This is a genomic window from Pseudomonas sp. MIL9 (genome assembly GCF_016887925.1).
Lineage (GTDB): Bacteria > Pseudomonadota > Gammaproteobacteria > Pseudomonadales > Pseudomonadaceae > Aquipseudomonas > Aquipseudomonas mohnii.
In genome coordinates, this window is sequence record NZ_JAFEHE010000002.1 from 1 (window position 1) to 57671 (window position 57671).

Here is a 57671-nt window from a genome sequence, read left to right on the forward strand (position 1 = left end):
ATGTGTTTGCTCGCACGAACATCATCAATCAAATCGGCGTTCTTGTTTCTGTGTTTCCCGGGATTCCGTGAAGAACCAAAAAAAAGTCCGTGCCAGCACGGACTTTTTACTGTCGGCACCTTGTGCCATGAGACACCCCATCGGCCTGCCGACGGGCCGGTTCAGCAACTGAACTGGTTTTTGCTCTCGATCTGTAGCTTCTAATCAGCATCTAAGCCCTGATAATTGAATGATTACTTTCATCTCAAGGAATGAGTCATGGTCAGGTATCAGATCGATACTTTTCGCTATGCAGCACTAATACATATCCAAAAAAGAGTGGGGTGTTACGCCGTTATCGAACAATCACCGGCAACTTCTTTCTTTATTTTTTGTATTACGCGTCTGTGGGGCTCTGTCGGAAACTTCCTAGGACGTCGAGCGCAAACGCAAGAAACCTTGCCAGCCGGGCGTTTCCTCAGCGCAGACGGTATTCAACACGCTGGTAACGTCCAGCCCGTTCAAATCTTGGCCAGAAAACTTAAGTGTTAACATTTGGCAATCATGTTCCGTAACTAAATCATCTCCAGACAATTCCTTGCGTTGTGCGTGCAGTTATTGCGCGCGATATCGAATTTATGAGCATCAGGTAAATAAAAATGACCAGCATCCATGATCAAGCGATGAACTATGTCTATCAACAAGTGTTGCAACGCTTGCTGGGTTTTTTTTCCCGTGCCGAACGAACTGCGTTGCAGTTGTTGATCCAGCGCCTGGCAGTGGCGGCTGGCGGTATGGATCAAATAGCGGACTTCAAGGTGCTGGCGATCCAGTCCGGTTCCCGTGACAGTTGTTACACCCTGGCGATGCTGCGCGCCGCGCAATTGACGATCGCCACCCGGTCCCCGGCGACATTCCAGCTGCGAGTGGCGACCTTGCGCTTGAACAGCACCAGCACGACGGCGCTGGAAAACATTCATCGTGCGTGCAGCGCGTTGTTCGTCTTTGACGATCCACGGGTCGAAGTGTTGATGGTCGATAACAGGGAAGTCCTGCCGTTCGATCACGTGGCACCGACGTCCAGGGCCGGGCGCGAGTCCCACCGAATGAACCAGTTGATGATTGGCCATCGTCGTGTATGGGATCAGCCGCTTGATCTATGGGATGACGGCTATCTGGCCACCGGCGAGTTCTATGGGCAAATAGCCCGCTGGAATCATGGCGTCGATGCTTTGGTCAGCGGCGACACGCTGCGCCAACAGAAGCAATTTATCGAAGGGTTGAGACGTGCCATCGCGAAAGCCGGACTCGAGCCATTGAACCATGTCCAGCCGGGTTACGACGGCCTGTTCGCTTTGCTGGACGAATTGGGGGGCGACTGCTTCCGCGCGTTATATGGCGAGCATGGCCAGGCACCCTGGCGTCCGGCCGATCAGTTTGAAACCTGTCGGCGTACCGCGTTCATCAATATTCACGACATCCTGGTCGATAATCTGGAAGACCGTTGGCCATTGTTGACCGAGTTTCTCGGTTTCCAGGCGGACGAGTTGTCGACTCAGCTCAGCGACAACGAGTACGTGAGTCTTGATGTCCTGGCACACGTTCGAGGCCTGCAAGCCTGCTTCATGCAGGGGCAAACCTATGAGGAGGGCGTCGCCCGATACCTGCAGCGCACCTTGGTGATGATGCGCCGCAAACAACTGCCGGAGCGCCTGTGCGAGCAGGCGGTGGAAGCTTTCGGCAACCCCGCGACGCTGGCTGAGCAACGCGTACGTACGACGGCCGAGATTCAGCGCAATCTTGGGTTGAGCGAGGCACAACTGGTGTGTCTGCTGTTTGCGCCTTTCGTCGACAATGGCGCAAACCTTGAGCGCTTCCTGCGTCAGTGCCACCCCGGCATGCTCGTGGCCATGCCCGACCTGCACCGGGCCATGCAGGGGCAACCGGTCGCCGAGCAGGTCATGCAATGGATGGTTGATGTCAGCGGCTTGCCGGTCAGTCTGATCGGCAAGCTGTACCACATGAAATCGGTCTCCGCCCATGAGGGCTGGGCGGGCGAACCGGCAGGTGCCGACACGCCGTCGAACATTGAGGGCAGCGAAAACGCCGCCCCCGTGACGAGTGAATGGTCGGCGGGTCGGTGAAAGTGAGCTTCAGACGCCTCGTTATCGGCCATCTCCCATGAAAGGGCCGCGGGAAACGGATTTTGCGTATCAGGCGGTGTACCGCTATCTGACCAGCCTGATCAGCGAGCATGCCACTGATGCGCGCGTTCGCCTGCCATCGTTGCGCCAACTGGCCCAGCGCCTGAACGTATCGATCTCGACCATTCAGTACGCCTACTCGCTGCTGGAGAAGGAAGGGCGCGTCTACTCGTTGGCCAAGTCCGGTTATTACGCAATGCCGGTGCCGTCCATCAGCACGCTCTACAGTGGCGACGACTTGCTGGAAATGGTCTACAGCAATGCGCGACGCCCTGGCACGCTGAACCTGAGCGCCGACGAGCCCGCATCGCTACAGTCACTGGACAGCCCGTTGTTGCTGTTGGAAAGAGAGCTGCTGCGCCAATATCCACGCCAGCCGCAACCGTCGTCACAACCCTGTGGCGAACTGGAATTGCGCACCGCCCTGGCTGCGCGCTACACCTCTTCGCCGGTGAGGTGCTGGCATGCCGATGATGTTTACATCGGCGCCGATCTTCGGGGCGTGCTGGAAATCCTGATCACCGTGTTGTGCCTCAGGGACGCCACGGTTGTGGTCGAGTCGCCGTGCGACTGGGCGCTGTTGCGCTTGCTTCAGGAGGCGTGCGTGCGGGTGATCGAATGGCCGGTCCTGGCTGACGGCGAGCTGGATATCCAGCGTCTGAAGGACCTGCTCGAAACCGAATCGGTGCGGTTGGTCATGGTGTCCTCCGGCCTGAACATGCCCCGAGGCAGCCGGGCCCCGGATCACAACCGACAAGCCATCGCGCAACTGCTGGAGCGGTATGACTGCCAGGTCCTGGAAAACGATTGCTACGGTGAACTGGGTTTCGAACCGGAGGGTCTGCGTTTTCGCGACCTGCTGCCTGTCGAGCGATTGATCGTGTTTTCCACCTTCGAAAAAATCATCGGCCCCGAAGCGCCCTACGGTTATCTGCTTTCGCGCCATCTGAGAGACGAGTTGCAGCGGCATTTTCTGTTACGCGCCTTCCGTCTTTCGCCGATCCGCCAGAAAGCCATTGCCCGTCTGTACGGCAATGGACGCGTGGATCAGCATCTGCAGGTACTGCGGCGGCGGCTGAAGGACAGCAAGACGCAGATGACCCAGCTGCTGCAGGAGCGGATGGGCGATGCGTTGCAGTTCGTCGAGCCGCACGGTGGCGCAACCATTTGGGTGAACTCGTCGCGCCGGGTCGATGTGCGCCGGGTTTTTCAACGCCTGCTCAAGCACCAGGTGGTGATTGCACCAGGAGAGCTGTTCAGCCTCCAGGGGCTGCACGCACAACATCTGCGTTTGAGCCACACCTTTGGTGGCGAACAGGACCTGGCGGATGCGCTGGGCTTGCTGGGGGACGCTTTGCGTCTGGAAGCAATCGAGTGAGCAGGGCGGTAAAACATCAGCCACACTGATGGATCGATCCCATCGCACTATGGTCAAACTGCCAGTAAACTGCGCTCCTATCCCTGAACCACTCTATTCCAGAGGTTTTGCATGACACTCAGTCCTTTTGCGGGTAAACCGGCACCGGCAGAACTGTTGGTCGATATCCCGCGACTGGTAACGGCTTATTACACGGGCCAGCCTGACGCCTCGATCTCCACCCAGCGCGTCGCCTTCGGCACGTCCGGGCACCGGGGCAGCTCGTTCGACCTGAGTTTCAACGAATGGCACGTCCTGGCGATCAGCCAGGCGATCTGCCTGTATCGCGAAGCCCAGGGCATCAATGGCCCGCTGTTTGTCGGCATCGACACCCACGCGCTCTCCACCCCGGCCGGTGCCAGTGCCCTTGAAGTGCTCGCCGCCAATGGCGTGACGGTAATGATCGCCGAAGGCGACGAATACACACCGACCCCGGCGATTTCCCACGCGATTCTCTGCTACAACCGTGGCCGTACTTCGGGGCTCGCGGACGGTATCGTCATCACGCCGTCCCACAACCCACCGCAAAGCGGTGGCTACAAATACAACCCGACCAATGGCGGCCCGGCCGATACCCACATCACCAAGTGGATCGAAGCCAAGGCCAACGAGCTGCTGGCCAACAAGCTGGCCGGCGTCAAGCGCATCAGTTACGAACAGGCACTGAAGGCCAGCACCACCCATCGCCATGACTACCTCAATACCTATGTCGCCGATCTGATCAACGTGATCGACTTCGATGCCATTCGCGACGCCAAGCTGCGTCTGGGTGTCGATCCACTGGGTGGAGCAGGGGTGCGCTACTGGTCGGCGATTGCCGAACACTACCGCCTGGACCTGGAGGTGGTGAACAAACAGGTCGATTCGACCTTCCGCTTCATGACCGTCGACTGGGACGGCCAGATTCGCATGGACCCATCGTCCAGCTACGCGATGCAGGGCCTGATCGGCCTGAAAGAACGCTTCGACGTGGCCTTCGCGTGCGATCCGGATCACGACCGCCATGGCATCGTCACGCCGTCCGGCGGCCTGCTGGCGCCGAACAATTACCTCGCGGTCTCGATCGACTACCTGTTCCAGAACCGCCCGCTATGGCGTGCCGATGCCGCCGTGGGTAAAACCGTGGTCAGCAGTGGCTTGATCGATCGCGTGGCCAAGCGCCTGGGCCGTCGCCTTTACGAAGTGCCGGTTGGTTTCAAATGGTTTGCCGATGGCCTGTTCGACGGATCCCTGGGCTTTGGCGGCGAAGAAAGCGCCGGTGCCTCGTTCCTGCGCAAGGACGGTAGTGTCTGGTGCACCGACAAGGATGGCCTGATCCCGGCCCTGTTGGCCGCAGAAATGACCGCTCGCACTGGTCGCGATCCAAGCCAGGCCTACCGTGCCTTGACCGATGAACTGGGCGAGCCGTTCTCGGTGCGGGTCGATGCCAAGGCCAACCCGGAACAGAAAGCCCTGTTGAGCAAGCTGTCGCCGGCGCAGGTGACTTCCACCGAACTGGCGGGCGAGGCGATCCAGAGCATCCTCAGCCACGCTCCGGGGAACGACCAGGCCATCGGCGGCCTGAAAGTCATGACCGAGAACGGCTGGTTCGCGGCGCGTCCGTCGGGCACGGAAGACATCTACAAGATCTACGCGGAAAGCTTTGTCAGCGACGAACACCTCAAGCAATTGGTGGCCGAAGCTCAAACGTTGGTGGATGGCGCCATCTCCGCGAAGTGATTGAGGGGCCTGTGGTGAGGGGGCAAGCCCCCTCGCCACACCGAAATAGACAAAAAAGGGGCAACCATCACGGTTGTCCCTTTTTTTGCCCGGCGTTTACCGGGTTAGCCCAGATCCACCAACACGATCTCGCTGTCCTCGATGGCCGTCACCCGCAATACGGATTCTTGCGCGACCGCAACACCGTCTCGAGCTTGTGCACGCAAGCCATTGATTTCAATGATCCCTGTGGCTGGCACCAGGTAGGCGCGACGGCCGTTCTCCAGGTGATATTCAGCGGTTTCGCCGGCCTTGAGGTTGGCCGCCACCAGCCGTGCATCGGCACGGATGCGCAAGCTTTGATCGTCGCCAGCCTTGCCGCTGGCCAGGGTCACGAAACCTTCACGCTGGCCTTTAGGGAACGGCTTGGCGCCCCAGGACGGCGCCAGGCCGGATTCGTTGGGAATGATCCAGATCTGGAAGATCTTGGTGGGCGTCGCCTCCAGGTTGTACTCGCTGTGGGCAATCCCGGTGCCGGCGCTCATGACCTGTACGTCACCGGCTTCAGTGCGGCCCTTGTTGCCAAGGTTGTCCTGGTGGGTAATGGCCCCTTCACGGACATAGGTGATGATTTCCATGTCGCGATGCGGGTGTTGCGGGAAACCGGTGCCTGGGGCGATTACGTCGTCGTTCCAGACCCGCAGGTTGCCCCAGTTCATGCGTTTGGGGTCGTGGTACTCGGCGAACGAAAAATGGTGATGGGCATCCAACCAGCCGTGGTGAGCGCCACCGAGCGAGTTGAAAGGTCTGAGTTCAAGCATGATCGTCTCCTGAAAGGTTCGTCATGGGGCGGCAGGCCTGGGCCATGAAGCGAGACCGGTGGTTGATGACGGGCATCATCCTTCAGGTAATAATCGATAAAAAGCGTAAAAAATGCCGCATAACAATCGAAATGGCTGATGGTTCGCCACTCAAAACATTCTCATCCCACCTTCAGTTCATCGCATAAGCTAATGAGTCATAAGCAATTCACTAGAACTCGACGGCAAATGCAGACACCATAGCCCTCAACAGCCTCACACCCTGGAGTCCGTCCGCGTGCCGCAACACACCCCCGATCTTCCGCCTGAACTTCGTCCTCTGGCCGAGATGCCGCTGCTCAAGCGCCTGGCCGCCCGATTCTTTGGTCACGGCTTGACGCGGTTGCGCGCGCAACACCGAGCATCCTGGCTGCACGGTCAGGCTGACGGCTTCCGCAGCGGGCACATGGCGGGAGTGGATTACGGCTACAAGGAAGGCAAGCTCGAAGGGTTGGAAGAGGGGCGACAGGTCCTGCTGATTCGCGATTCGCGTTCGACCGAGCATCGTCCCCCCGCTATCGACGATCACCTGTTCGACGATTGGCGTTTGCCGCTGAACGCCGAGGTGAAGAAGCGCATGAAGGCCGATGTCGCGCGACTGCTTGCGCCTCATGCCCAGCCCAGCGCGGCCCAGTGGAAGATGATCTTCAGCGACACACCAACCACTTCGGTGATCGCCGGCGCTGGCGCGGGCAAGTCGACGACCCTGGTGCTGCGGATCGTGCTGCTGAGCCATTATCTGGGCTTCGAGCTGAGTTCGATGACCGTGGTGACCTTCACCCGAGAATCACGCAAGGACTTCATCAACAAGTTGATCGAGCTGTTCGCGCTCTGGGGGCATACCCTCAGTCTCAAGGACGCTCGCGACCTGGTGCGCACTTTCCACTCGCGGATCCTGCCGATGGTCCGCAGCTTGCCCGGCTTCGAACGCCTGCAAGCCTTTGAGAACCTCAGTCATCGTGCACAGAACGGCGAGGAGGACGCTGACAGCAATCCATTTGACCTGCGCATCAATGATGCCCAGCGCCAGCAACTGAACGTCTGTTTTCACGCCTTGCATACGCGCGATGAGCGTTTTCGCGAATTGATCAAGCCCCTGTCGCGCCACGCCCTGCAGCTCAAGGAGCTGGAGCGTGATCACCCTGATGTGCAAAAACGCATGGCGGTGACCGAACTGGCCGCCAAGCGTGACGAAGAACTGTGCGACACGGTGGAAGACTTGTGGTTCAGGGCGCGCGCCTGGCCGATCAAAGGCATTGAGCCGAATCGCCAGACCTTCGATATCAACGGCTCGACATTCCATTGCCATGGCTACATTCCGTCCCTGGATGCGTGGGTGATGTTGGGCTTCGATCCTGGGGAAAACCCCCAGGTCAGCCGTCCGAACGCCAAATTGACGGTTCGCGCGGAATGGGCAGTAAAGCGCACCCTGTTTCAAGCTTTCTGTCGTAAGCCATTGATTTGGCTAGATAGTTACGAATCATCCAGGCGTGTGCTGGCCTCGTTGGCCGGCGACGCCAGTGCCGGGCCGGGCTTTGATTACAAGGTCAAGGGTGAGCTCGCTTCCGCGCCGTTGCTGGACGCTTTTGTCGCCGCCGCCGGGTTTATCGAGAACCTCGGCCTGGATGTGCCGAACGCAGTCAGCCAGATGAGCTTTGCCAAGGACGACCCGGACCGGTTTTTCTTCGAGGCATTGAGCCTGTACTGGCGTGCGCTGGAAGACCATTTGCTCGACCAGAAACCGCCGATCATGACCTACAACCGAATGTTTGCCTTGTTCAGCGAACATTCCCCGGAAAACCTGAAACTGCTCAGCGATGAGCTGCTGCGACCCTTGTCACATTTGATGATCGATGAATTTCAGGACGTATCGCCGCAAATTGTCTCCTGGATTCGCGCCAGCCTGGCCGAGATACGCAGTCGTGGGCCGGCCATGCATGTGGGGCGCGGAGCGCAGCGCTCGTCCTTGCTCTGCGTGGGGGACGACTGGCAGTCGATCTACGGTTGGCGCGGCAGTTCGCCGAGCTATTTCATGGAGTTCAACAAGGAATTCTCGTCGCCAGGCACTACCAGGGTCATGCTCAGCGACAACTATCGCAGCCACCAACACATCATCGACGCCGCCGAACACATCGTCCGCGCCGCGCCAGCGATCCCCGGCAAGAAGGCCAGGGCCAGCGGCGAGCCCAAGGACTTGTGGCCCGTCAAGGTGCTCGATCGTGATGACCAGGCCATGGCGGCGTGTCTGATGGAGCACTACCGCAAGGGTGATTCAATCTTGATGCTTTATCGAAAAAGTAGCGATAAGTCATTGATAGAACAGCATATTCAGTCCGTAGTTAACGTTGATTCTAGCTTGCCGCATGAAGCACGGCGCCTCAAGCAACTGACTTACCACAGCGCCAAGGGCTTGCAGGCTGATGCCGTATTCCTGCTCGGCGACTGTCAGCACTTGACCAGCTCACCTTACAAGAATCAGGTCTACCGCATGGCGGGCCTGGGTAAGGCCGGCGACAGCGAGCCCTATGACAACGCGCAGAAAGACGAAATCCTGCGGCTGGCATATGTCGGCATTACCCGGGCTGTCAGTCATTGCTACTGGTACGTCGATGCCCAGGATACCCAGGCGGTGAATATGCCCAAGGCGTCCGATCGCATCGGCAAGGGCAAGGCGTTTTTTGCCGATCATCGGGCTGCAAGTTCTGCGACTTGAAATCCCTCCCAACAACAAGCCCACGAAAGTGGGCTTTTGCGGTTTTTCGACCTTCAGGCATAACTCCTGAGGGCCACCGGGGGAATGAACGTTTCAAGCTCATCCTCCACGGCTTCGATTATTCGCTCTACATCGGCTGCATTCATGACCGTTGCACAAGGAATACCGGCAATGGCGATCATGGTCTCGCCAGTGGCGCGATCGAACAGACGGGCAATCATGCTGCCCGGGGCGTCCATGCTCGCCTCGAAACCCATGGGATGAAAATGCCAGCGCATCAGCTGACAGGCGTTTGGAAACGTAACCTTGCTGAACCCTTTATTCATATGTTGCCCGCCTTCTTCATCGAGCGCTTCCATTAGCTCATGGTAGGAGGGAAGAACCTTCATTGGTTCAACCGGTGACAGACTTTAAAAGTAGCACCCGGATGTGAAAATCATGTTTTTTTTTCAGTCCGTTTGGCGATTGCCTCGCGCTTTTTTGATCCAGCGCACGAGTCGGCGAATTTTCCGATAAAAGGTTGCCAGCGGTTGACCATTGAAGCGGCGGCAGAAGTTCGGCAAAGTCGGCTCTTTTCTTCGAGACCCTTATGCACGTCGAGGATGATGGCCCGCAGCAAACCCAGGCCACGGGCGAAACGGTCATGCGCTACCACTTGCGCTGGAAACACCGGGACCTGGATGGGGTCATGGCGCTGTATCACCCGGACGTCCTGTACAGCGATTTTTTCCAGAATCGGGTGATGGGCCTGGCCGAATTGCGTGAATACGTGCGCAGCAGCATGCCAAGGGATCCGGATGAGGCGCTCGAGCATTCCGACCGTATCCGCCTTGATGGCAACACCGCATTCATTCAGTACCGCATTACCCTGCGCGGCGGGGACGGCCTGGTGTCGTTCCGCGCCAGCGAGGCGATCACGGTCAAGGACGGGCTGATCTGGCGGGTCAACGAGTATGCGTCACTGGTGCATGAACAGCCCTCCAGCAAGGCCGCCAACAACCAGCGTCCGGCGGTGAGTCGGCTCGGATTGTCGCCCCGTCAGTTGAGCTTCATGGCCGAGGACTTGCAGCAATATTTCCAACGCCAGCAGCCTTACCTCGATCCAGAGCTCGATCTGCAGCGGGTAGCGAAGGAGTGCGGCTACAGCCGTAATCAAATCTCCTATCTGCTCAATCAGGTGCTGGGCCAGAGCTTCTATCGCTACGTCAACCAGGCGCGCCTGCGACACCTGCTCGCCGCACTGGACAGCGCCACACCGCCGCTGCGTATCGACGAACTGGCCTTTGCCGCCGGGTTCAATTCGCTGTCGGCGTTCTACAGCTGTTTCCGCCAGCACACCGGGCAGTCGCCCAAGGCCTACGCCAAACAAATTTCTTTGCGTGCACGCGCGCAAGACAGTCTCTGAGCCCACGCACTAGGATCACCGCCATCGAAGTTTGAGTGGCGGAGTCCTGCATGCCGGCGTGGCGCACTATCAGTTTGTGGATGGACCAACTCGACGAGCCACTGTTGGCTCGTCCGGCGCTGGCCGAGGATCTGGATGTCGACGTGGCCATTATCGGCGCGGGCTACACCGGGCTCTGGACGGCGTACTACCTGAAACTTCAGGCACCGGCGCTAAAGATTGCCATCATCGAGGCGCAAACCGCCGGTTTTGGCGCTTCGGGACGAAATGGCGGCTGGCTGATGGGCAATCTGCTGGGGGAAGACCGGCTACTCGCCGATTTGTCGCCCGTGCAGCGCCGGGCGTCCTATGACCTGCTGCACAACATTCCCGATGAAGTGGAAATCGTCCTCGAGCGCGAAGGCATCGCCTGCGATTACCGCAAAGGCGGGGTGCTGTACTGTGCCGCCCGTTACCCCGAACAGGAAACAAGCCTTCGCCAGTATCTGGACTCGCTATACAAGCAGGGCCTCAACGAAAACGATTACCGCTGGCTCAACCCGGAGCAGTTGGCGCAGCAAATTCGCATCGCCAAGCCCTATGGCGGGATCTACGCACCTCACGTCGCGACCCTGCACCCGGCCAAACTGGTCCGTGGTCTGGCGCGCACGGTCGAGCGCATGGGCGTCAGGATCTACGAAAACAGCCCGGTCACCCACTGGCAGGCGGGTAGCCTGCGCACCGCGCAAGCCTCGGTTCGCAGCCGCTGGGTGGTGCCGGCGGTGGAAGGTTATTCGGTCACGCTGCCACCGCTCGGGCGTTACCAATTGCCGGTACAGAGCCTGATCGTCGCGACCGAGCCTTTATCCGCGGCTACCTGGGATGAAATTGGCCTGAGCAACGGCCAGGCGTTCAGCGAAAGCAGCCGTCAGGTCACTTATGGCCAGCGCACGGCTGACAACCGTTTGATCTTCGGCGCGCGCGGCGGCTACCAGTTTGCCGGCAAGCTGCGCCATGACTTCAACCTGACCCGCAGCGAAATCGAGCTGCGCCGCTATCTGTTCGGCGAGTTGTTCCCGCAGCTCAAGAACGTGCAGATCACCCATGGCTGGGGCGGCAATCTGGGCATGTCGCGGCGCTTCAAGCCGCACATGCTCTGCGACCACGCCAGTGGCATCGCCTTGTCCGGCGGTTATGGCGGGGAGGGCGTGGGCGCCAGCAACCTGGGCGGGCGAACCCTCGCCGACCTGATCCTGCAGCGCGACACCGAGCTGGTTCACCAGCCATGGGTCATCCCCCGGCGCGGGCTCGATGCGCTCAGGGCCTGGGAGCCCGAACCCTGCCGCTGGCTCGGCTACAACGCGATCATCCGCAGCTTCGTCCACGAAGACCAGACCCTGGCCAACCCGGCCACCGCGCCCTGGCGGCGCAAGCTTGCCGGCAGGGTCGCGGGGTTCATGGAAGGTTTCATGCACTGACCGACGCGCTCCTCATCCATAGGCTTCACCGACAGGTACTCCCATGAGCATCACGCAATTCAAGAACACAGCAACCCTGGCACTGCAAGAGTCGAACCCGGTCGCCGTGCCGCTGGGCCTGCCCGTAGCGGTCGCATCGACCACCAGCGTCGAACGCGACGACGGCGTCGAAACCGGGGTGTGGGAGTGCACGCCCGGTCGCTGGCGGCGGCAGATCGTCGCCCAGGAGTTCTGTCACTTCATCCAGGGGCGCTGCACCTTCACCCCGGACGACGGCGGCGAAACCCTGCACATAGAAGCCGGCGACGCACTGATGTTGCCAGCCAACACCCTCGGTATCTGGGATATCCAGGAAACCGTGCGCAAGACCTATGTATTGATTTTTTGAAAATAGAAAGTTGAACGCTGATCCCTTGATTGCCTGCCAAACAAAAACAGCCTCTACAGGAATCGACTCATGATCCGAAAGACACTGACTCTTGCTCCGCTGATGCTCGTCGCTTCAATCAGTCAGGCCGCCGACACCGTCAAGATCTACAACTGGTCGGACTACATCGCACCGGACACCACCAAAAACTTCCAGAAAGACACCGGCATCGCCTTCACTTACGACGTCTACGACAGCAATGAAACCCTCGATGGCAAGTTGATGACCGGTAAATCCGGTTACGACGTGGTGTTTCCGTCCAACCACTTCATGGCGCGGCAAATTGAAGGCAAGGCGCTGAAAAAACTCGACAAGAGCCAGTTGCCGAACTGGAAAAACCTCAATCCGGTGCTGCTCAAGGCCTTGCAGACCAACGATCCCGGTAACGAGCATGGCTTTCCGTATCTGTGGGGCAGTACCGGGATCGGCTACAACATTGCCAAAGTCAAAGCAGTGCTGGGCGACAACGCACCGGTGGACTCCTGGGACCTGATCTTCAAGCCCGAGAACATGCAAAAACTGCAGAAGTGTGGCGTGGCCATTCTCGATAACGGCCCGGAATTGCTGCCCGCTGCCCTGAACTACTTGGGCCTGCCGCCTCACAGTAAAAAACCGGAAGACTACAAGAAGGCTGAAGCGTTGCTGATGAAAGTCCGGCCGTATGTCAGCTATTTCCACTCGTCCAAATACACCAGTGACCTGGCCAACGGCGACATCTGCGTGGCCGTCGGCTTCTCCGGCGACATCCTGCAAGCGGAAAACCGCGCCAGGGAAGCCAGGAACGGTATCGACATCGGTTATTCGATTCCCAGGGAAGGCGCCGCGATCTGGTTCGATATGGTGGCCATGCCCGTCGACGCCCCGGACGAAAAGGCCGGGTACGCCTTCATGAACTACCTGCTGCGCCCGGACGTCATGGCCGATATCAGTAACTACGTGCATTACGCCAATGGCAACGAACAGGCCGACAGCCTGATCGACCCGGCCATCAAGAACGACACCAAGGTCTATCCGAGCCCGGAAATGATGGGCAAATTGTTCGCCCTGGAAGCCATGCCGCTGGACATCGACCGGATTCGCACCCGCGTGTGGAACAAGATTCGCACCGGTAGTTAAGGTACGGAGTAACGGCATACACAAAACGGTGACGAGCGGGGATACATCAAACCAGGCAATTTCCACTGGTTCCCGTTCGGCTTCCCACGGAGTAGATAATCGCAAGGTGACATTCGAATAAGATAAGGCGTAGTGCCATCTTTCTCCTTGTTGGGCATTGATCGCCTTCGGTATGCTCTCGGCAATTTTGGACTCCCCAAATGCCTCCATAAGGACATGATCAGGAAATGGCCGCTCGCCTTATCAAACACCTGGAAGAAAAAGCTAAATCCCATAGCCATATCGAGTTACTGAAAGCGCAATGGACCTTTGATCAGGAACTGATTCCCAAAGCGTTGCAAAATGTAGGGATGATCTTCCCTCATTACAGCCGCCATGATGCCTCACACTCACGGCAGATTCTGGTAAATATTGAGCGTTTACTTGGCGATTCTGTTGAAAAGCTCACGGCAACCGACACCTGGCTGATACTAGAGAGTGCGTATTGGCATGACATCGGAATGTTGGTCAGCTCGGAAGATATCATCAAAGATATTGAAAGCGAAGCCTTCAAATCCTATGTCCGTAGCGTGTCCGAAAGCACTGGTCATGAACTTCAAAGTTTTGCAAAAGGCTTTGGAAAAGGTTCCGTACCAAGTTGCTTCTCCGCTGCCGAACACCCACAGGACGCAATCGAAAAATTTCGGCAGCTAATGGCTGGATGGTACCGCCAAAGTCATGCCAAGCGAGCGGAAAAGATAGTCGACGATCCCTGGTGTGAGGCCGGGATAAGCTCGCCTCGCAATGTACTGCTGCCCAAACGCCTGTTTAGAATATTAGGTAGCGTATGCAAGTTGCACGGTTGTTCATTCAGTGACGTCATGAGTCAGCTCAGCTTTTGTGAAGCGGGAATGGGCAATGAAGATTGTCATCCCCGCTTTGTTGCTTGTCTATTACGGCTGGGCGATTTGTTGGATCTTGATGACAACCGATTCTGTCCGGTGATGCAGCGTGTGGCGGGCGTTTTGCCGCCGTCGAGTCATGCACATGTTCATAAACACGCTTCGATAAGGCATTTCCGTCTGGACCGGGACAGAATCGAAGTTTCTGCCGTTTGTGCTACACCGGAAGGCTATGTTGAAACAGACAAATGGTTTCGCTGGCTCGAGGACGAGGTGCAAAAACAAATGTCGCATTGGAACGATATTGTTCCGGAGCGGGAATTCGGCTTGCTTCCAACTTTGGGGGCGCTGACAGTTGAACTGGATGGTCCGAACATTGTTCTTGAACCGGGAGTAAGGCCGCAGTTTGGTATTGAGCCCTTGAAGGCACTTGAGTTGTTTCAGGGCGCAGGGCTCTATTCCGATAAGTACGACTGCCTAAGAGAGCTAATTCAAAACTCTATTGATGCAAGTTTTATTCGAATTTGGTTGTTTCATGGTCCTGGTAGCGAGCACTTGGGAGCCGAACCCATAAAGGATTGGAGTAATCCTCAAGCGCCGGAAATACAAAAAATCCTCGAAATTTATAAAATAAATGTCAATTTGAGTCGTTCTAGTCATCTCGATAGAAATGGAAAAATATGTTGGTCGTTGAAGATCCAAGACCATGGAATTGGCATATCGCGTCAAGACTTAAGCTATATGTTAAAGGTCGGTGGTTCCCACAAAAACCATGAAAAGCGCAACCTGATCGCCAGTATGCCGGAATGGATGCGACCTTCAGGCGCTTTCGGGATCGGTTTGCAAAGCGCATTTTTGCTGGCCCCGGAGATTCACTTCAACACAAAAAGTGCATTTACATCGGAGCACCTTGAGATTCGTATGACTTCTCCAATACGAGAAGAGCTAGGCCTTTCACAGGTGAAACTATTGCCTCCCAATATTGGCAGAGGGGTCGGATCCACGTTAACACTTGAACTCATAATGGATCCTTTGCCTACGCACGCGCAACTCGATCGCAATATGAGAACAGCCATTGACGATTTCGATCCTGTTCGTCACACAGAGTTTCCACTGGAAGCTTATAAGGCCGCAGAGCACTTATTAAAAGTTACTCGGAATACGTTGATTTCAGTAAATATTTGTGTTGATGGTGAAGCGCTAACTTTTGATGAGGTCAGAAAGAAATACGCTTATTTTGACAAAAATAGCAATATGTTTATTACGGCGGGCGGCCGCGAAAACTGAGTGCAACACCTGACCTTTCCGGTACGGTGCTGCCCCTATGTCCTATTCCGAACTCAGCGTCGAAGAGCGCGCCATCATTCAACTCAGTCAAGCTCAAGGCTTCAGCCTGCGCGGCATTGCTCGCCTGATTGACAGGTCGCCCTCGACCATCAGCCGAGAGCTGAAGCGCAATCGAGGCAGTAGTGGTGCTTACTCGGCCCGCTGCGCCCAGCAACAGATGAACATTCGGCGCCAGGTTTGTCGCCCCAAGCGCAAGCTTGTGCCGGGCAGCGAGCGCTTCGAACTGGTGGCCCACATGCTGCGTAAGCGTTTGTCTCCCGAGCAGATTGCCGGCAAGCTGCGCAGCATGACCATACCCAACCTCAGAGATGCCTACGTCTGTCGTGAGACGATCTATAACGCGATCTATGCCTTGCCGGTCGGCGAGTTGCGCAAGGAGCTGATCGTCTGCCTGCGCCAAGGCAAGACGACGCGCCGGCCGCGCTCTGGTGGCGTGGATCGGCGCGGCCAGATCCCTGAGATGGTCAGCATTCATGTTCGCCCGCCAGAGATCGAAGACCGGCTGATGCCGGGGCATTGGGAGGGCGACCTGATCAAGGGTAAGGCCAACGCCTCGTCGGTAGGCACGTTGGTGGAGCGCACCAGTGGCTACCTGATGCTGATGAAGATGAACGACGCAACGGCGACCTCGGCGATGGAGGGCTTCAGTGCAGCGCTCAACAGCATGCCGCTGGCGATGCGCAAGAGCATGACCTACGACCAGGGCCGGGAGATGGCGCGGCATGCTGAAATCACCCAGCAGACAGGGGTCGCTATTTACTTCTGCGACCCGCACAGCCCCTGGCAGCGCGGTAGCAACGAAAACATCAACGGCCTGATCCGCCAGTACCTGCCCAAGGGGACTGACTTGTCGGTACACAGTCAAGAGCAATTGAATGCCATCGCCTTGGAGCTGAATATGCGCCCCCGTAAACGCTTCGATTTCAAGTGCCCGATCGAAGTCATGGGCGAGGTGATGCAGGAAGCCATGGCTATGCGGCATCATGCTCCAGCTTCAAATCAATAACCGTGTTGCACTCAGCTTCTGCAACCGCCGCGGATTTCAACTCCGGAGAGTCAAAGGGGGCGACAATAAATTTTAGAGGGCAGAGGCTAAAGCAGTTTAGGCAGTATTATAACTATGTCGTAATTACAGCGGATATTTATGGTGAGGATGCGCAAAAGGCCTTGACCATCAACAGGGATGATGTGCGTAGCGATGCAAGAAAGCAGGTGCAAAGTAATATATTGAGATCTATTTTAAGCTTGTTGGAGGTTGAGCCACCTACTACCGCGGCTAGCAGAATCAATGCGTCTGCGTTCTTGAAGAATTATAATTTAGAGTGTCCCGGTCCGCTAAAAAATTTGTGGAAACAATCAGCTTTGATAGGTACTCGACTAACTATTGAATCGGTTCTTGAAAAGCATCAGTTCACTATATTTTTTCAAGAGGATCATGATGGAGAGATGGATGGCACTGTACGTTACGTAACTTCAATCGAAGAGGATTCTCTCACGGTGCCTCACATCAAAATTAATCATCCGTCTGTTAGGCTACTGGTTGATGCTTGGCGTGATAATCGTGGTGTTGTACAGATTGATTATGAAGATGAGTGTAAGCTTGTTATTCGGTTTGTGAATGAATCTGTCAATTTCTTTACGGAAGCAGCCCTCGCGTATGCGCTCACCGACAGGAATAGTTCAATACGCTATTCTATACCGATGATTAAAAAATTCGAGGCATTAGCTATCAGGAGTCCGGAAGAGTTGCGATACATTGGCGCTCTTTTCCCATTCATTTCAAGAGAACGCTCAATCGTTCTTCCATTTACCTTCGGTCCAAAAGTCGGACTTGATGGGTTCGACGAGCTCTGCGATTGGGTCGTGGCACGGTCGATTGATGCTGATCTGACGCCGCAAAAAGCACGTGAGCTCTATGAAGAATTGATCGGTTATATTGACAATGAAGTCATGGCTAACAATCCGCGCTGGAAAAGGCTTAGGAATTCATAACGCAACCGAGATTAAATTTCATTGTTATGTTGATCGTGCATGAACCCGCGTGTGGAACAAGATTCGCACCGGAAGCTAAGCGGTTCAGACCATCGGGACAGGACGTCCCGGTGTGTCATCAGCCAACCGGCTCGGCCTTGCAACTCATTTCCGCCGAGCCCGGCATCTGCAACAAGGCGTCGTCGCCGTCGTACCAGAAGCTGTAGCTGCCCCTGAAATCCTTGCCGCCGTATCGGGTGCCGATAGTGCTCGGCTGCTGGTTCAGGGTAACGGAGGTGTTCGCCCACTTCAGGTACGCGACAGCCGGGTTGACCGTAAAGAAGGTGGCCGCGACCAACGCGTTCAATCCCGCGCAACGAAACGTCACGGGGCCTTCAGTCAGGCGGCTGGGGTCTTTGGTCCTGGCAATGGCGGAGCCCTGGCGCAGTTGATAGGCGCGCTCGGCATAACTTCGGACCGTGCATGCCTTGGGCTCGCGATCCGTGGCGCACTGATTACGGGCGTCGAGCCAGAACTGCTGGTCGATTTCGACCTTGTTTCGTGGCGGTACGGCGTGGTCATCCGTCAGCACCAGTAGATAGAGGCGCTGCAGTTCGATGTCCATTTGCGCCAGCTGCGGGTCGCGGCAGATCCGCTTTTCGATGGCTACTCTGGTCGTGGCGCAATCGAAGCTGGTCTTGAACTCTCGTGAAGAAGTGGCGGCACCGGCGCACAGGCTCGTTGCCGCGCACGCGCCGGCGGCGAGGAGAGAGGCCAAAAGGGGTGTGAGCGTTTTCATTCCGGCTTCACCTGAATCATGACGTCATGCCTGCGCAAACATTCGCTCGCACTGGGTGTATCGCAGTGTAAGGCAGGTATCGAAACCTGCCACACCAAGGGGGGATCAGCAGGGAACGTGATCAACTATAACTCGCTACTCAGTCTTCCCGGCGGATCGTGGACACGTCATTGGCGTTGACTCTGACCTTGGCTCCGGAAATGTCCTCGAACTCGAAGAAGCCGTCCTTGGTCTTGGTTTTAGGCATGTCCTTGGTCAGATACTGTGTGCCGTTCTGCAACGTCACTACCGTTGGCGTCGAGCAGCCGGCCAGTGCCAGAAAGGCCGCGATTGCCAGGGGCAGGCCGAAAGTCTTGATGTTCATATCCACCTCTCATACTTCAAAAAAACGCTGCCATGGCCGCAAACGACCGCAGCTCTAACGCGGTTGGTGCCGCGCAAAGGCAGAAAGTTCGACATCCGCTGAAAATTACCTGGCAGTGCCGCCTTTTATCCCTTTTCGTTTGCATCGGGCAGGGGGTAACTGGTATCTGTACGCATAACCAGTACTCGCTTGCCATGGCCCTTTTTCCTGTGATTGCAAACCCTCTCGACGACCCGTTCTATTACCTCAATAACTTCATGCAAGTGCTTGATTGGCTTGAGCATCGCTATGCCGATGTACTGAGCCTCGAGGAGCAGCGCTTCATTCGTGAATTCAATGGCCTGCCGCGTGAGTCCCGGGGCCTGCTGGTCAGAATGGTCATGCGCAAGGGCATTCACTTCAGGGCCGGCAAGCTGCATTACGTCGAGATCGGCGACATCGCCAGCGCCGCCGGCCCGTTACTGGCGCTGGGCTGGATCGATTCACGGGCGCCGTTGACGCTCGAGACGCTGTTCGAGGTCTTGCTCAAGGCCGAGATCGTGCAATGCCTGGGCAGCGCCATCGATCAACCCAAGGGCAAAAAAGCCGACTGGTTGCCGGCGCTGAGCGAGCGGTATCCAGAAACGCAAAGCTTCCGCGACTGGTGCCCGACACTGGACGATTGCCTCTACAGTCTGACCATCATGGGCCTGTGCGATCGACTGCGCTTGATGTTTTTCGGCAATCTTTACCAGGACTGGTCCGAATTCGTGCTCGCCGATCTGGGCATCTTTACCTACGAAAAAGTCGAGTTCAGCGCCGACTCCCGCGGTTTGCGCAGCCGTGAGGACGTGGACGCCTGCCTGTTCCTGTATGAGCAACAGCAGCAGTTCGAGGCCGGTGAGGCGCTGGCGGAGGTCGTCGAGCGGATCAACGGCCTGACACTGAGCAATCCCTGGCTGCAAAGACGTCGAGACAAGCTGCTGTTCCAGATCGGTCAACACTGCGAGCGCATTGCCGACTTTGCCACCGCGTTGGCCCTGTACCGCCAGTGCGCCTATCCCGGTGCACGCCTGCGGCTGATTCGCGTACTGGAGCGCTGCGAGGAGTATGAACTGGCGCTGGAGCTCGCGACCCAGGCCGGGCAATCACCGCAAAGCGCTGCCGAACAGCAACAATTGCTCCGCGTACTGCCCAGGCTGCGGCGCAAACTCGGCGGGCCGGCGACGAAGCGTGCATCCCCTCGGGAAATGGTGCGCCTGGACCTGCAATTGCCCAGGGTCAACCCGGCCTTGTCGGTGGAGTACCACGTCCAGGCGCACTTGTCCGAAGAGGCGGCGCCGGTCCATTACGTTGAAAACAGCTTGATCAACTCGCTGTTCGGCCTGTTGTGCTGGCCAGCGATTTTCGCGCCGTTGCCTGGGGCGTTTTTCCACCCGTTCCAGCGCGGCCCGGTGGATCTGCTGAGCGAGGATTTCCACAGTCGACGTGCCGACCTGTTCCAGGCATGCCTGGCCGAACTCGATGACGGGCGATACCGGCAGACCATTGGTGAACGCTACGCGCAAAAGTGGGGCGTGCAGTCGCCCTTCGTGTTCTGGGGCGTGCTCAGCGAGGAGCTGCTGGAGCAGGCCCTCGACTGCCTGCCGGCCGAGCACCTCAAGCACTGGTTCAACCGCTTGCTGCTGGACATCAAGGCCAATCGCGCCGGCATGCCGGACCTGATCCAGTTCTGGCCGCAGCAGAAGACCTACCGCATGATCGAAGTCAAAGGCCCCGGCGATCGCCTGCAGGATAACCAGCTGCGCTGGCTGGAGTTCTGCCATGAGCACCAGATGCCGATTGCCGTGTGCTACGTGCAATGGGCGGAGCAAGACGCTTGAGCTATAGCATTGCGGTGCGGGCGCTGTGTGAGTTCACCGCCAAGGTCGGTGACCTCGACCTGCGCTTCACGCCGTCGCCGACCGCGCTGGAAGGCATCGTCGGTCATCGCACCGTGGCATCCCGGCGCACCGAGGGTTATCAGAGTGAAGTCGCGCTCGAAGGGCACTATCAGAACCTGACCGTCAAGGGCAGGGCAGATGGCTACGATCCCGGGCAAAACTGCCTGGAAGAAGTCAAAACCTACCGTGGCGACTTGAGCAAGCAACCCGCCAACCACCGCCAACTGCACTGGGCCCAGGCGAAAGTCTACGGCTGGTTGATGTGCTGCAAGCTCGATCTTGAGCAGATCAACCTTGCGCTGGTGTACTTCGACATCGTCAGCGAAAAGGAAACCTGTCTGCTCGAAGCGTTCAGCGCCGCACAGCTGAAGCAGTTCTTCGAGGAACATTGCGAACGGTTCCTGCACTGGGCCGTTCAGGAAATGACCCATCGCGAGGCGCGCAATCGGGCGGCGCAGCAGCTGGCGTTCCCCCATGCCGGTTTTCGACCGGGCCAGCGTCATCTGGCCGAGTCGGTGTTCAAGGCGGTCAGTACGGGCCGCTGCCTGATGGCCCAGGCACCGACGGGGATTGGCAAGACCGTCGGCACGCTGTTTCCGATGCTCAAGGCCCTGGCGCCCCAACAACTGGACAAGGTGTTTTTCCTGACGGCGAAAACGCCGGGACGCAAACTGGCTCTGGACGCCGCCCAGGTGATCCTCGACAGCGCCGACGCGCCACCCTTGCGGGTGCTGGAAATGGTCGCCCGGGACAAGACCTGCGAACACCCGGACAAGGCCTGCCACGGTGAGTCCTGCCCGTTGGCCCAGGGCTTCTATGACCGTTTGCCGGCGGCACGCCAGGCCGCCAGCGGGCTCAACCTGCTGAATCAGGGCGCCTTGCGTCAGGTTGCGTTGGAACACACGGTCTGCCCGTATTACCTGAGCCAGGAAATGGCCCGCTGGGCGGACGTGGTGGTTGCGGACTACAACTATTACTTCGATTTCAGTGCCTTGCTGTTCGGTCTGGCCCAGGCCAACCACTGGACTGTCGCGGTGCTGGTGGACGAAGCGCACAATCTGGTGGAGCGTGGCCGTCAGATGTATAGCGCCAGCCTCGATCAATCGACCCTCAACGGCGTACGAAAAACCGCGCCCGAAGCGCTGAAAAAGCCGCTGCAACGGGTCAACCGTGAATGGAATGCCCTGCATAACCTGCAATCAGGTGCCTACCAGGCCTATGACAAGCCCCCGGAAAAATTGCTCCAGGCGCTGTCTTCCTGCACTGCAGGCATCGGTGATTACCTGAACGATCACCCGCAAGGGCTGGACAGTGCGTTACAGAGTTTCTACTTCGAGATGCTGCAGTTCTGCCGCGTGGCCGAACGCTTCGATGAACAGTTTCTGTTCGACATCAGCAAGCGCGACCTCGACCGCAAACGATGCCTTTCGCAACTGTGCCTGCGCAACGTGGTGCCTGCCGGTTTCATCGGGCCACGCCTGACCGCCGCACGCAGCACCGTACTGTTTTCCGCGACCCTCAGCCCTCGCCACTATTACGCCGATCTATTGGGCACACCGGCCAACACCGTGTGCATCGACGTCGAATCGCCATTTCATGCCGACCAGTTGCAAGTGCACATCGTCGACCGGATCTCCACCCGATTCGTCCATCGGGAAGCCTCGCTGGCGCCGATAGTCGAGCTGATCGCCAAGCAGTTCACCCAGCGCCCCGGCAACTACCTGGCGTTCTTCAGCAGTTTCGATTATTTGCAGCAAGTGGCGCAGTTGCTGGCCGAGCGGCACCCGCAGATCACGCTGTGGACGCAGTCTCGCGCGATGGCGGAAGAACAGCGTCAGCAGTTTCTCGATCAATTCACCGAAGGCGGCGAGGGCATTGGTTTTGCGGTGCTGGGCGGGACGTTTGGCGAAGGCATCGACTTGCCCGGTGCGCGACTGATCGGCGCGTTCATCGCCACCCTGGGCCTGGCCCAGCTCAACCCGGTCAACGAACAGTTGAAGCGGCGCATGGCGGCGATTTTCGGCGCCGGCTACGACTACACCTACCTCTTTCCCGGCGTGCAGAAAGTGGTACAGGCCGCCGGGCGGGTGATTCGCACGCAACAGGATCAAGGTGTGGTGATGTTGATCGATGACCGGTTTGCCGAGAGCAAGGTCAAGCAACTGCTGCCGCGTTGGTGGTCGATTGCCCCCGCGCTCTGACGGTCCGGCTTTTTTCGCCTCACCAAATGCCCGGTTTGCCGCATACTCCTGTTAAACACCAGCGCCGAGGGACCAATGAACCAGGATCGAAGCAAAGCCAACGCCGTTGAGGACAAGCGTTTTCGCCTGTTGATCGATGCGGTGATTGACTACGCGATCTACATGATTGACCCCGACGGCATCATCACCAGCTGGAACGCCGGTGCCAGGCGTTTCAAGGGGTACGAGGAGGCGGAAATCCTCGGCCAGCATTTCTCGCGCTTCTACACCAATGAGGACCGCCGTGCCGGTTTGCCCCAACGGGCGCTGGACACGGCGATTGACGAAGGACGATTCGAAGGCGAAGGCTGGCGCGTGCGCAAGGACGGCACGCATTTCTGGTCCCACGTGGTGATTGATCCGATTATCGACCCTTCGGGAAAATTGCTGGGATTTGCCAAGATCACCCGTGATTTGACCGACCGCAAAATGGCCGAAGAAGTCCTCAAGCAGAGTGAGCAGCAGTTCCGCTTGCTGGTGCAAAGCGTTACGGACTACGCCATCTACATGCTCGCCCCGGATGGGCGCGTGACCAACTGGAATCTTGGTGCGCAGCGCATCAAGGGCTATTTGCCCCAGGAAGTGATCGGCGAGCATTTCTCGATGTTCTATACCCCGCAAGACCGCGAGGCGGGTGAGCCGCAGCGAACCCTGGACACCGCGACCCGTGAAGGGCGATTCGAAAGCAAGGGCTGGCGTGTGCGCAAGGACGGTACGCAGTTCCTTGCGCATGTCGTGGTCGATCCGATCCGGGGTGACACCGGCACCTTGCTCGGATTCGCCAAGATCACCCGCGACATCACCGAAGCGACACAGGCCCAGCAGACGCTGGAGCAAACCCGCGAAGCGCTGTTCCAGGCGCAGAAAATGCAGGCCATCGGCCAACTCAGCGGCGGCATCGCCCATGATTTCAACAATTTGTTGACCGTCATCCTTGGCAATCTGGAAATCGTCCGCAAACGTCTGGCGGATGACCCAAAAGTCGTGCGCTTGCTCGACAACGCCACCCAGGGAGCCTTGCGCGGTGTTTCCCTGACCCAGCGCATGCTGGCTTTTGCACGGCGCCAGGAGCTGAAGTCCGAACCGGTCGAGATACCGGCCCTGGTGCAGGGAATCTCAGGGCTGTTGCGCAGTTCTTTGGGACCTTCAGTGAAATTGGAAACGCGTTTTCCCGCGGATGTCGAACCGGTGATGGCCGACGTCAACCAACTTGAACTGGCCTTGTTGAACCTGGCCACCAACGCCCGTGACGCCATGCCCCATGGCGGCAAAATCGTCATCAGCACGCGCACCGAAGAGTTCCAGAAGGGCAACCGCCCGGCACTGGCTGCTGGCCGTTATGTGTGCCTGAGTGTCAGCGACACCGGGGAAGGGATGGATGAGGCGACGCTGGCGTCGGCGATGGACCCGTTCTTCACCACCAAGGGACTGGGCAAAGGCACCGGGTTGGGGTTGTCGATGGTCCACGGCTTTATCGCGCAATTGGGCGGACGGTTCGTCCTCAAGAGCCAGAAAGACCAGGGCACCACGGCGGAACTGTGGTTGCCCGTCGCTACCGAGCGCACGGCTGCCCTCGTTGCCGACGAGCCCGTGACACCGGATGTGCCTCGCCTGTGCGTCCTGGTGGTGGATGACGACAGCCTGGTGCTGACCAGTACCTGTCTGTTGCTGGAAGACCTTGGCCATCGAGTCGTCAGCGCAACATCCGCTGTCCAGGCACTGGAAATATTTACGGGGCAACAGGGCATTGACCTGGTGATCACCGACATGGCCATGCCGCAGATGAGTGGTGCGCAACTGGCGGATGCGATCCGCACGCTGGATTCGAACGTTCCGATTATCCTGGCCACCGGTTATGCCGAGCGACTGGAAGGATTCGCCACCACGCTGCCCAGGCTATCGAAACCCTTTACTCAACTCAGCCTGGTGGAAGTGATTGCTTCGGCGATGAAGTGAGCGACCGGGTGTACTGCTCATAACGCGCCAACATCGGTTGCGTGCTGATGCCGTGCAGCACAATGCTCAGGGCCACCACCGACAGGGTCAGATCCGTACACAGGGTGGCGACCGACGCGCCGAGGCCATGGTTCAAGGCATAGAACAGGTAGTAAAAGCTGCCGATGCCGCGAATGCCGAACCAGCCCACCAACAGTCGTTGCCGGACGCTGAGCAAAGTGCCCCAGGGCATCAGCCCGACACTCAGCGGGCGAATCACGCAGAACAGCACCAGTGCGACCACCAGCGCCCGCCAGTCCCAGTGCCCCACCAGCACCACCCCGAGCAAGGTCACCAGAAACACTTCCATGGCCCGTTCGACCAGGCTGCCAAACGACAGCATGTCGCCGATCATGATTCCGGCCGCCACTTGTGTGTCCTCCAGATGCTCCACATCGCCGTGCACGGCGGCGTCCGGTTCGACGTTCTGATGACCGACCACCGGTTGCACCAGATGCTCGGCCGGGGTCCGCGAATCACCCGCTGATTGGACTTCGGCCCGGCGCAATCCCAGCCCCGCGGCAAATACCGAGAGAAAGCCATAGCCGTGCACCGACTCCGCCGCGACATACGCCAGTGCAATCAGGGCGAAGGTCAGGTAATCATTGGGCGAGAGGGTACTGTCGGCATTGCGGATGCGCATGGACAGGGTCAGACGCCCGATACCACGGCCCATGCCGTAGCCGATCAGCAAGCCGGCGGGCACGGCCCATAGCAGCCGCTTGAGTGCCCAGTCATCGAGCCAGGCGCCGGACGATCCGGCGCTTTGCTGCAGAAACAGCAAGCCCAGGATCACAAACGGGAAGGCGATTCCGTCATTCAGGCCCGCCTCGCCGGACAGCCCGAAGCGCACCGGGTCGGCATCCTTGGCATCGTTGACCTGGACCAGCGAGGCCAACACCGGGTCGGTCGGGGCCAGGATGGCGCCGATCAACAGCGAGACGCCCCAGGGCAGCGCGAAGGCAACATGAAGGAGCAGGCAGACGCCGGTGATGCTCAGCAGCATCACCGGTCCCGCCAACCCGAATGCCACGCGCCATTTGCGATCCCTGAGCGGCAGGCGCAGCTTGAGCCCGCAGACAAACAACGAAAAAAGCACCGCGACTTCCGTCAGGTGCTCCATCCAGTCAGAGGCATCCTTGATATCCAGCCGTAGCCAGCCCAGGCCGGCCGGACCGATGCCCACCCCCAGCAGCAGGCACACCGCCGAGGTGGTCACCGGCATCCAGCGCAGGTAGGACGAGGCGAGTGCCAATGCCAGCAGCACGGCACCCAGCACGGCGACCCAGGCAATGAAGCTCATGGCCTCGGGTCATCAGCTGCGGACATGGCAATCTCCAGAAATCAAAGGCCCGCCAGTGCAGGGCCTATGAAGGGTGGAGCACCAGAGTGGTCGGCCGGTTCCATCTTTGCGTCACCCGATTCGTCAAAGGATCGGTTTGCCGCCCGTCACGCCAAAACGCTGGCCGGTGATGTAGCTGCCTTCGTCCGAGGCCAGCAGCACATAGATCGGCGCCACTTCCACCGGTTGGCCCGGACGGCCGAGCGGGGTGTTGGCGCCGAAGTTCTGCACCGTTTCTTCCGGCATGGTCGAGACGATCAGCGGCGTCCAGATCGGCCCCGGCGCCACGCTGTTCACGCGGATGTTCTTCGGTCCGAGCATCTGCGCCAGGCCGGCGGTGAAGTTGGCGATTGCCCCTTTGGTCGTGGCGTAGGCGAGCAGGGTCGGGTTGGGCATGTCGGAGTTGACCGAACTGGTGTTGATGATCGAACTGCCGGGTTTCATGTGCTTCAACGCCGCCTGACAAATCCTGAACATTGCGGTGATGTTGACGTCGAAGGTCATCAACCACTCTTCGTCGGGGATTTCTTCGAGGGTTTCGTGGGTCATCTGAAACGCAGCGTTATTGACCAGCACATCGATGCGGCCGAAACGCTCGACGGTTTTCTCCACCAGCGCCCGGCAATGCACCTTGTGCGCAAGATCGCCCGGCAGCAGCAGGCATTGGCGCCCGGCCTGTTCGATCCAGCGTGCGGTTTCTTCGGCGTCTTCCTGCTCATCCAGATACGCAACGGCCACATCGGCGCCTTCACGGGCGAAGGCAATCGCCACGGCTCGGCCAATTCCGCTGTCGCCACCGGTGATCAAGGCAATCTTGCCCTGCAGCCGACCCGAGCCCTTGTAGCTTTGCTCGCCACAGTCGGGATAAGGGTCCATTTTGCGCTGGGAGCCGGGAACGGGTTGCTGTTGTTTGGGGAAGGGTGGTTTTGGGTAGGTGGCCATCATCAATCTCCGATCTCAAGGCTGGGAGTCAAAGGGTTGACCCCGTTGTTTTGCGCTGAGTTCGGTTGGATTTCAGATCGGATACAACATAGGAGCCAGCCTCTGCTGGCGATGGTCTCGAGTGCGCCGCGTTCAGTCTGGTTATACGGGTCATCGTTCACGTCCATCGCGAGCAAGCTCGCTCCTACAATGGGTCGTGCCAGGTACGCATACGTGTAGGAGCCAGCCTGCTGGCGATGGTCTCGAGTGCGCCGCGTTCAGTCTGGTTACGCGGGTTATCGTTCACGTCCATCGCGAGCAAGCTCGCTCCTACAATGGGTCGTGCCCTGGTACGGATACGTGTAGGAGCCAGCCTGCTGGCGATGGTCTCGAGTGCGCCGCGTTAAGTCTGGTTACACGGGTCATCGTTCACGTCCATCGCGAGCGAGCTCGCTCCTACAATGGGTCGTGCCCAGGTACGCATACGTGTAGGAGCCAGCCTGCTGGCGATGGTCTCGAGTGCGCCGCGTTAAGTCTGGTTACACGGGTCATCGTTCACGTCCATCGCGAGCGAGCTCGCTCCTACAATGGGTCGTGCCCAGGTACGCATACGTGTAGGAGCCAGCCTGCTGGCGATGGTCTCGAGTGCGCCGCGTTAAGTCTGGTTACACGGGTCATCGTTCACGTCCATCGCGAGCAAGCTCGCTCCTACAATGGGTCGTGCCCAGGTATGCATACGTGTAGGAGCCAGCCTGCTGGCGATGGTCTCGAGTGCGCCGCGTTAAGTCTGGTTACACGGGTCATCGTTCACGTCCATCGCGAGCGAGCTCGCTCCTACAATGGGTCGTGTCAGGCGTGGAGGTTGCGCAAGCTGCGTTCCATCCGCGCAATGCCTTCTTCGAGCAGCGAGCGCGGGCAGCCGAAGTTCAGACGCACGAACTGTTGGCAGTCATCGCCGAAGTCCAGGCCGGCGCTCAGGCCGACTTTGGCCTGTTCGAGGAAAAACTGCTGGGGGTTGTCCAGCCCCAGCGCCGAGCAATCGAGCCAGGCCAGGTAGGTGCTTTGCGGTACGTTCATGCTGATGCCCGGCAGGCGGTTGCGCACGGCCTCGACCAGGTAATCGCGGTTGCCTTGCAGGTAGGTCTTGAGTTCGTTCAGCCAGGGCGCGGCTTCGCTATAAGCGACGCGGGTGGCTTCCAGGCCCAGGGGGTTGACGCTGTCGACCATGCCGCAACGGGCCTGGTTGACGCGTTCGCGCAGGTGACGGTCCTGAATGATCATGAACGAGGTTTTCAGCCCGGCGATGTTGTAGGCCTTGCTGGCCGACATCAGGGTGATGGTGCGCTGGGCGACTTGCGGGCTCAGCGTCGCCATCGGAATGTGCTGGCGACCGTCGAAACACAGCTCGGCATGGATTTCGTCGGAGATGATCCAGGCGCCGTGTTCCAGGCAGATATCGGCAATGGCCTGCAACTCGGTGCGCGGGAAGGCTTTGCCCAGCGGGTTGTGCGGGTTGCTCAACAGCAGCGCGCCGCCACCTTGCAGCGACTGGCTCAAGGTCGCCAGCGGCGTGGTGTAGGTACCGTCAGGCTGCGCCTCGAAGCCCAGTTCGACCTTGTTCAGCCCCCAGTGGCCCGGGGCATGGCGCAGCGGCGGGTAGTTCGGCACCTGCACCACGACATTCTGTTGCGGTTGCACCAGGGCCTTCAGCGCCATGTTGAAGCCCGACTCAACGCCCGGCAGAAAGATCAGTTCCTGCGGCTCCACGCGCCAAGCGTACTTGTTCCACAGATCGGCAACGATGGCCTCGCGCAAGTCGTCCGAGGCCACGCTATAGCCGACCATCGGGTGTTCCAGGCGTTTTTGCAGGGCCCGGATGATCACCGGCGGCGCAGCGAAATCCATGTCGGCGACCCACATCGGCAACACGTCGGCCGGGTAGCGGCTCCATTTGGTACTGCCGGTGTTGTGGCGGTCGAACACCTGATCAAAATCGAAAGTCATGCGCAGTCTCGTGAAAGCTGGGTTGAATATGGCGCCATGATAAGCGCCAAGCCCCTGCAGGAGCGAGCCTGCTCAATGGCCCGAACAAGAAAAACCCTGTGGGAGAGGGCTTGCCCGCGATAGCGACGGCACAGTCGACATTAACAGTGGCTGACCCACCGCCATCGCGGGCAAGCCCGCTCCCACAGGGTTTGCGTCGACTCGACAAACGGCCGACGGTCGGTTTTCACACAGGACCCCCTCGCGTTGACTAGAGTTTCAGTGTCGGCAGCCCGTCTGCCGCCACCGTGTTTGTCCAGTAAAATCCGGGAAACGTACCGGATCTCCACCTGATCAGGAGTGCACGATGGACCTCAGCCGTCGTCAGTTCTTCAAGGTCGCCGGTATCGGCCTTGCAGGCTCTAGCCTGGGCGCGTTGGGCATGGCCCCGGCGCCTGCCTTTGCCGAACAGGTGCGCTACTTCAAGCTCGCCCACACCCATGAAACCCGCAACACCTGCCCGTACTGCTCGGTCGGCTGTGGGTTGATCATGTACAGCCAGGGCGATGCGGCGAAGAATGTCGCGCAAAGCATCATCCACATCGAAGGTGACGCCGACCACCCGGTCAACCGCGGCACCCTGTGCCCCAAAGGCGCAGGCCTGCTGGACTTCATTCACAGCCCCGGCCGCCTGCAGTACCCGCAGGTTCGCAAGCCCGGCAGCAGCGAATGGACGCGGGTGTCCTGGGATGACGCGCTCAATCGCATCGCCGACCTGATGAAGGCCGACCGCGACGCCAACTTCATCGAGAAAAATGCCCAGGGGCAAACGGTGAACCGCTGGCTGACCACCGGTTTCCTCGCGGCCTCGGCGGCGTCCAACGAAGCGGGCTACATCACCCACAAGGTCATTCGCAGTCTCGGCATGCTGGGGTTTGATAACCAGGCGCGTGTCTGACACGGCCCGACGGTGGCAAGTCTTGCCCCGACGTACGGCCGTGGTGCCATGACCAATACCTGGACCGATATCGCCAACGCGAACCTGGTTCTGGTGATGGGCGGCAACGCAGCAGAAGCGCACCCCTGCGGTTTCAAATGGGTGACCGAAGCCAAGGCGCACAACAAGGCGCGGCTGATCGTGGTCGACCCGCGATTCACCCGGACCGCCTCGGTGGCCGACTATTACGCGCCGATCCGCACCGGCACCGACATCGCCTTCATGGGCGGGCTGATCAACTACCTGCTGACCGAGGACAAGATCCAGCACGAATACGTGCGCAATTACACCGACGTGTCGTTCATCGTCAAAGCTGGCTACGGCTTCGAAGACGGGATTTTCAGCGGCTACGACGTGGCCAAACGCGCCTATACCGACAAGTCCGGCTGGGGTTACGAGCTGGGTGAGGACGGTTTCGCCAGGGTCGACCCGACCCTGCAAGACCCGCGTTGCGTCTATCAACTGATGAAGCAGCACTACAGCCGCTACAACATCGACCTGGCGAGCCAGGTGTGCGGCATGCCGGTCGATGCCATGAAAAAGATCTGGGAAGAAATCGCCACCTGCTCGCAACCGGGCAAGACCATGACGATTCTCTATGCCCTGGGCTGGACCCAGCACTCCATCGGTTCGCAGATCATCCGCAGCGCCGCCATGGTGCAATTGCTGCTGGGCAACGTCGGCATGCCGGGCGGGGGCGTGAATGCCCTGCGCGGCCACTCCAACATCCAGGGGTTGACCGACCTGGGGCTGTTGTCCAACTCGTTGCCCGGTTACCTGACGCTGCCGGGCGACGCCGAGCAGGATTACAACGCCTACATCGTCAAGCGCACGCAGAAACCGTTGCGTCCGGGGCAGTTGTCCTATTGGCAGAACTACGGCAAGTTCCACGTCAGCCTGATGAAAGCCTGGTACGGCGCCAACGCCACCGCCGAGAACAACTGGTGCTACGAGTACCTGCCGAAACTGGACATTCCCAACTACGACATCCTCAAGGTGTTCGACCTGATGGGCCAGGGCAAGGTCAACGGCTACATGTGCCAGGGTTTCAATCCGATCGCCGCGTTACCCGACAAGAACCGGGTGATGGCGGCGCTGGCCAGACTCAAATGGCTGGTGGTGATGGACCCGCTGGCCACCGAAACCTCGGAGTTCTGGCGCAACGTCGGGCCGTTCAACGATGTGAAGAGCGCCGACATCCAGACCGAAGTGATACGCCTGCCCACCACCTGCTTCGCCGAAGAAGACGGTTCGCTGGTCAACAGCAGCCGCTGGCTGCAATGGCACTGGAAAGGCGCCGATGGTCCTGGTGAAGCGCAAACCGACATCCGCATCATGAGCGAGCTGTACCTGCGCTTGCGCCAACGCTATCAGAGCGAAGGTGGGAAATACCCTGACCCGATCCTCAAACTGTCCTGGCCCTACAAGATCGCCGACGAGCCTTCGCCGGAGGAACTGGCGAAGGAAATCAACGGTTGCGCCACCGCCGACTTCACCGACGCCACTGGCGCCGCAATCAAGGCCAATGCCCAACTGGCCGGCTTCGCTCAGCTCAAGGACGATGGCAGCACGGCGTCCGGTTGCTGGATTTTCTGCGGCAGCTGGACCGAGGCGGGCAACCAGATGGCCCGGCGCGACAACAGCGATCCGTATGGCATGCATCAACATCAGGGCTGGGCCTGGGCCTGGCCGGCCAACCGGCGGATTCTCTACAACCGTGCCTCGGCCGACGTGCAAGGCAAACCCTGGGATCCGAAAAAACGCCTGGTGTGGTGGAACGGTAAAGCCTGGGGCGGCACCGATGTGCCTGACTACAAGGCCGATGTGCCGCCGGAAGCCGGGATGAATCCGTTCATCATGAACCCCGAAGGCGTGGCGCGGTTCTTCGCCGTCGACAAGATGAACGAAGGGCCGTTCCCCGAACACTATGAGCCGTTCGAGACGCCGATCGGCATCAACCCGATGCACCCGAACAACAAGAAAGCCACCAGCAACCCGGCGGCGCGGATCTTCGATTCGGTGTGGGATTCCCTCGGCGTGGCCAAGGATTACCCGTACGCCGCCACCAGCTACCGCCTGACCGAGCATTTCCACTTCTGGAGCAAGCACTGCAAGCTCAATGCAATTTCCCAGCCCGAGCAGTTCGTCGAGATCGGCGAAGTGCTGGCCAAGGAGAAAGGCATCGTCGCCGGTGACCGTGTGCGCGTCAGCTGCAAGCGCGGGCATATCGAAGCGGTGGCGGTGGTGACCAAGCGGATTCGGCCGTTGCAGGTCAACAATCAAGTGGTGCACCAGATCGGTATCCCGCTGCACTGGGGGTTCACCGGCCTGACGCGCCACGGTTACCTGACCAACACCCTGGTGCCGTTCCTCGGCGATGGCAACACCCAGACCCCGGAATCCAAGTCATTCCTGGTCAACGTGGAGAAAATCTAAATGGCCAGCCAAGACATCATTGCCCGCTCGGCCACCACCACCGTACCGTCCTCGGTGCGCAATCAGGAGGAAGTCGCCAAGCTCATCGACACCACCAAGTGCATCGGCTGCAAGGCCTGCCAGGTCGCCTGCTCGGAATGGAACGAGCTGCGCGACGAGGTCGGCCACAACCACGGCACTTATGACAACCCGCAGGATCTCAGCGCCGAAACCTGGACCCTGATGCGCTTCACGGAGCACGAAAACGACGCCGGCAACCTCGAATGGCTGATTCGCAAGGACGGCTGCATGCACTGCGCCGAACCCGGCTGCCTGGCGGCATGCCCCAGCCCCGGTGCGATCATCAAGCACGCCAACGGCATCGTCGACTTCAACCAGGACCACTGCATCGGTTGCGGCTATTGCATCACCGGTTGCCCGTTCAACATTCCACGCATCTCGCAAAAGGATCACAAGGCCTACAAGTGCACCTTGTGTTCGGACCGGGTGGCCGTAGGGCTGGAGCCGGCCTGCGTGAAAACCTGTCCGACCGGGGCCATCGTCTTCGGCACCAAGGAAGACATGAAGGAACACGCTGCCGAGCGCATCGTCGACCTCAAGAGTCGCGGTTTTGACCAGGCCGGTCTGTACGACCCGGCCGGCGTCGGCGGCACCCATGTGATGTACGTGCTGCACCATGCCGAAACGCCGAAGCTCTACGCCGGTTTGCCCGCCGACCCGGCGATCAGCCCGTTGGTGGGCCTGTGGAAAGGCGTGAGCAAACCCTTGGCGCTGCTGGCGATGGGCGCGGCGGTGTTGGCCGGGTTCTTCCACTACGTGCGCGTCGGTCCGCAGGTAGTCGAGGAGGATGAACTACCGCCAGGCAATGACCCGGCGGTGCATGAGGTCGATCCGTCGGTGCACACCTATGATCCGAAGCGGGAGAACAGGCCATGATCCGCAAAGAGATCCTTCGCTATACCGCCAACCAGCGCACCAACCACTGGCTGGTGGCGATCCTGTTTTTCATGGCAGGGCTGTCCGGACTGGCGTTGTTTCACCCGGCGCTGTTCTGGCTGAGCAACTTGTTCGGCGGCGGTCCCTGGACACGCATCCTGCACCCGTTCATGGGCGTGTTGATGTTCCTGTTGTTCCTCGGGCTGGTGGTGCGCTTCTGGCGCGCCAATTACTTCATCGCCAATGACCGCTTGTGGCTCAAGCGTATTGACCGGGTGATGAAAAACGAGGAGGAGGGCGTGCCCCCCATCGGCAAGTACAACCCCGGGCAGAAATTGCTGTTCTGGACTTTACTGCTGTGCATGTTCGGGTTGCTGTTCACCGGCCTGGTGATCTGGCGCGCGTATTTCAGCGACTACTTCGGCATCACCCTGATCCGTTGGGCGATGTTGCTGCATGCCTTGGCCGGTTTCGTGCTGATCCTGAGCATCATCGTGCACATCTACGCCGGGATCTGGATCAAGGGCTCGGTCAGCGCCATGATGCATGGCTGGGTCAGCCGTGCCTGGGCGAAGAAACACCATGAACTGTGGTATCGCGAGGTGACGCGTGACGAGCGTCCCGACCCGCCCTTGAGCAAAAAAGGATAACGATTTGGCCACCATTCTGGAGCCAGGAGAGATCGAAGCGGCGGCCACTGCACCGCCGTTTCTGCACCTGCCACCGTCCAACCTGTTCACCTTGCGCGCGCTGCGCCTGGAGCGTCTGGCAGAAGGGCATCCATTGGCCGAGTACCTGCGCCTGATTGCCGGATTGTGTCACGCGCAGCAGCGTCTGATGGATGATCCGCCCGACGCGGCCGTGCCGGACCCGCAGCGTATCCAGCGCTGCCTGGAGCACGGCTTGCCACCGTTTGCCGCCGACAGCCTGGTGCGCGAAGACGCCTGGTTGCCCTGGCTGCACGGTTTGTTGCAAGGCTATCAACCTGCGGCGCAATCGCCGGTGGAGCAGGCCGTGACGACGTTGCGCAACGCCAGCGCCGGGCAGCTCAAGACCTGGGCGCTGGCCTTGGTCAGCGGTCAGTTCTCCTTGCTGCCGGCGGCCCTGGTGCCGTTTCTCGGCGCGGCGTTGCAGGTCGCGTGGAGTCATTGGTTGCTGACGACGCCGGACCTCGCCCTGAAACCCGGCACCAGCCTCAACCAATGCCCGGCCTGTGGTTCACCGGCCATGGCCGGGGTGATTCGCCATCGTGGCAAATACAACGGTCTGCGCTATCTGGTGTGCTCGCTGTGCGCCTGCGAATGGCATGTGGTGCGGGTCAAGTGCGTGTATTGCGAGCAAAGCAAGGGCCTGCAATACGTCAGCTTCGACAGTGACCGCCACGCTGCCGACAAAGCCCCGTTGCGCGCCGAAACCTGCCCCGGCTGCCAGAGTTATCTCAAGCAGATCTATCTGGAGTGCGACGCCGAAGGCGAAGCGCTGTCCGCCGACTTGAGCAGCCTGATGCTCGACATGCGCCTGGAGCAGGAGGGCTTTCAGCGTCCGGCGCCCAATCTGCTGCTGGCCCCCGGAGGCGACTGACGCGAGCGTCTACACTCAGGCGGTCCACCTTTGCCGGAGCGCCTGATGTCCGCCAGATCCGCCAGCCCAGCCTTGCGCCTGCCCTCCATCGACAGCTTGCTACGCGACCCGGCGTGTCAGCCTTTGGCCGAACGCTATGGGCGCGATGCCTTGCTCGCCAGCCTGCGGCAGTTGCTCGACGACTTGCGCGAACCGGTGCTGGCCGGGCAACTCAACGCCGTTGAACTCGCCCCGCCAGTGCTGGCGGGCAGGGCGGGTGAGCGGCTGGCCAACCAGCATCGCAGCCATGTACGCCGGGTGTTCAACCTCACCGGCACGGTGCTGCACACCAACCTGGGGCGCGCCTTGCTACCGGAAGAAGCCATAGACGCAGTGCAAATGGCCGCGCGTTATCCGCTGAATCTGGAGTTCGACCTGCACAGCGGCAAGCGTGGCGACCGCGACGATCTGATCGAAGGCCTGATCCGCGAGCTGACCGGCGCGGAAGCGGTGACCGTGGTCAACAACAATGCCGCCGCCGTGCTGCTCACCCTCAACAGCCTCGGCGCGCGCAAGGAAGGCATCATTTCCCGGGGCGAGCTGATCGAAATCGGCGGCGCCTTTCGCATCCCGGACATCATGGCCCGCGCCGGGGTGAAACTGCATGAAGTCGGCACCACCAACCGCACCCACGCCCGTGACTACGAAGCCGCCATCGGCCCGCGCAGTGGTCTGGTGATGCGCGTGCATGCGAGCAACTACAGCATCCAGGGCTTCACCACCCGCGTGCCCACCGCAGAGCTGGCGCAACTGGCGCATCAGCATGGCTTGCCGCTGCTGGAGGACCTCGGCAGCGGCAGTTTGCTGGACCTCACGCGCTGGGGCCTGCCGGCCGAGCCGACGGTGCGACAGGCGTTGCTCGATGGCGCAGACATCGTCACTTTCAGCGGCGACAAACTGCTCGGCGGCCCCCAGGCTGGCTTGATCGTCGGCCGCAAAGAGCTGATTGCACGGATCAAGAAAAACCCGCTGAAACGTGCGCTGCGCGTCGACAAACTGACCCTCGCCGCCCTCGAAGCGGTGCTCGGCCTGTACCGCAACCCGGACCGGCTGGCCGAGCGGCTGCCGAGCCTGCGGCTGCTGACCCGACCCCAGGCGGATATCTTCGCCCAGGCCCAACGCCTGTTGCCGTCAATGGCGCAGGTGCTGGGCGCCGCCTGGAGCGTCAGTGCCGTGCCGGCGCTGGGCATGATCGGCAGCGGCAGCCAACCGGTGGCGCGCTTGCCGAGTGCGGCGTTGTGCCTGCGGCCAAACTGCTCCAAACGTCTGCGCGGTCGTTGGCTGCACGGCCTGGAAGAGCACCTGCGCAGCCTGCCGGTTCCGGTGCTCGGGCGCATCGACGACGACGCCTTGTGGCTGGACTTGCGCCAACTGGACGACGAGCCGGCATGGCTGGCACAACTCGGCCAGTTGCAGGCAGGGGAAGCAGCACAGTGATCGTCAGCACCGCAGGGCACATCGATCACGGCAAGACCGCATTGCTCCAGGCACTGACTGGGCAGACCGGCGACCGACGCCGGGAAGAACGTGAGCGCGGCATGACCATCGACCTCGGTTACCTCTACGCCGCGCTGGAACCGGGCGCCGGCCTCACCGGTTTTATCGACGTACCCGGACATGAGCGCTTCACCCACAACATGCTGGCCGGGGCACAGGGCATCGATCTGGTGCTGCTGGTGGTGGCTGCCGACGACGGGGTGATGCCGCAAACCCGCGAGCACCTGGCCATCGTCGAACTGCTGGGCATCCCCCGGGCACTGGTGGCAATCAGCAAATGCGACCGGGTCGATACGGCTCGGGTGCAGGCCGTTTGCGAGCAGGTCAATGCCTTGCTGGCGCCGGGTCCCTATGCCGAGGCGCCGCAGATTGTGCTGTCGAGCGTGACCGGGCAGGGCATCGACACCCTGCGTCAGGCCTTGATCAAGGTGCAACGCGAGGTCGTTCAACGCAGCCAGGAAGGCGGTTTTCGCCTGTGGATCGATCGGGCGTTCAGCGTGGCGGGCGCGGGTATCGTGGTCACTGGCACGGCGCTGTCCGGGCAGGTGGCGGTCGGCGATACGTTGACGCTCGGCCCCCTCGGCAAATCGGTGCGGGTGCGCGGCCTGCATGCGCAGAATCGAGTGGCCGAGGTCGCCTTGGCCGGCCAGCGCGTTGCCTTGAACCTCAGTGCCGAACGCCTGGCACTGGAGCAGATACATCGAGGACAGTGGCTGTGCGCCGAATGGCTGTATGCCCCGACCCGGCGAATCGATATCGACTTGCGTTTGTTGCCCGGCGAACCGCGCGCTTTCGAGCACTTTCAGCCGGTGCACGTTCATCTCGGCACCCAGGACGTGACCGGGCGCGTGGCGTTGCTGGAGGGCACCAGCCTGGCGCCGGGCGCACGGATGTTCGCGCAACTGCTACTGAATGCGCCGGTGCAGGCGGTCAAGGGCGATCCGCTGATCCTGCGTGACCAAAGCGCACAACGCACCCTCGGCGGTGGCCGGGTGCTCGACCCGTTCGCGCCCGACCGGCAACGACGCAGCCCCGAACGACTGGCGCAGTTACACACCCTGGCCACGCACAATGAGTTGGAACACTGCCTGCCGGCATTACTGGCCCACGGCGAAACCGGGCTCGACTCGGTGCGTCTGGAACGTCAATTCAATCGCCCCCGCGACACCTGGGTGTTGCCCGTGGACGTGCGTCTGATCGACACCCGCCAAGGATCGTTGCTGTTCAGCGCGGCGCGCTGGGAAGGGCTGAAAACACGCTTGCTGGAGCAACTGGCGCGCTTTCACGAACTGGAACCTGACCAGATGGGCCCGGACCGCGATCGCCTGCGTCGATTCAGTGCCACGGTCCTCGAACGTTCGACGTTCATCTGCCTGCTCGACGAGTTGCTGGCCAGTGGCGCCGTCGCCAGCAGCGGGCCGTGGCTGCATCTGCCGGGCCATCAGGTGCGCTTGAGCGACGCGGACGAAGTCCTGTGGCAAGCGTTGCAGCCACTGTTCGAAACGGCCGGTTTCGATCCGCCGTGGGTGCGCGACTTGCCCCATGACGAAGCCACGGTGCGTTTGCTGCTGCGCAAAATGGCCCGGCTGGGGTTGCTGCACCAGGTGGTCCGCGACCTCTTCTACACCGACGCGATGATCCGCCGATTGGCGGCTATGCTGTTGCAACTGGCCGACGACAACCCGGTGATCCAGGTGTCGGCGTTTCGCGATGCAGTGGGCCTGGGGCGCAAGCGCAGTATCCAGATTCTTGAATACTTCGACCGCCTGGGGCTGACCCGACGGGTTGGCGATCGCCGCCAGATTCGCCCCGACAACGTTCTGGCCAGGCGCCCGTAGCAGGTTTCAAGGAAGGTAATCGCGCCCGGTGGCGCGGCCGGGCTTCAAACCCGGTTGGGGACGGCATCCGTTCCCGGGCAGGTTCGACTCCGGCTACCTTCCGCCATTTTCCGCTCAGAAAGGCCCGAAATTCAGCGGGTACTGGATGACCACGTAAAGCCTGTCGATGTCGTCGCCGCCCTGGGCCGCGTTGGCGCGGTGCGACACATGGGACACCTGCAGGCTCAACCCCTTGGCGGCACCGGACTGCACGATGTAGCGCAGGTCGATGTCGCGCTCCCAGTGGCGTCCGCCATCCCCCTGTTGCGGTACGTACTCACCCAGCGACGGGTCGAACGGGTTATACGCGCCACCCTGGGGCGCGTGGGTGCCATCGATGCCGCTGCCTTTGACGTAGCGCGTCATGAAATTCAGGCCGGGCACGCCAAAGGTGCTGAAGTCGAGGTCGTAACGCGCCTGCCACGAGCGTTCACCCGCGCCGTTGAAGTCAGCGTACTTGATCGAGTTGGCGAGGTAGATCGAATCGCCACCGACGAAATCGAACGGTGTGTCGCCCTGGACTTTTTGATACGCCAGGGTGAAACCATGGGCACCGAGCGTGTATTTGCCCGACAGGCTGTAGGCCGTGTTGTCGATGGCGCCGGCCAGCGCCTGACCGGTCTGCCGGGTGTGGTAGATGTTCCCGTCGAGGAATATCCCCGGCTGTTTCAGGTGCAGGTTGCCGTAGTACTGGTGCCAGGTGTCCGTCAGCTCTGATGCGTACAGGGCACCACCGACAGGGCTCTGTGTGAACAGGTCGGCGCCGGCGAACGAGATCCCGCCCGCGTCGGTACTGGCCCCGTAACCGGAAAAATTGCCCTTGCTCGAGGAACTGTCCTGGTTCTTGAAGGCGGTGAAGTGGCCGGCAACCAGGTTCATGCCGTCGAGCTCGCGGCTGTTGAGCAGAAACCCAGTGGCGTATTCCGGTTGCAGGCGCTTGTCCGCCGTGTCGAACACCGGGGTTTCCACCATCATTTCACCAAAGGACAGCGTGGTTTTCGAGGTCTTGAGTTTGATTGCACCGCCACCGCTGGAGTAGTCGCTGGCACTGCGACCGTCGCTGTCGACCGGCAACAGACCGGTCCCGGAATGGCCCTTTCCGCCATCCAGCTTCAAGCCCAGGAAGGCATGGGCGTCGAGGCCGAAACCCAGGGTTCCCGGTGTGAATCCGGATTCAAAGGAACTGATAAAGCCCTGAGCCCACTCGGCTTTATAGCTCTTGCCCGTCGGCGAAGGGGAGCGGTAGTCGCTGTTGAGGTAGAAGTTGCGACTGAGCAATTCCAGCGACGCACCGTCGAGAAAGCCTGATGTTGGTTCGTCTGCCAGGGCGGTCCCGGTGATGCCGGTGGCCAGTAGCGAAAACCAGAAGCACGGTCCGATTCGTTGATCTTGCAATGCAGTTTCCTTGCGGGCTTACGGGAAACGAGGCGTGCATGATTGCGTAGATCCAGCCGGGAATATTGAATCGGTGTGCTGTGTCAGAGATGTTTTTCGGGGGGAGCGAGGTTTGTCGTTCCCACGCCAGCGTGGGAACGGCATTTCGGGACTTACCAGATCGGCAAGGTGTAGCTGAGGATCAACCGGTTCTCATCGAGGTCGCTGCCAAAGTGGCTCGTACGCACGGTCGCGTTGCGCCATTTCACCCCGACATTCTTCAACGGGCCGCTCTGCACCACGTAGCCAATGTCGGTGTCGCGCTCCCATTCCTTGCCTTCGGGCCGATTGTTGCCCAGATCAATGTTGGAACCATTGATGTAGCGGGTCATGAAGGTCAGGCCGGGCACGCCGACGGCTGCGAAGTTGTAGTCGTAGCGCGCCTGCCAGGACTGTTCGTCCTTGCTGGCGAAGTCGCCGATCTGGACGAAGTTCACCAGGAATGCATCGGCTCCGTTGATATAGGCGAACCCGGTGTCACCGCTCATGCCTTGATAGCCCAGGCCGAAGGCATGCCCGCCCAGGCTATAGGTGAACATGGCGCCGAACGCATTGTTGTCGATATTGCTGCCGCCATCGTCGGTCGAACGGGCAAAGCGCAGATCCGTCTTCAATGACTGGCCAGCGGTCACTGGCAGCAGGTAAGTCAGGTTGACCATGTGCTGGTCATAGAAGTTATCGAGGTGGCCGTAGGCGTAGCCGGTGGTCAGATTGCCGGTCCACTTGTAGCTCAGGCTGGCGAAGTCGAAGCTGTCGCTCGTCAAGTGGCGACTGGTGATGCCCTTGGCGCCGGTTCGGGTAATGCCCATGTCTTCATAGTTCGAAGAGTCGCGCTGATTGACCTGTGTCAGCCGTCCACCATCGATGGTCAGGCCTTCGATTTCCAGCGAGGTCAATTGACCGCCTTCGAACGTTTGTGGCAACAACCGTGAGTCGTTGGCCAATACCGTCGGCACCTTGGGCAGTAACGTGCCGAGTTTCAGCGTGCTTTTGGATGCACGCAGCTTTGCCGTCACACCCATTTCGCCGTATTCGTCCTGAGCGCCTTTGCTTGTGTCGCTATGCCGTTTGAGCAGGCCGGAACCGGCGCGATCAGGGCTGGAATCGAGCTTGACGCCCAACAGGCCGATGGCATCGAAACCGACTCCGATCAAGCCTTCGGTAAAGCCCGACTCATAACGCAGCAGGAAACCCTGCGCCCATTCCTCCTGTTTGGATTGCGCAGCGTTGTCCTGGCGGTAATCCCGGTTGAAGTAGAAGTTACGCAGCTCGAGGCTGGCCTTGCTGTCCTTGACGAAGTCAGCAGAGGCGGGAGCCGAGAGACTGATGATACCGCCGGCAAGCAGCAGTCGGGTCGAGAGAGTGCAGGTATTGCGGTCCATGATGAAGCCCCTTCGTTTTTTTATTGTTGAAATGACGGGCACAGCGGCCCCCGCCATGACGGCAAGGGCTTATAAGTAAAAAACGCGGCGCCAAAATGAGAGGAGCTGACGCCGCGTTGGTGAAAACGTCAGAACTGTTCGGCGCTCAGGCCATACAAAGGACCACTGCCAGCGCGAATGGATTGCTCCAGACTCAAGATGCGTGGCAGCAGGCGGTGGATGTAGAAGTCGGCGGTGGCGATTTTCGCGCCATAAAAACCTTCGTCTTCACTGCGTTTTTGCAGGGCGACCTGAGCCATCCGCGCCCACAGCCAGGCGTAGGTGACGTAACCGAAGAGGTGCAGGTATTCCACCGAAGCGGCACCGACTTCGTTGCGATTGGTCGCCGCGCGATCCTGCAGCCAGTCGCTCAGTTCCTCCAGACACCGCACTGCATCGAGCAGTTGAGCGGCATAGGGGGCGTTCGGCTGGGTGGCAAAGCGGCGAATCTCCCCGGTGAAGTGGCGTAGCGCCAGCCCCTTGTCGGCCAGCACCTTGCGACCGAGCAGGTCCAGCGCCTGGATGCCGTTGGTGCCTTCATAAATCTGCGCGATGCGCACGTCACGCACCAACTGCTCCTGGCCCCATTCGCGGATGTAGCCATGGCCACCGAACACTTGCTGGCCGTTGACGCAGCTTTCCAGCCCGGTGTCGGTAAAAAACGCCTTGGCCACCGGTGTCAGCAGCGCGACCAGGTCCTGTGCGCTTTCGCGTTCCCAGGCATCGTCGGAAAACTTCGCCAGGTCCAGTTGCTGCCCGACATAACTGGCGAACGCGCGGCCGCCTTCAGTCATGGCTTTCATGCTCAGCAACATGCGACGCACGTCAGGGTGAACGATGATCGGGTCAGCGGCTTTGTCCGGGGCCATGGCTCCGGTCGGCGAGCGGCTCTGAATGCGTTCGCGGGCGTATGCCACGGCGCTCTGATAGGACGCCTCGGCACAACCGATGCCCTGAATGCCGATGGACAGGCGTTCGTAGTTCATCATGGTGAACATCGCCGCCAGGCCCTTGTTCGCTTCACCGATCAACCAGCCGCTGGCGCCGTCGAAGTTCATCACGCAGGTGGCCGACGCCTTGATGCCCATCTTGTGTTCAATCGAACCGCAACTCACGGCGTTGCCAGCGCCCAGGGAACCGTCGGCATTGACCAGCACTTTCGGCACCAGAAACAGCGAGATGCCTTTCGGGCCGGCCGGTGCATCCGGCAGCTTGGCCAGCACCAGGTGCACGATGTTTTCAGTCAGGTCCTGATCGCCACCGGTGATGAAAATCTTGCTGCCGGTGATGGCGTAGCTGCCGTCGGCCTGAGGCTCGGCGCGGGTGCGGATGAGCCCCAGGTCGGTGCCGGCGTGGGCTTCGGTCAGGCACATGGAACCGGCCCAGCGACCTTCATACATCGGCGGCAGATAGAGGTTTTTCAGGGTCTCGCTGGCATGGGCGTCCAGCGCCAGGCAGGCGCCGGAACTCAAGGCCGAATACAGCGCAAAGCTCGAGTTGGCGCCGTAGAGCATCTCTTCGAACTGCACCGCGAGCATCTTCGGCATGCCCATGCCGCCGAACTCGGCATTACCGGACAGACCCACCCAGCCGCCTTCGATGTAGGTGGTGTAAGCCTGCTTGAAGCCGATGGGCGTAGTGACTTGGCCTTCATGCCACTGCGCGCCTTCTTCATCACCGCTGCGATTGAGCGGTGCAATCAGGTGCGCGGTGACTTTCGCCGCTTCTTCAAGAATGGCGTCGGCCGTATCGGCGTCGACGCTGTCGGCCAGGGCCGGCAGGCGCGCCCACAGGGCCGGGGCGTCGAACACTTCATGCAGCACAAAGCGCATGTCGCGCAGTGGGGCATTGAATTGGGGCATAACGTGAACCTCGTTGGAACGGTTGTGCGACGGGCACGGCGCCGCATGGGCGGGCCGTGCCTTTTCGATCAGTGACTGGACGCGGCGGCGGCACCGAGGCCGGTCTGTGCGCGGACGAACTGGTCGGCGAAGGCATCACGCTCCTTGTCGGCGCGCACGCTGCGGTCGAGCCTGGACACCACGACGATCACCAGGAATGCCAGCGGCATGGAAAACAGCGCCGGGTGGTCATACGGGAAGATCGCGTGAGCATGACCGAGCACAGTGACCCACACGGCTGGCGAGAGGATCACCAGCACCAGCGCGCAAACCAGGCCGGCAAAACCGCCGATGATCGCGCCTTTGGTGGTCAGGCCTTTCCAGTACATGGCCATGATCAGCACCGGGAAGTTGGTCGACGCGGCGATGCCGAAGGTCAGGCCCACGAGGAACGCGACATTCATCTTCTCGAACAGAATGCCCAGCAGAATCGCGATGATGCCCAGGCCTACCGTGGCCATGCGCGTGACGCGCATTTCCTGTTTCTCGCTGGCCTTGCCCTTCTTGAACACGGTGGCGTAGAGGTCATGGGAGATCGCCGAAGCGCCAGCCAGTGCCAGCCCGGACACCACCGCCAGGATGGTGGCGAAGGCGACCGCCGCGAGGAAACCGAAGAACAGGTTGCCGCCGACCGCTTTGGCCAGGTGCATGGCCACCATGTTGCCGCCGCCAATCAGGGCGCCGCCGACTTCACCGTTGACGTAGTACTGCGGGTCGGTGCCGATGATCACCATCGCGGCAAAGCCGAGGGTGCACACCACCAGGAAGAAGAAACCGATAAAACCGGTGGCGTAGAACACCGATTTACGCGCCTCTTTGGCGTTCGGCACGGTGAAGAAGCGCATGAGAATGTGCGGCAGGCCGGCGATGCCGAACACCAGGCCCAGGGACATCGACGCGGTGTTGATCGGATCGGCGAGCATCGAGCCCGGGCCCATGATGTTCCAGCCGCTGGCGTGGGCCTGCACGGCTTTGTCGGCCAGGGTCTCGTAGCTGAAACCGAACTGCGACATCGCCATCACCGCGAGGGTGGTGCCACCGGCCAGCAGCAGCACGGCCTTGATGATCTGCACCCAGGTGGTGGCGATCATGCCGCCGAAAATCACATACACCAGCATCAGCGCACCGACGATCACCACCGCCACCGGGTAGTCGAGACCGAACAGCAGCTTGATCAACTGACCCGCACCGACCATCTGCACGATCAGGTAGCAGCACACCACCGTCAATGAACCGAAGGCCGCGAAGATCCGCACCTTGTTCTGGTCCAGCCGATAGGAAACGATGTCGGCGAAGGTATAGCGCCCCAGATTGCGCAGACGCTCGGCCATCAAAAAGGTGATGATCGGCCAGCCGACGAAGAAGCCGATGGTATAAATGAAACCATCGTAGCCCTTGGCGAACACCAGGCTGGAAAGCCCCAGCAGGGTGGCCGCCGACATGTAGTCACCGGCAATCGCCAGGCCATTCTGAAAGCCGCTGATACCGCCGCCAGCCGTGTAGAAGTCCGAGGTGGATTGGGTTTGACGCGCCGCCCACCAGGTGATGGCGAGCGTGCCCAGGACGAAGACGAAGAACATGCCGATCGCATTCAGGTTGAGCGGCTGTTTTTCCACCGCCGCCAGGGTCGGTGCGGCGAGTACGAGGGAGGCCGGCAACAGGCCAAGCGTGCCGAGGATGAGCTTGTTGAACAGGGTCATTATTTGCTCTCCTCGAGAATGGCGGCGCCCAGGACATCGAAGCGCGTATTGGCGCTGTAGACATACCAGCCGGTCAGCAGCCAGGAAAACACGATGATTGCCGCGCCTACCGGCATGCCGAGCGTCAACATCCGGTGCTCGCCGAGCGGCGCGTGCAGCCACTGCGGGGCAAACGCCACAATCAGCATGAACAGGTAGTAAGTGCCCAGCACGGCGGCACTCAACGACCAGGCCAGGCGCGAACGACTGCTCACCAGCTCAAGGAATTTGGGATTGTTGCGAATGCGTTCGCAACGTTGGGTATCGGTTGAATGGATGTCGATCATCAGTAGCTCCACTTTTGTTTTTGTTATCGGTCCGTGGTGGGCCGGGCAACGCCGAATTCGGCGTGCACGAGCCCGAGGCGGCAGGTTGATCACCTGCCGCCCTAGGGGTACATCGTTGTTTCGGGTTAGAGCGCTGCGGCCCGGTCGCGCAACACGTACTTCTGGATCTTGCCGGTGGATGTCTTCGGCAACAGGGTGAAGATCACGGTGCGCGGCACTTTGAAACCGGCCAGGTGTTCGCGACAGAACGTGATGATGTCTGCCTCGCACACGTGCTGGTGATCGGTCTTGAGTGTGATGAAGGCGCAGGGCGTTTCGCCCCATTTTTCATCGGGACGGGCAACCACCGCGGCTTCCAGCACTCCAGGATGGCGGTAAAGCACACCTTCGAGTTCGATGGTGGAAATGTTCTCACCGCCGGAAATGATGATGTCCTTGAGGCGATCCTTGATCTCGACGTAGCCGTCGGGATGACACACCGCCAGGTCGCCGGTGTGGAACCAGCCCCCTTCGAACGCTTCGGCAGTGGCGGACGGGTTCTTCAGGTAGCCCTTCATCACGGTATTGCCGCGCATGAAGACCTCGCCGATGGTCAGGCCATCGCGCGGGGTCGGCTCCAGGGTCGCCGAATCAGCGACCATCACGCCTTCCAGGGTCGGGTAGCGCACGCCTTGTCGAGACTTGATTTGCGCCCGCTCATCCAGAGGCATTTCGTCCCATTCGGCATGCCAGGCGCAAATGGTCACCGGGCCGTAGGTTTCGGTCAGGCCATACACGTGAGTGACCTTGATGCCCATCGCTTCAACGGCGCCGATCACTTTGGCGGGCGGCGCGGCGCCGGCAACCATGGCGTTGACTGGATGATCGATGGCCGCTTTCGCCGATTCCGGCATGTTCACCAGGGCATTGAGCACGATCGGTGCACCGCACAGGTGAGTGATCTGATGCTCGCGAATCAGCGTCAGGATTTTCTGCGGGTCGACCCGGCGCAGGAACACATGCACACCGGCCATCGCGGTGATGGTCCAGGGGTAGCACCAGCCGTTGCAATGGAACATCGGCAACGTCCAGAGGTACACCGGGTGGTTGCCCATGGCCCAGGTCATCTGGTTGCCCAATGAGTTCAGGTAGGCACCGCGATGGTGGTAAACCACGCCCTTGGGATTGCCGGTGGTGCCGGAGGTGTAGTTCAGGGAGATGGCTTGCCATTCGTCGGTTGGCCATTTCCAGTCGAAATCCGGATCGCCTTCGGCCAACAGCGCTTCGTAGTCCAGATCGCTGACGGCCTGGCCTTCGCCGTATTCCGGGTCGTTGACGTCGATCACCAGCGGCGGGTGATCGAGCATGCCGATCGCTGCGCGGATCACGTTGTGGAACTCACGGTCGGTAATCAACACCTTGGCTTCGCCATGCTGGAGCATGAAGGCGATGGCCTCGGCATCCAGACGAACGTTGAGCGGGTTGAGCACGGCACCGATCATCGGCACGCCGAAATGCACCTCAAGCATCTCGGGAATGTTGGGCAGCATCACCGCCACCGTGTCGTCCTTGCCGATGCCGCGACCGGCCAGAGCAGAGGCCAGTCGCCGGCAGCGGGCGTAGGTCTGCGCCCAGGTGCGGCGGATCGAACCGTGGATGACGGCGGGGTAGTGGGGATAAACGTTGGCAGTGCGCTCGATGAAGCTGAGCGGAGACAGGGCAATATGATTGACAGCCGAAGGGTCTAACCCTTGCTCGTAGATCGACATACTCTGGTACTCGGTGGCTTATTGTTAGCTCTATGGGTGACCTCGCGAGGCAGTCGCTAAGGGCACCTTTATGTCCGGAATACTTTATATAACATCCAGCTATGCGTATGGAAGTACAACCTAGGGCGTATAGTAGTTCTACTATACTTCATTCGTCCCGGTCCAAATCAATGCCGCCGCACCTCCAAAGCCGGTATATGCTTGGTTTTCCTGACGAAGTGGACCCGCGATGACCCTGACCCCCGTTCGATTGCACAGCTGGTTGCGCCTGCAGCGCGAAGGCGTGGCGTTGTCCGCCCGCGCCGATGCGTTGTGTCGTGCCCTTCAGGATTGCCCGGAAGTGCAGCGTGCGGTTTATCTCAGTTGGCAGCCCGGTGCGCGGATCTACGGTCACGAGGGCTCGGCCCAGCACTTTCCCCCGGGCCAGGGCGACCCGGCGCTGGCCAGCGATCAGTTGCTGTTTGAGCATCTGGTCGAAGCCGGGCGCCTGGATCTGGCTCAAGTCCGTCAACTCGACTGCTGGTTGTCGGGTCGATTGCGTCGAGCGGCCATCAGCCATGGCCAGGTGTTCGACCTGGCCTTGCAGCCGGGGCAGGCCGGGTTGTTGCTGGTGGAAGTGCGCGAGGGTGTGAGTCTCGACTGGCTGGGCTGGGTGCAGGATTTGTTGACGACATTGCTGACCAGCGTCAATGGCATGCTGCGCGGCTCGCCGTTGCTGGGCCATGATCCGCAACCGAGCCTGTTGCTCGATGCACAGGGCCGACCGCTGGAGTTCAATGCGGCGCTATTGTCCTTGCTTGCCGAAAAGCCGTTGACCGATGTGTTGGGCTTTTTACCGGTCAATCATCGGGTGTTGGTGCGCGCCTGCCTCGATCAGCAACGTGCCATCGAAGGCGTCGAGGCACAGTTCGAAGAGCAAATACTGATCTGGACTTTCATCCCCGATCCCCAGGACAACCGCGTGCTCGCCCGTTGCCGGTACGCCACGACCCAGGTGCTGGCAGAGCGGGAAGCGGCCACCGCTCGCCGGCTGTACCGGCTGATCATCGAAAACACCACTGACCTGATTTCCCGGCACACGCCGGACGGGCGCTTTCTCGATGCCTCGCCCGCGTCCTGGACCTTGCTCGGCTACTGGCCCGAGGAGTTGCGCGGGCAAATGGCCCAGGGTCTGTTCCATGGGCAGGACCTGGCCAACCTGGTTCAGCGCGCGCGCGATGCGCTGGAGCAGGATGGGTATCACACGATGACCTATCGCATCCGCCATCGCGACGGGCATTACCTGTGGTTCGAAACCGCCTGCCGCGCGATACGCGAGACCTACACCGGAGCGGTGGTCGAAGTGGTCAGCGTCTCCAGGGACATCACGGCGCGGGTGCAGGCCGAGGAAAACAAGCGACGACTGGCCGAGGTGGTGGAGGCCAACACCGATCCGGTGCTGTTCATCGACCCCAAGGGCCAAGTCACTTACCTCAACCCGGCGGCGCGGCGCATCCTCGGCATCGATGAGCAGCAAGCGATGCCAGCCCTGGCCGAGTTGTTTGCCAGTAGCGACCTGGGGCGCCTGCAACGTGACGGCTGGAGCAGCGCCGAACGCGATGGCGTCTGGAGCACCGATGCGCGCTTGCAGCCGCCTGGCGGCGGCACATCGGTGCCCGTGTCGTTGGTGTTGCTGGCGCACCGTTCCGCCGGCGGCGAGCGCTATTACTCGCTGGTGGCCCGGGACATGACCGAACGTGAGCTGCGCGAAGTGCAACAACGTCGCCATCAGGATGAGCTGGCGCACACCGCGCGGTTGGTGACGCTGGGCGAGCTGGCCTCGGGGATTGCCCACGAAATCAACCAGCCACTGGCTGCCGTGGTGAATTACGCCAATGCGAGCCAACGCTATTTGCAGACCCTGGGCAGCAATCCCCAGGCGGCCGCCAGGGTGGCGCAAGGCCTGGAGCGTATTACCCATCACGCCACCCATGCGTCTGAAGTGATCCGGCGCCTGCGTGCGTTTCTGCGCAAGGGGCAGCGTCGCATGCAGGCGCTGAACCTGACCGAAGTCGCCCGTGAATCGGTGCGCTTGTGTGCCTGGGAGGCGAGCAATTGCCAAGTGACAATCGAGGATCGACTGCCGGATAATCTGCCGCCCGTTTTTGCCGACCGCGTGTTGCTCGAGCAGGTGTTGCTCAATCTGCTGCGCAATGCCATCGATGCCAATCGCGAGCAACATCCTGGCCAGCCTTCGCTGATCGTGATGGCGGTGGAGCAGGGCAGCGGTGCCACCCTGGAAATCAGTGTGCGCGACCAGGGGCCGGGGGTCGGCGAGCCCGAACTGGAGCAGATTTTTACCCCGTTCTACACCAGCAAGGCCGAAGGCCTGGGGCTCGGCTTGTCCATGAGCCGCAGCATCATCGAGGGTTTCGGTGGCGAACTGCAGGCCCGGCGCCAGCCTGTCGGGTTGCTGATGTGTTGCCGCCTGCCGCTTGCCGGTCCAACAAAACAACAACAGGAATGACGTAATGGCAGGTGCGACGGAGCACGTGGTGTATGTGGTCGACGATGACCAGGGCATGCTCGAATCAACGGTGTGGTTATTGGAGTCGGTCGGTCTCAAGGCCTTGCCGTTTACCAGTGGTGTCGAGTTCCTCGATGCCTGTGATGCCAGTCTCGATGCCTGCGTGATTCTCGACGTGCGCATGCCCGGCATGGGGGGGTTGAACGTGCAGGAAGAAATGCGCGTGCGTGAGCTGAACCTGCCGATCATTTTCGTCAGCGGCCACGCCGATGTGCCAATCGTCGTCCGCGCCTTCAAGGCCGGCGCCCATGACTTCATCGAAAAACCCTACAACGAGCAGTTGCTGCTCGACAGCGTGCAGCAGGCACTGAGCAGTTGCGCCACGCAGCGGTCCGGCAATCAGGCCTTGCAGGCACGCTTGCTGACCCTGACCCCACGGGAACGCGACGTCATGTTGCCTCTGGTGCAGGGTTACACCACCCGCGAAATCGCCGAGCAACTGGGCGTGAGTGCAAAGACCGTCGACCTGTATCGCTCGCGCGTGATGAAACGCATGCAGGCCAACACGTTGCCGGACCTGGTGGGCATGGCCATTGCGGCAAACATGGTCGATCCGCTGAAGCTGCGTTGATCCTTCACACCGGGCAATGTGCGTCTATGCTGGGCTAACAGATTCGCCCACTTCACGGCGAACCGTGAGGAGACAGCAATGGTGCCCACATCGCTCACAGTGAAAACCTTGTCCAGCGGCCTGCTTGATGTCTTGATCCGCGCCGGACTGATTGTCGTCTTGGTGCTGTTTTGCTTCGAGATTTTCCGACCATTTCGTGACTTGATGCTGTGGTCGTTGATCCTGGCGATCACGCTTTACCCGTTGCAAGCGCGGCTCAGGGGGCCGCTTGGGCACAAGGATGGATTGATTGCGACCCTGATCGTGCTCGTTGCCATCGCGATCCTGATGGTGCCGGTTTATCTGTTGGGCTCCTCGGTTGTCGATTCGATCCAGAACACCATCACCATGGTCAAGACCGAAGGCTTTCAAATTCCCCCGCCGACCGAATCCGTCGCCACCTGGCCTCTGGTGGGCAAGCCCCTATCGGGCCTGTGGATGCAGGCAGCCAACGACTTGCCAAGCCTGACCGTGAAGTACATTCCGCAAATCAAAGGCATCAGCCTGGGTCTGCTGAGTAAACTGGCCGGAGTCGGCATGGGCTTTCTCATTTTCATCTTTGCCCTGATCATCGCCGGCATCTTCATGGCCTACGGCGAAGCGGGCAGCCGCAGTGCGATCCAGATCGCCTCGCGTATCAGCGGCCCGGACCGAGGCCCGAGTATCGCGGCGCTGTGCACCGCAACGATCCGTGCCGTGGCGCTCGGGGTGGTCGGCATCGCCTTCATCCAGATGTTGCTGGTGGGCCTGGGGTTTGTCTTCAAGGGCGTGCCGGCCGCCGGGTTGCTGGCATTGGGTGTGTTGTTGCTGGGGATCATGCAGCTCCCGGCGACGCTGATCACCATCCCGGTCATCGTTTATGTGTTCGCCACTGAAGGCCCCAACACCATCACCATCGTGTTCGCCATTTACGTATTCGTGGCGGGCCTGGTGGACAACGTACTCAAGCCCTTGATGTTGGGGCGCGGTGTTGACGTGCCGATGCCGGTGATACTGATCGGTGCCCTGGGCGGCATGGTCACCAGCGGCATCCTCGGCTTGTTCATCGGCCCTGTGGTGCTTGCGGTCGGCTATCAGTTGTTCTGGCAGTGGGTGGAGGCTCGGCCCCAGGACGAAAATCAGCCAATACCCTGAAACCTGTGCGGGAAGGAACTCAGCATGCGCAACAGGGTAGTCACAGCCGTCATCGCCGTTTTCTGTTTGTTGAGCTCGCTGCATCTGTGGGCCGAGGAAGCCCCCAAGGCCCCGGATGCGTCCGCCGAGCTCAAAGTGGCCAACCGCAGTGTCATGGTGTTCCGTGCCACGGTACTCGGAGAACCGCCGCAATCGCGGGTCAAGCGCGCTGGCGCGGTGATCCGCGAGGCGCTGGATGAAGCCGACGATCTGAACGTCAGCATCGATCCGATCCAGAACAGTTACCTGGTGCTGTTGGGCACCCGGCGCGCGTTCATTGTCACGCCCAAAGACGTCGACAGCCTGGGCACCGCGTCAGTCCTGGAGACCGCCGAGCAAGCGGCGCAGAACCTGCGTCAGGTAGTCGCTGAAACCCAGGAAGCGCGCAGCCTGCGGCTGATTCTCAGGGCGTTGATCGCCGTCACGCTGGCCACCACCCTTTATTTCGCGCTGCTGTGGGGCATGGTCTACCTGCGGCTCAAATTACTGAAGAAACTCCCGGAGTTGATGCATCGGCACACCAAGGCGTTGAGCGTGGGGCGTGTGCAGCTCATCGATGCCAATTTCCTCTACCCGCTGGTCAGCCGTGTGCTGTGGTTTCTGCGCTGGCTGGTGGTGTTGCTGTTGACCTACGAGTGGCTGGGATTTGTCCTGTCGCGTTTTCCCTACACCCGGCCGTGGGGCGAAAGCCTCAATAACTACCTGGTGGAGGTCGCGACCTACCTGTTCCAAAGCATGATCAGCGCGATTCCCGGACTGGGCGTGGCCCTGATGATTTTCTTCATTGCCCGGGGCGTCAGCGCTTTCAGCAAGCGAGTGTTGCGGCGCATGGCCGGCCCCGGCATCTTGAATTGGCTGAATGAGGAAACCCTGCAGCCGACCACCCGGCTGATGTCCCTGGCGATCTGGTTGTTTGCGTTGGCCATGGCCTATCCGTACTTGCCGGGAGCGGGCACCGATGCGTTCAAGGGGTTGTCGGTGCTGATCGGCCTGATGATTTCCCTGGGCGCCACCAGTGTGGTTGGCCAGGCGGCGTCGGGGCTGATTCTGACCTATACACGCACCCTGCGACCGGGGGAGTTTGTGCGCATCGGCGAATACGAAGGCACGGTGACCGAACTGGGCATGTTCACCACGCGCATCCGTACCGGCCTGGGTGAGGTGCTGACCTTGCCGAACTCGATGATCACCAACTCGGTGACCAAGAACTATTCGCGGATCGTGCAGGGCGCCGGTTATGTGGTCGATACGGTGGTGACCATCGGCTACGACACGCCGTGGCGGCAGGTCGAAGCCATGCTGCTGGAGGCCGCCAGACGCACCGCCGGGATTCTCGCAGTGCCGACGCCCCAAGTGTTTCAGACCGCTTTATCGGACTTCTACCCGGAATATCGCCTCGTGGCCCAGGCCATCCCCAGCCAGCCGCGCCCGCGTGCCGAGTTGCTCAGCATGCTGCACGCCAATATCCAGGATGTGTTCAACGAGTACGGCGTGCAAATCATGTCGCCGCACTACCTTGGCGACCCGAGGCAAGAGAAGTGGGTGCCGAGGGAGAAATGGTATTCGGCCCCTGCCCAGGAGCCGAAGGAGACAAAGTGACTGACCGCCAGAAGCAGAAGACGAGCAAGCCCGCACCGCCGCAATGGCCGCTGTGATTCTCCCGGTGAGCCCCACGCCTGTCATGAAATGAAAAGCCGTTGTCGTCTGATGAGAAGCGATGACTGAGCCGCAGACCTACAGTCCAATCAGCGCAATTCGACGCACTCGCCAAAACGCAGATTGGAGAATAAGAAAAAATGGCCAAAGCCGTTCGCTTTTACGAAACCGGTGGTCCCGAGGTGCTTCGTTACGAAGAGGTCGAAGTGGGGGACCCGGGCCCGGGCCAGGTTCGTCTTCGTCACGTGGCGGTCGGCCTGAACTATGCCGACACCTACTTTCGCAACGGCACTTACCCGATCCCGCTGCCGAACGGTATGGGGGTCGAAGCGTCCGGCGTGGTCCAGGCCGTGGGCGAAGGGGTGACCAATGTACAAGTGGGTGATCGCGTCACCTACACCGGGTTTCTCAATACGCTGGGGGCCTACAGCACCGAGCGTCTGATCCCGGCGGCACCGCTGATCAAACTTCCGGAAACCATCAGTTTCGAGACCGCCGCGGCCATGACCATGCGCGGCCTGACGTCGTCGTACCTGATGCGCCGCATCTACGATTTCAAGGTCGGCGACAGCATTTTGCTGCACGCTGCCGCCGGTGGGGTCGGCCTGATCGTTTCACAGTGGGCCAAGCTGCTGGGCCTGACCGTGATCGGTACCGTATCCACCGAGGTCAAGGGCGAAATCGCCCGGGCCCATGGCTGCGACCATGTCATCAATTACAGCCATGAAGATGTCGCCCAGCGCGTTCGCGAACTGACGGACGGTGTCGGCGTCAACGTGGTGTTCGACAGCGTCGGCAAGAACACTTTCATGGGCTCGCTGGATTCGCTCAAGCGCCGCGGCCTGATGGTCTGCGTCGGTACGGCTTCCGGCCCGATCCCGGCGTTCGACCCGGTGATGCTGGCGTTGAAAGGCTCGCTGTTCCTGACTCGCCCGGCGCTGGCCGATTACATCGCCGACCCTGCGGAAAAAGCGGCCCTGGCCGGTGAATTGTTCGACCACGTCGGCAATGGCCGGATCAAGATCGAGATCAACCAGCACTACGCCTTGCAGGATGCCGTACAGGCCCACCGGGACCTGGAATCGCGCAAGACCACTGGCTCGTCGATTTTCGTCATTTAAGGGAGTCCGCTGCCATGAAAGTCGAACAATTGACCTGCAACATCGGTGCGGAACTGATCGGCGTCAATCTTGCCGACGCGATCCATGACGAGGGTCTTTTTGCCGAGATTCGCGCCCAGTTGCTCACCCATCGTGTTGTGTTCCTGCGCGACCAGAACATCAGTCGCGCCGAGCACGTGGCGTTCGCCCGGCGCTTCGGCGAGCTGGAAGATCATCCGGTGGCCGGCAGTGATCCGGATCACCCCGGCCTGGTGCAGATCTACAAAAAACCGGACCAACCGATGGACCGCTACGAAAACGCCTGGCACACCGATGCCACCTGGCGCGAAGCTCCGCCCATGGGTTGCGTGCTGCGCTGCGTGGAGTGCCCGCCGGTCGGTGGTGACACCATGTGGGCGAACATGGTCGAGGCTTACGACAACCTGCCCGATGACGTGAAGGTGAAGATTGCCGACCTGCGTGCCCGCCACAGCATCGAAGCGAGCTTCGGCGCGACCATGCCGATCGAAAAACGCCTGGCGCTGAAGGCCCTGTATCCGGACGCCGAGCACCCGGTGGTGCGCACCCACCCGGAAACCGGCGAGAAGGTGCTGTTCGTCAACGCCTTCACCACCCATTTCAGCAACTACCACACCCCCGAGCGGGTGCGCTTCGGCCAGGACGCCAATCCTGGCGCGAGCGAGCTGCTGCGCTACCTGATCAGCCAGGCGTACATCCCCGAGTATCAAGTGCGCTGGCGCTGGAAGCCCAACAGCGTTGCCATCTGGGACAACCGCAGTACCCAGCATTACGCCGTCATGGATTACCCGCCGTGCCATCGCAAGATGGAACGCGCCGGGATCATCGGCGACAAGACTTATTGATCGACCCCTTCTGCATACGCACTCGTAAACACGTCTGCCCGGCACGATCCCGGGTGGACGGGACAATCATAAAAACAGGAGTAAACCATGCAATTCTTCGACGATTCCCTGCACCCCGAAAACATGGAAAAGGTCGTCATTACCGTGGCCCCCTACGGCCCGGAATGGATGCCGGAAGACTTTCCTGAAGACATTCCGCTGACCATGGACGAGCAGGTGCAAAAAGCGGTCGAGTGCTACGAAGCCGGTGCCACGGTCCTGCACCTGCACGTGCGCGAACTCGATGGCAAGGGGTCCAAGCGCCTGTCCAAGTTCAACGAGCTGATCGCCGGTGTGCGCGAAGCCGTGCCGGACATGATCATCCAGGTCGGCGGCTCGATTTCCTTCGCCCCTGAAAGCGATGGCGAAGCGGCCAAGTGGCTGTCCGACGACACTCGCCACATGCTGGCCGAGCTGACGCCAAAACCGGATCAGGTCACGGTGGCGATCAACACCACCCAGATGAACATCATGGAGCTGCTGTATCCGGAATACCTGGAAGGCACCTCCCTGGCCAATCCGTTGTTCCAGGCCGCCTACAGCGAAATGACCGTGCCGGCCGGTCCGGCCTGGGTGGCCGAACACCTCAAGCGCCTGACGGACAACGGCATCCAGCCACACTTCCAGCTGACCGGGATTCATGCCTATGAAACCCTCGAGCGTCTGGTACGCAAGGGCCTCTACAAGGGCCCGCTGAACCTGACCTGGATCGGCATCGGTGGCGGTTTCGACGGTCCGAACCCGTTCAACTTCTTCAACTTCATCCACCGTGTTCCGGACGGCTGCACCCTGACCTCCGAATCGCTGCTCAAGAACGTGCTGCCGTTCAACACCATGGCGATGTCCATGGGCCTGCACCCGCGTGTGGGCAACGAAGACACTATCATTGATCACAAGGGCGAACGTTTCGGCTCGGTCGCGCAGATCAAGCAGACCGTGCGCATCGCCCATGAACTGGGTCGCGAGATCGCCACCGGCAAAGAAGCCCGCGAGATCTATCGCATCGGTGTGCAATACCAGAGCATCGAAGAAACCCTGTTGGCCAACGGCATGGCCCCCAACCGCAAGGCCGGGCAAAAAGGTGTGCCGCAGCGCGGCTGACCGGCAGTGGCGGCGAGAGGTCGTTGGCCTCTCGCTCACTGCATGCAACACGCTTGATAACAACAATAAAACGAAGCTTTGAGGAGGCTGCATGGCCTTTCATCCAATCGCCGCGGACGATGACGACTGCAGTGGCGTCGGCGTTGCGCGCAAATATGCCTGGATCGTCTTTGCACTGACGTTCGGCCTGTTGATTTCCGACTATATGTCGCGTCAGGTGCTGAACGCGGTGTTCCCGATGCTCAAGGGCGAGTGGTCCTTGAGCGATGGTCAACTCGGCTTGCTCAGTGGCGTTGTCGCCCTGATGGTCGGCTTGCTGACGTTTCCCCTGTCGTTGCTGGCGGACCGCTTCGGCCGGGTCAAGAGCCTCGCCCTGATGGCGCTGATGTGGAGTGTGGCCACCCTGGGTTGTGCGCTGGCCCAGGATTACCAGCAGATGTTCATTGCCCGGTTCATGGTCGGGGTCGGTGAAGCGGCTTACGGCAGTGTCGGTATCGCGGTGGTGATTTCCGTGTTTCCCAAACACATGCGGGCCACCCTGGCCAGCGCCTTCATGGCGGGTGGCATGTTCGGTTCCGTGTTGGGCATGGCCTTGGGCGGTGCCATCGCCGCCAAGCTGGGCTGGCGCTGGTCGTTTGCCGGCATGGCGCTGTTTGGCCTGCTGCTGGCGGTGCTGTATCCGGTCATCGTCAAGGAAGCCCGCATCGCACCGAAGCGCATGGCCAACATGGCTGCCGCCAAGGCCAGGCAACCCTTGCGCACGCTGTTTTCCAGCCGCTCGGTGATCGCAACCTATGTCGGCAGCGGCTTGCAGCTGTTCGTCGGCGGCACCGTGATCGTGTGGATGCCCAGTTACCTCAATCGCTACTACGAAATGGGCACGGACAAGGCCGGAGGCATGGCGGCCATCATCGTGCTGTGCAGCGGTGCCGGGATGATTCTGTGCGGCATGCTCAGTGATCGCCTGTGCCGGCAATCACCGGAACGCAAGGTGGCCCTGGCCATTGCCTATTGCCTGGGCAGTTGCCTGCTGTTGTCGGCGGCGTTCGCCCTGCCGGCGGGGCCTGCGCAACTGGCGTTGATCTGCCTCGGTATGTTGATCGCCGCCGGCACCACCGGTCCTGCCGGGGCGATGGTGGCCAACCTGACCCCGTATTCATTGCATGGCACAGCGTTCGCCACCCTGACCCTGGCCAACAACATGCTCGGCCTGGCACCGGGGCCGTTCATCACCGGCAGGGTGTCCGACCTGATCGGCCTGCACGCGGCCTTCCAGTGGGTGCCTCTGGTCAGCCTCGGGGCAGCAGCGGTGTTCTTTTATGCCAAGTGTCATTACCACAGAGATATTGCCCGCCTTCTGGGTCAGCACGTGCCTGATCCTGTCAATGCAGCCGGGTTAGAGGTGAAGTTGTGAGTCGTCGCTTATCCATTGATGTGTTTTTCGATTTCATCTGCCCCTGGTGCCTGATCGGCAAACGCCAATTGGAGCATGCGCAAGTGCAGTTTCGCAGTCGCTATCCGGACGTGCAGATCACCACGGTGTGGCATGGGGTGCAGTTGCTGCCTCAGTTGCCCGTGGAAGGTGAGCCCTTCGCCGATTTCTATCGC

The 57671-nt window shown here is 60.4% G+C and carries 42 protein-coding genes and 1 tRNA gene (1 of these 43 running past the window's edge); 30 read left to right on the forward strand and 13 right to left on the reverse strand.

Going from position 1 to position 57671, the window contains the following annotated elements; all coding sequences use genetic code 11:
- Positions 1 to 638: 638 nt before the first annotated feature.
- The 3 genes from JQF37_RS02120 (at position 639) to pgm (ending at position 5319) form a co-directional block, all read left to right on the forward strand.
- Complete coding sequence (locus JQF37_RS02120; RefSeq protein WP_130211486.1) at positions 639 to 2123, forward strand: hypothetical protein; 1485 nt, start codon at positions 639 to 641, stop codon at positions 2121 to 2123.
- Between the two features lie 37 nt (positions 2124 to 2160).
- Positions 2161 to 3561 (forward strand): PLP-dependent aminotransferase family protein, encoded by a 1401-nt coding sequence (locus tag JQF37_RS02125; RefSeq protein WP_130211485.1) that lies wholly within the window; start codon positions 2161 to 2163, stop codon positions 3559 to 3561.
- A 111-nt stretch (positions 3562 to 3672) separates the two neighbouring features.
- The gene (gene pgm, locus JQF37_RS02130) at positions 3673 to 5319 is read left to right on the forward strand and encodes a phosphoglucomutase (alpha-D-glucose-1,6-bisphosphate-dependent) (RefSeq protein ID WP_130211484.1); all 1647 of its coding nucleotides are present in this window, start codon (positions 3673 to 3675) and stop codon (positions 5317 to 5319) included.
- Between the two features lie 104 nt (positions 5320 to 5423).
- Here the strand turns inward: pgm and JQF37_RS02135 are convergent, their stop codons facing one another.
- Positions 5424 to 6119, reverse strand: a complete 696-nt coding sequence (locus JQF37_RS02135; RefSeq protein WP_130211483.1) for a pirin family protein — start codon at positions 6117 to 6119, stop codon at positions 5424 to 5426.
- Positions 6120 to 6396: 277 nt separating this feature from the next.
- Between JQF37_RS02135 and JQF37_RS02140 the strand changes: the two genes are divergently transcribed.
- Positions 6397 to 8871: a UvrD-helicase domain-containing protein gene (locus JQF37_RS02140; protein ID WP_130211482.1), complete on the forward strand. Its 2475-nt coding sequence runs from the start codon at positions 6397 to 6399 to the stop codon at positions 8869 to 8871.
- A 53-nt stretch (positions 8872 to 8924) separates the two neighbouring features.
- Here JQF37_RS02140 and JQF37_RS02145 read toward each other — a convergent pair whose 3' ends face one another.
- On the reverse strand, positions 8925 to 9197 hold the full coding sequence (locus JQF37_RS02145; RefSeq protein WP_047538622.1) for a DUF1652 domain-containing protein: 273 nt from the start codon (positions 9195 to 9197) through the stop codon (positions 8925 to 8927).
- A gap of 263 nt (positions 9198 to 9460) precedes the next feature.
- Here JQF37_RS02145 and JQF37_RS02150 point away from each other — a divergent pair, with 263 nt between their 5' ends.
- The 7 genes from JQF37_RS02150 to JQF37_RS02180 all read left to right on the forward strand — a co-directional run bounded on the left by JQF37_RS02150 (position 9461) and on the right by JQF37_RS02180 (position 17496).
- Positions 9461 to 10276: a helix-turn-helix domain-containing protein gene (locus tag JQF37_RS02150; RefSeq protein WP_130211481.1), complete on the forward strand. Its 816-nt coding sequence runs from the start codon at positions 9461 to 9463 to the stop codon at positions 10274 to 10276.
- Positions 10277 to 10326: 50 nt separating this feature from the next.
- On the forward strand, positions 10327 to 11733 hold the full coding sequence (locus JQF37_RS02155) for an FAD-dependent oxidoreductase (RefSeq protein ID WP_130211480.1): 1407 nt from the start codon (positions 10327 to 10329) through the stop codon (positions 11731 to 11733).
- A 43-nt stretch (positions 11734 to 11776) separates the two neighbouring features.
- Positions 11777 to 12121: a cupin domain-containing protein gene (locus JQF37_RS02160; protein ID WP_130211479.1), complete on the forward strand. Its 345-nt coding sequence runs from the start codon at positions 11777 to 11779 to the stop codon at positions 12119 to 12121.
- 69 nt (positions 12122 to 12190) lie between these two features.
- Entirely contained in the window at positions 12191 to 13276 is a 1086-nt protein-coding gene (locus JQF37_RS02165; RefSeq protein ID WP_130211478.1) for a polyamine ABC transporter substrate-binding protein, read from the forward strand.
- A gap of 227 nt (positions 13277 to 13503) precedes the next feature.
- Positions 13504 to 15444 (forward strand): ATP-binding protein, encoded by a 1941-nt coding sequence (locus JQF37_RS02170; protein ID WP_204149524.1) that lies wholly within the window; start codon positions 13504 to 13506, stop codon positions 15442 to 15444.
- A 37-nt stretch (positions 15445 to 15481) separates the two neighbouring features.
- A complete protein-coding gene (locus tag JQF37_RS02175) occupies positions 15482 to 16510 on the forward strand; it encodes an IS30 family transposase (protein WP_019818564.1) in 1029 nt (342 codons plus the stop codon).
- Positions 16432 to 17496 (forward strand): hypothetical protein, encoded by a 1065-nt coding sequence (locus JQF37_RS02180; protein WP_204149525.1) that lies wholly within the window; start codon positions 16432 to 16434, stop codon positions 17494 to 17496. The genes JQF37_RS02175 and JQF37_RS02180 overlap by 79 nt, the downstream gene beginning before the upstream one ends.
- Positions 17497 to 17614: 118 nt before the next feature.
- Here the strand turns inward: JQF37_RS02180 and JQF37_RS02185 are convergent, their stop codons facing one another.
- Together JQF37_RS02185 and JQF37_RS02190 are read right to left on the reverse strand one after the other, a co-directional pair.
- Positions 17615 to 18274, reverse strand: a complete 660-nt coding sequence (locus tag JQF37_RS02185) for an MliC family protein (protein ID WP_130204233.1) — start codon at positions 18272 to 18274, stop codon at positions 17615 to 17617.
- A 139-nt stretch (positions 18275 to 18413) separates the two neighbouring features.
- A complete protein-coding gene (locus JQF37_RS02190) occupies positions 18414 to 18638 on the reverse strand; it encodes a YgdI/YgdR family lipoprotein (protein WP_047528837.1) in 225 nt (74 codons plus the stop codon).
- A 194-nt stretch (positions 18639 to 18832) separates the two neighbouring features.
- Here JQF37_RS02190 and JQF37_RS02195 point away from each other — a divergent pair, with 194 nt between their 5' ends.
- The 3 genes from JQF37_RS02195 (at position 18833) to JQF37_RS02205 (ending at position 24756) form a co-directional block, all read left to right on the forward strand.
- Positions 18833 to 20500: a VRR-NUC domain-containing protein gene (locus JQF37_RS02195; protein WP_130204234.1), complete on the forward strand. Its 1668-nt coding sequence runs from the start codon at positions 18833 to 18835 to the stop codon at positions 20498 to 20500.
- The gene (locus tag JQF37_RS02200; protein ID WP_130204235.1) at positions 20497 to 22761 is read left to right on the forward strand and encodes an ATP-dependent DNA helicase; all 2265 of its coding nucleotides are present in this window, start codon (positions 20497 to 20499) and stop codon (positions 22759 to 22761) included. The genes JQF37_RS02195 and JQF37_RS02200 overlap by 4 nt, the downstream gene beginning before the upstream one ends.
- A 75-nt stretch (positions 22762 to 22836) precedes the next feature.
- Positions 22837 to 24756 (forward strand): PAS domain-containing sensor histidine kinase, encoded by a 1920-nt coding sequence (locus JQF37_RS02205; protein ID WP_130204236.1) that lies wholly within the window; start codon positions 22837 to 22839, stop codon positions 24754 to 24756.
- Here the strand turns inward: JQF37_RS02205 and JQF37_RS02210 are convergent.
- From JQF37_RS02210 to JQF37_RS02220, 3 genes are all read right to left on the reverse strand, one after another.
- On the reverse strand, positions 24719 to 26098 hold the full coding sequence (locus JQF37_RS02210; RefSeq protein WP_130204237.1) for a sodium:proton antiporter: 1380 nt from the start codon (positions 26096 to 26098) through the stop codon (positions 24719 to 24721). The genes JQF37_RS02205 and JQF37_RS02210 overlap by 38 nt on opposite strands.
- A gap of 123 nt (positions 26099 to 26221) precedes the next feature.
- A complete protein-coding gene (locus JQF37_RS02215) occupies positions 26222 to 27079 on the reverse strand; it encodes an SDR family oxidoreductase (protein ID WP_130204238.1) in 858 nt (285 codons plus the stop codon).
- Positions 27080 to 27907: 828 nt separating this feature from the next.
- Positions 27908 to 29062, reverse strand: coding sequence for a PatB family C-S lyase (locus tag JQF37_RS02220; RefSeq protein ID WP_130204239.1), 1155 nt, complete (start codon positions 29060 to 29062; stop codon positions 27908 to 27910).
- A 346-nt stretch (positions 29063 to 29408) separates the two neighbouring features.
- Here JQF37_RS02220 and fdnG point away from each other — a divergent pair, with 346 nt between their 5' ends.
- The 7 genes from fdnG (at position 29409) to JQF37_RS02255 (ending at position 38471) form a co-directional block, all read left to right on the forward strand.
- Positions 29409 to 32474 carry a formate dehydrogenase-N subunit alpha gene (fdnG, locus tag JQF37_RS02225; protein WP_145989047.1) on the forward strand — a complete coding sequence of 1022 codons (3066 nt, stop codon included), beginning with the start codon at positions 29409 to 29411 and terminating at the stop codon, positions 32472 to 32474.
- Positions 32475 to 33410 (forward strand): formate dehydrogenase subunit beta, encoded by a 936-nt coding sequence (gene fdxH / locus JQF37_RS02230; protein ID WP_130204242.1) that lies wholly within the window; start codon positions 32475 to 32477, stop codon positions 33408 to 33410.
- On the forward strand, positions 33407 to 34060 hold the full coding sequence (locus JQF37_RS02235) for a formate dehydrogenase subunit gamma (protein ID WP_130204243.1): 654 nt from the start codon (positions 33407 to 33409) through the stop codon (positions 34058 to 34060). The genes fdxH and JQF37_RS02235 overlap by 4 nt, the downstream gene beginning before the upstream one ends.
- Positions 34061 to 34064: 4 nt before the next feature.
- Positions 34065 to 34991: a formate dehydrogenase accessory protein FdhE gene (fdhE, locus tag JQF37_RS02240; RefSeq protein ID WP_130204244.1), complete on the forward strand. Its 927-nt coding sequence runs from the start codon at positions 34065 to 34067 to the stop codon at positions 34989 to 34991.
- 45 nt (positions 34992 to 35036) lie between these two features.
- A complete protein-coding gene (gene selA, locus JQF37_RS02245; protein WP_130204245.1) occupies positions 35037 to 36467 on the forward strand; it encodes an L-seryl-tRNA(Sec) selenium transferase in 1431 nt (476 codons plus the stop codon).
- A complete protein-coding gene (selB, locus tag JQF37_RS02250; protein WP_130204246.1) occupies positions 36464 to 38365 on the forward strand; it encodes a selenocysteine-specific translation elongation factor in 1902 nt (633 codons plus the stop codon). Before selA ends, selB begins: the two co-directional genes overlap by 4 nt.
- A 10-nt stretch (positions 38366 to 38375) precedes the next feature.
- A tRNA-Sec gene (locus tag JQF37_RS02255) sits at positions 38376 to 38471 on the forward strand.
- Between the two features lie 8 nt (positions 38472 to 38479).
- Here JQF37_RS02255 and JQF37_RS02260 read toward each other — a convergent pair.
- The 6 genes from JQF37_RS02260 to JQF37_RS02285 form a co-directional block, all read right to left on the reverse strand.
- Positions 38480 to 39757 carry an OprD family porin gene (locus JQF37_RS02260; RefSeq protein WP_223272635.1) on the reverse strand — a complete coding sequence of 426 codons (1278 nt, stop codon included), beginning with the start codon at positions 39755 to 39757 and terminating at the stop codon, positions 38480 to 38482.
- Between the two features lie 194 nt (positions 39758 to 39951).
- Complete coding sequence (locus tag JQF37_RS02265; protein ID WP_130204247.1) at positions 39952 to 41220, reverse strand: OprD family porin; 1269 nt, start codon at positions 41218 to 41220, stop codon at positions 39952 to 39954.
- 128 nt (positions 41221 to 41348) lie between these two features.
- Positions 41349 to 43121, reverse strand: coding sequence for an acyl-CoA dehydrogenase C-terminal domain-containing protein (locus JQF37_RS02270; RefSeq protein ID WP_130204248.1), 1773 nt, complete (start codon positions 43119 to 43121; stop codon positions 41349 to 41351).
- Between the two features lie 68 nt (positions 43122 to 43189).
- Positions 43190 to 44860: a cation acetate symporter gene (locus JQF37_RS02275; RefSeq protein WP_130204249.1), complete on the reverse strand. Its 1671-nt coding sequence runs from the start codon at positions 44858 to 44860 to the stop codon at positions 43190 to 43192.
- Positions 44860 to 45186 (reverse strand): DUF485 domain-containing protein, encoded by a 327-nt coding sequence (locus tag JQF37_RS02280; protein ID WP_052193517.1) that lies wholly within the window; start codon positions 45184 to 45186, stop codon positions 44860 to 44862. Before JQF37_RS02280 ends, JQF37_RS02275 begins: the two co-directional genes overlap by 1 nt.
- Before the next feature lie 125 nt (positions 45187 to 45311).
- Positions 45312 to 46934 carry an acyl-CoA synthetase gene (locus JQF37_RS02285; protein WP_130204250.1) on the reverse strand — a complete coding sequence of 541 codons (1623 nt, stop codon included), beginning with the start codon at positions 46932 to 46934 and terminating at the stop codon, positions 45312 to 45314.
- Positions 46935 to 47163: 229 nt separating this feature from the next.
- Between JQF37_RS02285 and JQF37_RS02290 the strand changes: the two genes are divergently transcribed.
- The 9 genes from JQF37_RS02290 to JQF37_RS02330 all read left to right on the forward strand — a co-directional run.
- Positions 47164 to 49440: a PAS domain S-box protein gene (locus tag JQF37_RS02290; protein WP_130204251.1), complete on the forward strand. Its 2277-nt coding sequence runs from the start codon at positions 47164 to 47166 to the stop codon at positions 49438 to 49440.
- A gap of 4 nt (positions 49441 to 49444) precedes the next feature.
- Entirely contained in the window at positions 49445 to 50071 is a 627-nt protein-coding gene (locus tag JQF37_RS02295; protein WP_047528875.1) for a response regulator, read from the forward strand.
- 78 nt (positions 50072 to 50149) lie between these two features.
- Positions 50150 to 51244 carry an AI-2E family transporter gene (locus JQF37_RS02300; RefSeq protein WP_130204252.1) on the forward strand — a complete coding sequence of 365 codons (1095 nt, stop codon included), beginning with the start codon at positions 50150 to 50152 and terminating at the stop codon, positions 51242 to 51244.
- A gap of 24 nt (positions 51245 to 51268) precedes the next feature.
- Positions 51269 to 52882, forward strand: a complete 1614-nt coding sequence (locus tag JQF37_RS02305; RefSeq protein WP_130204253.1) for a mechanosensitive ion channel domain-containing protein — start codon at positions 51269 to 51271, stop codon at positions 52880 to 52882.
- A gap of 197 nt (positions 52883 to 53079) precedes the next feature.
- Positions 53080 to 54060 carry a quinone oxidoreductase gene (locus JQF37_RS02310; RefSeq protein ID WP_130204254.1) on the forward strand — a complete coding sequence of 327 codons (981 nt, stop codon included), beginning with the start codon at positions 53080 to 53082 and terminating at the stop codon, positions 54058 to 54060.
- A gap of 14 nt (positions 54061 to 54074) precedes the next feature.
- Positions 54075 to 54923, forward strand: a complete 849-nt coding sequence (locus JQF37_RS02315; protein WP_130204255.1) for a TauD/TfdA family dioxygenase — start codon at positions 54075 to 54077, stop codon at positions 54921 to 54923.
- An 87-nt stretch (positions 54924 to 55010) separates the two neighbouring features.
- Positions 55011 to 56063 (forward strand): 3-keto-5-aminohexanoate cleavage protein, encoded by a 1053-nt coding sequence (locus JQF37_RS02320; RefSeq protein WP_130204256.1) that lies wholly within the window; start codon positions 55011 to 55013, stop codon positions 56061 to 56063.
- A 91-nt stretch (positions 56064 to 56154) separates the two neighbouring features.
- Positions 56155 to 57477, forward strand: a complete 1323-nt coding sequence (locus tag JQF37_RS02325; protein WP_130204257.1) for an MFS transporter — start codon at positions 56155 to 56157, stop codon at positions 57475 to 57477.
- Positions 57474 to 57671: the 5' end (the start) of a DsbA family oxidoreductase gene (locus tag JQF37_RS02330; RefSeq protein ID WP_130204258.1), read on the forward strand. The gene runs 465 nt beyond the window's last position; 198 of the gene's 663 nt are visible here — the first part of the coding sequence; its start codon is at positions 57474 to 57476; the stop codon falls past the right edge of the window. The genes JQF37_RS02325 and JQF37_RS02330 overlap by 4 nt, the downstream gene beginning before the upstream one ends.

Coding starts and splice junctions, on each gene's coding strand:
- JQF37_RS02285 (WP_130204250.1), bottom strand. CDS start 46,934: ATGTCGATCTACGAGCAAGGGTTAGACCCTTCGGCTGTCAATCATATT.
- JQF37_RS02310 (WP_130204254.1), top strand. CDS start 53,080: ATGGCCAAAGCCGTTCGCTTTTACGAAACCGGTGGTCCCGAGGTGCTT.
- JQF37_RS02135 (WP_130211483.1), bottom strand. CDS start 6,119: ATGCTTGAACTCAGACCTTTCAACTCGCTCGGTGGCGCTCACCACGGC.
- JQF37_RS02270 (WP_130204248.1), bottom strand. CDS start 43,121: ATGCCCCAATTCAATGCCCCACTGCGCGACATGCGCTTTGTGCTGCAT.
- JQF37_RS02185 (WP_130204233.1), bottom strand. CDS start 18,274: ATGAAAACGCTCACACCCCTTTTGGCCTCTCTCCTCGCCGCCGGCGCG.
- JQF37_RS02175 (WP_019818564.1), top strand. CDS start 15,482: ATGTCCTATTCCGAACTCAGCGTCGAAGAGCGCGCCATCATTCAACTC.
- JQF37_RS02160 (WP_130211479.1), top strand. CDS start 11,777: ATGAGCATCACGCAATTCAAGAACACAGCAACCCTGGCACTGCAAGAG.
- JQF37_RS02305 (WP_130204253.1), top strand. CDS start 51,269: ATGCGCAACAGGGTAGTCACAGCCGTCATCGCCGTTTTCTGTTTGTTG.
- JQF37_RS02195 (WP_130204234.1), top strand. CDS start 18,833: ATGGCCCTTTTTCCTGTGATTGCAAACCCTCTCGACGACCCGTTCTAT.
- JQF37_RS02295 (WP_047528875.1), top strand. CDS start 49,445: ATGGCAGGTGCGACGGAGCACGTGGTGTATGTGGTCGACGATGACCAG.
- JQF37_RS02325 (WP_130204257.1), top strand. CDS start 56,155: ATGGCCTTTCATCCAATCGCCGCGGACGATGACGACTGCAGTGGCGTC.
- JQF37_RS02215 (WP_130204238.1), bottom strand. CDS start 27,079: ATGGCCACCTACCCAAAACCACCCTTCCCCAAACAACAGCAACCCGTT.
- JQF37_RS02220 (WP_130204239.1), bottom strand. CDS start 29,062: ATGACTTTCGATTTTGATCAGGTGTTCGACCGCCACAACACCGGCAGT.
- JQF37_RS02315 (WP_130204255.1), top strand. CDS start 54,075: ATGAAAGTCGAACAATTGACCTGCAACATCGGTGCGGAACTGATCGGC.
- JQF37_RS02300 (WP_130204252.1), top strand. CDS start 50,150: ATGGTGCCCACATCGCTCACAGTGAAAACCTTGTCCAGCGGCCTGCTT.
- JQF37_RS02155 (WP_130211480.1), top strand. CDS start 10,327: ATGCCGGCGTGGCGCACTATCAGTTTGTGGATGGACCAACTCGACGAG.
- JQF37_RS02275 (WP_130204249.1), bottom strand. CDS start 44,860: ATGACCCTGTTCAACAAGCTCATCCTCGGCACGCTTGGCCTGTTGCCG.
- JQF37_RS02170 (WP_204149524.1), top strand. CDS start 13,504: ATGGCCGCTCGCCTTATCAAACACCTGGAAGAAAAAGCTAAATCCCAT.
- JQF37_RS02120 (WP_130211486.1), top strand. CDS start 639: ATGACCAGCATCCATGATCAAGCGATGAACTATGTCTATCAACAAGTG.
- selA (WP_130204245.1), top strand. CDS start 35,037: ATGTCCGCCAGATCCGCCAGCCCAGCCTTGCGCCTGCCCTCCATCGAC.
- JQF37_RS02165 (WP_130211478.1), top strand. CDS start 12,191: ATGATCCGAAAGACACTGACTCTTGCTCCGCTGATGCTCGTCGCTTCA.
- JQF37_RS02265 (WP_130204247.1), bottom strand. CDS start 41,220: ATGGACCGCAATACCTGCACTCTCTCGACCCGACTGCTGCTTGCCGGC.
- JQF37_RS02205 (WP_130204236.1), top strand. CDS start 22,837: ATGAACCAGGATCGAAGCAAAGCCAACGCCGTTGAGGACAAGCGTTTT.
- JQF37_RS02125 (WP_130211485.1), top strand. CDS start 2,161: ATGAAAGGGCCGCGGGAAACGGATTTTGCGTATCAGGCGGTGTACCGC.
- JQF37_RS02190 (WP_047528837.1), bottom strand. CDS start 18,638: ATGAACATCAAGACTTTCGGCCTGCCCCTGGCAATCGCGGCCTTTCTG.
- JQF37_RS02320 (WP_130204256.1), top strand. CDS start 55,011: ATGCAATTCTTCGACGATTCCCTGCACCCCGAAAACATGGAAAAGGTC.
- JQF37_RS02145 (WP_047538622.1), bottom strand. CDS start 9,197: ATGAATAAAGGGTTCAGCAAGGTTACGTTTCCAAACGCCTGTCAGCTG.
- fdxH (WP_130204242.1), top strand. CDS start 32,475: ATGGCCAGCCAAGACATCATTGCCCGCTCGGCCACCACCACCGTACCG.
- pgm (WP_130211484.1), top strand. CDS start 3,673: ATGACACTCAGTCCTTTTGCGGGTAAACCGGCACCGGCAGAACTGTTG.
- JQF37_RS02290 (WP_130204251.1), top strand. CDS start 47,164: ATGACCCTGACCCCCGTTCGATTGCACAGCTGGTTGCGCCTGCAGCGC.
- JQF37_RS02235 (WP_130204243.1), top strand. CDS start 33,407: ATGATCCGCAAAGAGATCCTTCGCTATACCGCCAACCAGCGCACCAAC.
- JQF37_RS02150 (WP_130211481.1), top strand. CDS start 9,461: ATGCACGTCGAGGATGATGGCCCGCAGCAAACCCAGGCCACGGGCGAA.
- JQF37_RS02210 (WP_130204237.1), bottom strand. CDS start 26,098: ATGAGCTTCATTGCCTGGGTCGCCGTGCTGGGTGCCGTGCTGCTGGCA.
- JQF37_RS02280 (WP_052193517.1), bottom strand. CDS start 45,186: ATGATCGACATCCATTCAACCGATACCCAACGTTGCGAACGCATTCGC.